A 57671-nucleotide genomic window follows, 5' to 3' on the forward strand; every position below is an offset into this window, starting at 1 on the left:
CGCCCGACCAGCCGGTTCCGTCCCCGACGCCCACCCCGCCGTCGCCAACGCCCGCGCCCGTGCAGCCGCGGCCGGCCGCCTCGCCGGTGCAGTCCACCCTGGTCAAGACCGCCAAGAACCCGATCCCGCCGGCAGGCAACACCCGCCGCGGCGGCCTGGTCGAGCAGCGCCAGACTCAACCGGTGCGGCGCCCCACCCCGCCGCAGCCGCCGGCAGAACCCTCGTCGCCCCCGCAGCGCCGCCCCGAGACCTGGACCGGCCGCCCACCGGGCATGCTCGAAGAAGAAGCCGATGCCGCCGAAGACGGCATGTCCAACACGCCCACCATCAGCGAAGGCCGCCGCCGCGACCGCAACAACGCCCAACCCAGCATGGATGTGGGCGGCTACCAGGTCTATTACGAAGTGCGCAGCGAAACCCAGCTGCGCAACTGGCGCGACCAGGGCATGAAGGAACTGGCGATCATCCTGCCCGGCACCCAGTACCGCATGGTCTGCCCGCTGGAAGTCGCGCTCAAGCGCGGCTCCAGCAAATGCCGCCTGCTGCCGCCGGACTCGCCGGAGCTGAAAGACATCGGCGATGCGCGCGAGGTCATCAACATGATGGAGGTCTACAAGCAGGGCGAGCCGGTGTGGCGCGGGCCGGGGCCGTATCGGTGAGTGGTGGGGCCAGGTTGGCCCCGGATGCCACTACGGCTGGTGCGGTGAGGACTGCTTCGATACCGGGTGTGGTGAAGTTGTCTAAGTGCTTGCACTTCTCTAAAGTGCAAGCAACCTGATTCCACCGGGAGGGCGACATGCCTTCTTTCACCGTCCGCAATATCCCCGATGAGGTGCATCGCGCGATCCGCGCGAGGGCCGCACTCCACGGCCGCAGCACCGAGGCGGAGATCCGCGCAATCCTTGAATCAGCGGCCAAACCGGCAGACCGGGTCAAACTCGGCTCCCTGCTGGTGGACATTGGCCGCGACGCTGGCCTGACCGCAAAACAGGCCGACGCGTTCGACACCTTACGCGACAAGACCGCAATCAAGCCGATCAGCCTGAAGTGATCCTGCTCGATACCAATGTCATCTCCGAGCTTTGGCGGCCTCAGCCCAACCCGAAGGTCGTTGCCTGGATCGATGCGCAGGCTGTCGAGACACTGTTCCTGTCGGTGGTAACGGTGGCCGAATTGCGTTATGGCATTGCCGTGATGCCCGAGGGCCGCAAGCGATCCACGTTGCATGCACGGTTGGAAAGCGATGTATTGCCACTGTTCAATGGGCGCCTGCTGGCGTTTGATCTGGACGCATCGCACGCATTCGCGACACTCGCATCGAAAGCCAGAGCCGCAGGACTCACACTCGGCCGCGCCGATGCCTACATCGCTGCAACGGCAGCCGCGCAAGGCCTGACCGTTGCCACTCGCGACACGGCACCGTTCGCGGCGATGGCGCTGGACGTCATTGACCCGTGGAGTTGATCCGGCGCGTGCGGTGATAAACCGCCGTTTCGCCCGCCCCTCCAACGTGCTGCTTTGAAAACAGCAGCCGAACGAGCCGTCGCTGTCTTCGGCGCGTTCGCCGATTACCCGGCGGTTGCAGACATCAGCGGCCCTGGTCTTTGCCCAGTTTTGTACCCAGCGCTCCCTTGAACGGCGCCGGATTGCTGGTCACCAGGCAGTTGTAGGGTTTGTCGCTGTTGAGAACCAGCACGGACGACTGTGGCCCCTTGAAATCCAGCCCGACCGAGAACAGCACATAGGTGTCGGGCAGCGCGCTCGGCCGAAACGCGCCGAAGGCATACTCCCCAGCCACGCCCAACGGCGCCAGCGGTATCGTCACCGTCAGCGGCTGTGTGGCCACAGGCGATGGCAGCGACGAGGACGCGGACATCATCTTGGATTGCACGTCGATGGAGTACTTGGTGGTGACCGCCGAGCCCAGGTACTTGGAAGCCGGTGCGGAAACCTGCTTGCGACAAGCCGCAATGTCTTCAGGCTTCTGATCCTGCTGGCCCGTCTGCAGCGTGGCAAAGACATGGGTCAGCGTGACCGTGTCCGTCTTGCTGACCGGTGCTGCAACAGCAGCGTCCATGCACAGCGCGGCCACGACGAGTGAAAGGCCACAGGCCGCAAGCGCACCGCGATAGCTGGTTTTACGTTTCATTTCGATCACTCCTTGGTCTGTAATGCAAGGTGCCGGCAGCGGCTGTTGCGCGGCTGTCGCTTGCGCCTTGAATGGAATTCGCAACGGCACCTGTGCATAACGCCAAGCGGCAGATGATCGATTGCGTACGATGACGCCCTGCGTGTGTGTGGGAAGCACCACACCTACGCCACCCAGCTGGCCACGCCGCTGGTGTGCTCATCGTTGAAGACCAACGCCTCGCAAACCCGGCAAATCGTCTCAACAACCTCGTTGCGTGATGCAGTGTGGAATTCGGAGCAAACACCGTGTCTGTTTCTCGCATCAAACATCAGTCGAGACCGCACGCAACGCATTTACCACAGGACCAAACATAATCTGCTGCAGCAAGCGTGCCTGACCGGAAACAAGTGAAATCTGGAACCAACATTAGATTGGCTGTTTGTCGGACATTTACCGGGTTGGAACTGACGCGGGCTTTCGTTTTAGTTACTTGGGGCTGGCGGGGCTGGCCCAGCTTCACGCTATGGCTTGCGCTGCTCGTGATACCGGGTGGAGGCGGGGTCGGGTCCGGTTGAGGAGGTGATTCCTGGACAGGCAGATCGGATACGGTGACCTGACCTCGCGATGGCGGCGCACGGTCGGCCGGGAACTGGCTACAGTCTGCGCAGGGCCGTGTGCGCCCGCCTCGTCCACCTGCGTTCCAAAGGATCTGCATGTCCCTGCAAGGCCGCTGCCCGCTATCCCACCGTGTATGTCACCCACGGCTTCGGCGGCAACTACAACCGCTTTGCCGGCAGCATCGCCGCTGCCTGGAGCGCGATGGCGGCCAAGCAGATGCCGCCGATGATCTGGGTGTTCCTGGACCAGTCCACGCCCACCGGCACCCACGAGTTCGCCGACTCGGTCAACAACGGCCCCTGGGGCACCGCGCTGACCGAAGAGCTGATCCCCGCGCTGGAACGCCAGTACAAGATGGACGGCAACGCCCGGGGCCGCTTCTTGAACGGGCATTCGTCCGGCGGCTGGGCCACGCTGTGGCTGCAGACGCGCCACCCCAAGCTGTTCGGCGGCACCTGGTCCACATCGCCCGACTCGAGCGACTTCCACGACTTCACCGGGCCGGACCTGTACACGCCCAATGCCAACGTCTACCGGCGCCCGGACGGCAGCCAGTTCCCGCTGATCCGCGACCAGGGAAAGGTGGTGGCCGACCTGGAGACCTTCGCCAGGCTCGAGCGCGTGCTCGGCCCGTACGGCGGCCAGCTCACCTCGTTCGAGTGGGTGTTTTCCCCGCGCGGGCCCGACGGCCGCCCGCTGCCGATGTTCGACCGCGACACCGGCACGGTGGACCCGGCCGTGGTGGCCTACTGGCGCACGCACTACGACATCGCCGCGCGCGTGGCCGCGCAATGGCCCACGCTCAAGCCGGACCTGGACGGCAAGATCCACCTGATCGTCGGCACCGCCGACACGTTCTACCTGGATGGGGCGGCGCGTAAGTTCCAGGCGGTGCTGGACGGCCTGGGCGCCAAAAGCGACTTCCGCTACCTGGAAGGCCGCAGCCACTTCGACCTGTACAAGGAGGGCGAGGACAGCAACGCCTTGATGAAGAAGATTGCCTGGGAGATGTACGCCGTGGCGCGACCCAAGCAGTAAGCGCCCACGCACGGCCGGCGCTGCCGATCGACGGGCCGGCCACCGGCGCGCCAAGGCGCGCCGTGCAACGCTGTCGATCCTCAAGCCGAGCGCTTGGACAACTCCCACTCCAGCTGCTGCCTGAGCACCAGCAGCAGCACCTGCAGGCGGCCACCGCGCACCAGCGCGGCCGGCGTCTGCCCGTCCAGGGCGTTCATGGGCTTGCGGAACCAGCCGATCAGCGCCTCGTTGTTGCCGCCGTTCAAGGCCCAGGCGTGGCAGACGATCTCGCCCAGGTTCTCGATGCCGGTGCTGCCCAGCAGCTTGAGGTGCTCCGGCGTGAAGGCGAACAGCGTCAGCACCAGCTCGGCATCGGCCGCCTTGCCGTAATCGGCCTCCATCTGCTGGCTGTGCGCGGTGCTGTAGATCAACGCTTGCGCGCGGAAGTCTTCGGCACGCCGCATGCCGGTGAGCAGTGATGCAATGAGGTCGGCGCGTTCCATGGGGCAGTCCAGCGGTGTGATAGCGCGCACGCTATCGACGTTGCCGCCGCCGCTCAATCAGGAGACTCCTGACAGGCGGTATGGGCGTCAGCGGCCGTTATAGTCCGCGCCGGCCGGCGTGGGCGGCGTCGGTGGCCCGGCGGCGGCGTTGGCGGCCGATTGCTGCTTGCGCGCGGCCGCCGCAGCGGCGCCACCCATTGGCCGTGCTTGACGTGCACATTGCTAGGATTCGGGCGCGTCACTGGCAGCAGCCCGCGCCTGCAGGGCTGCAGTACTGGAGTGTCATCTCATGAGGAGTTGTCAGATGCCCTGGAAACCCGCCCTCGCCGTGCTTGCCCTGTCCACCGCCGCGCTGCCGGCCTTGGCCCAGTCCGACCGCCAGGTGGTCGAGGACATGCTCACCCGCTCGGCCAACGTCTGCCCCGGCCACAGCACCGACCGCACCGGCCCCACCGTCAAGGCCGTGCCCGTGGGCGCGCTGCGGGTGATGCTGGAACGCGGCCTGGTCATGTGCCCCGACCGCCGCCTGGATGCCGCCGCGCCGGCGGTGTTCTACGGCCGCCTGGGCGTGTTCGCCTGGAACCCGGAAGTGCCCGCCGGCAAGACGGTGATCGTCAAGCAGATCGACACCATGACCCGCAACGAGGACTACCCCGCCGAGACGCTGGTGTGGGACGCCAAGGGCACCGCGCTCAAGCAGCAGACCGTGCCGATTTTCGAGCCCAAGCCGGGTGCGGCGGTGTTGTACAAGGTGCGTTGAGGCTGACCCGATTGCCCGCGGCGCCCGGTCAGACCTTGGCGCCGCCCTGCCCGCTCGCTTCGGCCGCATCGGCCGGGCCATCGCCACCGAGCCGCTGCTCGTAAATCTCATCGACTACGCCGCGCACCGCGCGGGCGGCATTGAAGATGCTCTCGCCCAGAACCGACAGACTGGTGGCATCCAGCGGCTTGCCGCTGCACACCGCCACCATGTCGCTCTGCGCGGTGATCGTGCGCAAGAGCGTGTGGAACTGGTCGATCTGCTGCAGGGTGACGCCGAAGGTGAAGGACTCTGCGTGAGTTTGTATTTTGGCCGCTGGCCGCACGCGCTGCCTAGTATTGGTCGAAAGGGCTTTCGAAGTGGTCATGGCGTCCGTCCTCGACGTGAGCGGACGGGATGTCCGCAAAGCCACCGTAGCGCGCTTTTTCGGATATCTGAAAACCAGATATTTCGCCTGATTTTCTAGCGAAACACAGGTTTTGCGTCTCAAGCCGATTTTGTCGGTTCGATCGTCGCGGTGACGCGCCGAGGCTCACCAGTAATTGGGTCATCGAACGCCAACGTATGCGCGAACAACTGCAGCGGCCGTTCCGGGTCATCGGGCCGCTGATCTTCCAGCTCTGGATAGAAACGGTCATGCAGGATCGGGGCGCCAAGTGCGGCCATGTGCACGCGCAACTGGTGCTTGCGCCCGGTGACCGGCTCCAGCCGATACGTCCACATGTCTGCGCCGCGCGCGACCACATCGATCACCGTCTCGCTGTTTGGCTCGCCCACCCCCTCGCGCATGCGGAAGAACGGCTCGCCCGGCTCCAGCCGGCTGCGATGCACATACGGAAACGTCAGCCCCGGCAGCGGCGGTGCCACTGCCAGATAGTGCTTGCGAATGCGTCTCTCACGAAACAGCGCCTGGTAGATCCCGCGCGTGGCCGGGTTGGCAGAGAACAACACCAGCCCGGCGGTGTCGCGATCAATGCGGTGCAGCGGCACCAATGCGGGATTATCGAAGCGTCGCACCAACCGCGTCAGCAGCGTCTCGCGCACATACGCACCAGCTGGCAGCACGGGCAGGAAATGCGGCTTGCACGCCACCACCAGATGTGCATCCGCATGCACCACCGTCTCGGCAAATGGAATGACCGGCTCGTCCACTACCTCGCGGAAGTACAGAATCTCGGCACCTAAGCTATACGGCGCAGAGACATCAAGCGCGCTGCCTTCGGCATCCAGCACACGCCCACGCGCGAAGCGGTCCTGCCAGATGGCGGCATCCACACCCGGAAAGCACGCGCATAACGCCTCCAACACCGTGGACCAGGGGCCGGACGGGAGCTGGAACTGGCTGGCGGGAAGGCCATCAAGCATCGGGCGTGCTGGAAGCATGACCACAACAAGGCGCACTCACACGGGGAGGGATGGAATCGTACCCTGCCCACGTTTGCCGTTCTCTCCTGATTTCTGCAAAGGTGAACAGACAAGCCCCAACCGCAACGAGTGACTGTCAGGCGATACGCATAACGCCACGTTGGGCAATGCCGCAGCTCCATACCAAGTAGATGGGGATGCGCTGTTGCTTCAGACACCAACCGGTCTTGGGCGTGCGAAAGACATTTCGGTTATTCAGTAGTGACTTCGGTTCTTCAGTAGTGACTTTTGCCAACAGCCTATCTGCGATTTTTGTACCGTAAGCGAATTGAAAGCTGTTGTTTGCAGTAAAGTCGCTGTGCCCTACGCCCGATTCGCCGATAGCGAAGATCAAGGAAGCGTTCAATGCCCGCTCAAAGACAATTCAACAATAAGATCATGCGTTGCATGTCACTTACCGTGGTCGCGCTGAGTGCAGCATGCTCGAATGCTTCGCCACCGGCTGGTGAGACGGTCGGTAACTTTGCAAACAAGTGGGCGTACGCCACAGCCTGCGGTTCTGGCCACTTTCTGAGCGTTGACCTCAATCAGCAGAAGAGCCATGTCACGGGAGAGTGGAGCGAAGGAACCAACGCGCGTGGGGGTGGCGGAAAATTGGAAGGGGATGTGCGTGGCGGAAAGCTCTACGTTCGCTACTGCAGCGATGATGGCGAGGCAGGCTATGAGGCATGCCCCAACTTCTCGGGGGAGGAAGATTACTTCGTTCTTGAAAAGGGGGCCTTGGTTCGCTACCAGAAGTTCGGCAATACATATCAGCGAGATGTCGCCCTGCACCCTGATATCAAGGGCAAGCAAATTCCATCCGAAACCTGTGCGGACACGGAGAGCGACTCATGAGCAGGCTGACAGATCAGGAGTTGCGGGCCACGCTGTACTTTGCTGTCGGCGTTTCATCCGAAAGCGGATATGCCGCTTATCAATTGGAAGTCGCTGGCGACAATCTCAGAACACCGTTGCTAGAGCCGGCCGACAACAGTGGCTACACGATCGGCACCATCCAAACTGACCTGGGACAGCACTATCAGCCGAACACGCCTAACGGAGAGAACGTTCCAAGGGACCTCGTGAATGCCTATCAGCAATGGGCGCATGGGCAGCAGCAGGATCTTGTTCTCAGCCAACAGCAGGTTGATCAGACAATCGCCGATCTTGGCCGTAACGGCCGCGCTATCCGCGTTGATGCCGGTCGGCCTCTCGATGCGGAGGTGAAATCCAAGCTAGACACATTCCTTTCTTCGAACGAAGGCATCAGCTGGGTACATCAACGCGATGTGGCGCAAATCGACAAGCTGATGGATCGCGCTATCGCGCCCTTGCAGCGAAGTGAGCTCTATCAGAATGCGTCTCTGGACGATCAAGTAAAGTTGCCGACGATGGTTGGGAAAGCCTACAACCAGAACGAAACACGCACCGCGCCGATGATCCGCAACATTGAGGCAAATCAGTACCATTCGCTCGCGGATGTGAGTGCCGCCATTGATGATTTGAATCCGAGGGCGACTGGACGTGGCGACTATCTGGAAGCTGGGCGAGACAAAGCGCTGGAGGGCGCCGACGTGGTAAATGCATTGCGCAATGCGGATTCGCGTAGCCCGCTTGCAACAGCATGGACCAATGTGGTCGCCAACCCGCTTGTGGATCCGACAACACTCAATGCGCCGCAGGCAGGCCAAAACTTGGCGCACGAATACCATGCGGTGAAAAACCTGTTTCTGCACTACAACCGTGCAGAGGAATTCGTGGGCGCGCTGGATCGTGGCGCTACCTATCAAAATGCTTCAACGGACCGGGCAGACCCAACGCGATTCAATGGTGCCGGCTTTTATGCTGCCGGTAACGACTTGGTGACCTGGGACAAGACAGGTCAGGGTCACACATTCTTGAATGATGCTTGGAGCGGTGTTGAGCGGCAGAATCTTGCGCGAGTGCGCAACGATGACGGAACCACAGATCTGAACATCAACGAAAATGGTCAGGCGCGTAGATTGCTGCATGTCGATCCACATGCAAATCCATTGCGCGGATCGGGAGAACCAGCGCAGCCAACGCTCCACGATCAACCGCCCGTGGTACCTAGGCATGGTTCTTTATTTCCATCGCAGGACCCGCTCCATCGCCAAGCCGAAGATGCCGTTCGCCGCCTTGAGCAAGGCCTCGGCCGTGAGTACGACGACAACAGCGCACGGCTGGCAGCCAGTAGCGCGTACTTAGCTAGAGAGAATGGGCTGACAAGAATAGATCATGTCGTGTTGAGCGAGAACTCTAAGTCTGTGCGACAAGGCGAGAACCTGTTCGTTGTAGAGGGGGCGTTGAATGATCCCGCACACAAGATGGCGCACATGAAGACCAACGACGCCATTGCACAGCCGGTTGAACAGTCTCTGGCGCAATTGCAATCCTTAGGTGAGACGCAGCGGCAGCAACAGTCCCAACAACAAGAGCAGCAGCGCGAACAATCGATCACTCCGTCGCCTCGGATGGTATGAGAGGGCACGAAACAACTTTGGCCCTGAGGTTTCGCGATGGCATTGATACTCGCACGCACTCAGGTGCGTTGATAAACGCATAAGCGGCCTCAAGTGGTAGAGCAGCAATTGGGTTTCTCACATTCGAGCGCGTGAGGCCGATGTCTAGTGGGACATTGCTTGCAACGGCGCAGATGCACTGCTGACAAAACCTGTTTCAGCGGCTATGGTCCGAAGCTGGAACGGGGGTTCTTGCATGGGACGCAGAAAGAAACAAAGCAGGTTCGAAGCGTTGGTCACATTGCCGTGGCCGGTTGGCTTCGTTATGGGAATCGCTGCGTATCTGGTGGTGCGCTACGGCGTCGGCTGGTGGTTCTCTCACCAGGGCGGAATGCTGTCGCAGGGCTTCGCCCAGCAATCGAGTGGAATGTTCGCGCCATTGGCGTGGACGCTGCTCGGCGTCTGCTGGCTTGCTGCGCTGTTCTCCTATCTGGGCGCACGCAGCCGGCGACGCTTTCTAGAAACACGCACAAGCCTGGAGAGCCTGGCCGCCGGCGGCTGGCGCCAGTTCGAACAACTGGTGGGTGAAGCATTTCGCCGCCAGGGCTACAGCGTCGAAGAAACCGGCCTGGGCGGCGCCGACGGCGGCATCGACCTGATCCTGCGCAAGGACGGCCGCCGCACGCTGGTGCAATGCAAACAGTGGAAGCGCCAGCAAGTCGGCGTCAGCGTCGTGCGGGAGATGTATGGCCTGCTCGCCCACCACCAAGCCCACTCGGTCAAGATCGCCTGTATCGGAACCTACACGAAAGATGCAGAGCGCTTCGCCGAAGGCAAGCCGATTGAGTTGATTGGCGGCGAGCAGTTACTGGAAATGATAGGAGCGGTGCAAATATACGCCGCAGCGAAACCGCCACTACAAGCAGCACGCGTCGAACCCGTCTTTGCTTCCACAGAGTCCAGTGGCTCTGCAACTATCGCCACCCCAAGCTGCCCGCGCTGCGGCAGCGCGCTTGTGCAGCGAAAGAACCGGCGCACTAACGAGAACTTCCTAGGTTGCAGCCAGTTCCCCAGGTGTAGAGGAACCCATAAGTGAACATGACCCCGGTTGTCGCTGGCAATGATCCAAGCGGCGCAACAAGCAGTTGCAGCGCAGCCGATGTCGGCGAGGTAGAGTCTGTTTGCTTCCGCTGCAACTGCGGGTTCCTCTCAAGCGAACTGTCCGCGCTGCAGTAGTGCGCTTGTACAGAAGAGGAACGGCGTACCAGTTAAAACTTCCTCGGCTGCAGCCGGTTTCCGCATTGCTGAGGGCCAAGTAAATCGACTTCACCCCCTTGTATTTTTCTTTTAGTACAGAGTAATTTTTAATTAATTTTTTATTTTATCTTATGCCAATTCGGCATACGAACTTTACCGACTCTTTCGTAGACTTACCACTATTAAAATATATGAATATCTCAGCGCTAGATGAAGAGATTGACAAGTTTTTCTCTACAGTGAAAGTTCCAACTCAAAGTCTATACCTTAGTCGTTGGTATTGCTTATTAGTTTCAGAAGATTTAATAAGAAGTTTTTTTAATAACTTGAGCTTTTCGCCCCAAGAACTAGGCTATTTGATTGATCAAACCAAATACTCTCTCAAACATGTGCTAACGCGAGCTAATAATGAATGCAAGGAAATTAACTTCATTAGACTTCCCCGTGAAGTGGTGCCTGCTTTCTACAAAGCAACATCTCAACTTTATTTTGCAGGGCTGGACTATGCGCGTGCTCATCGCATCGTTGCATCTGTTTTCTCAGGAAGCGCCTCTGTAACTAACATTGGAGAAAAATCTTACAAAGTTGATTTCGTTGATGTCGAACTAGCCTCTACTTATGCGGCACTAGAATTACTAGCAGTGCAACGACGAGATGACCCTGGACTCCCATCAATTATGCTGGCGTGGCTGCGAGGCAGCGATACAGTTCCACTTGTTATAGATGCGATAGCAGCATCGGTTACTAAGTCGAAAGGCCTTTTGCATTACTCATATGATGCAAATTTGGCTTTTGAACTGGCTCAAGAGCTCCCGCAGCAACCGCACGTCGTTCCCGAGGAATGGCTATTTGAATGGGGCGGAAGGCACGACACCACGCTTTTACTAAACAGCACGTGTGTTCGCGTCCTTTATCACTTTATCGCCATTCATTTTGGCTCAGAAAGAATTAACCACAGAGGAGGCGGCCATGAAAATATGGTCCTTGTTGTAAAACGCGATAAATTAATACGTGATATTAAGTTTCTTTCGTCGCTAGACGATGAAATTATCAAAACCTTTGTCGATACGCTTACTTACGGCTCTAGAACTGAATCCCCTGATCCAGCCCTTCAACCCTTTATCCCCGCTGGAGATGACTATCTTCTTATCGCTCCGATTTTCTTTATTTCCGGTCATTTAGAGAGAAACTTGCTAAGCCTTCAAGCAAGGAGAGATTCAGCTTCGTTCGACGCCCAGAGTATGCTCTTTGAAAAAGAAATGCTTCGCAGACTAGATGAATGTAATGGTCAAACCATGTCTAATTCCATAAAGGACATCACTCTTAAAAGCGGAAAAAAAATTGAACAAATTGATCTTATTATGTGGGATGAGGGGGCAAAAATTGTTTTAGTTTGTGAGCTGCGAGCGATGCTGCAGCCCGGCGATCCACGTGAGGTTATTAATAGGAAGAGAGAAGTTCAAAGAAAAGTTAACCAAGCGCAACGAAAAGTCGAGTGGGTCGAAGATAATAAAGAATCTTTGGCAGGTGCGCTTGGCATTAGGTTGGACGCGGATTGCGTCGTCAGAGGGCTTGTGACGATTGATGGATATGGTGGCGCGCCTTCGAGTAACCCCGCGATTAGCGTGATTCCATTTAATCTCTTTTTGGATGCGATATGCTGTGCATCTACGCTTTCAGCCTTATTGCTGTGGATCGACCGACTCGATTGGCAACCAAAAGAAATTCAGGACTATAAGTTGATTGAGACCGAGCAAATGCTATCTGGTGGCCCTAACATCAAATCCCAAGCAATCGAACTTCTAACTTCTCAAAACGATTTTTTCACAAAGGCCCTGCAGTCACTAAATTCACGGGGTATGGGTTGAGCCCTTTGGAGAGCGCGGGTTAGATTGATTTTTCCGCCGGAGGCGATTTTGGATTAACTCTCGGAGTAACGGGGTGGAGTAACGGGGGTTTAGGTCAACTTCTTAAGCCCAACATTCTTTGAGCGGTGCTATCCGCGCGACACTAGCTTCTTCGGCTCGGGCAGGGTGCGGGAACCTTGTCCTTCAGAGTTCTAGACGATGATGGCATGCGGTCCGATTAGGGGTAACGGGGATCAGGCTGACTTTTTCTAACCTCATCAGCGCTCATGTTCGGAGGTTGCGCGAGTACGCTTTGACCTCCCATACATCCCCCACCCGCCATCCTCGCCACAGACTCAACTGGAGAACGCACGATGATGAAGTGGATGGGCACCGCGCTGGCCGCGGCATTGCTGGTGACTGGATGCGCCAAGGTGGAGGGCGAGAAGTTCGTCGGCCACTGGGTCAATGTGCAGACGCAGGAAGAGACGATGGACATCGAGCGCAATGGCGAGACCTTCATGGTCCGCAGCACCACGCCGAAGTTCTTCAGCCGCAAGCCCAAGACCGAGAGCTACCCGGCGGTCTACAAGGACGGCGCGCTGCAGGTCACCAACGATGGCGAGACGGTGAACTTCGCCATCGACGCGGCCAACGGCCACCTCAACACCGGTGGCGAGCAGTACCAGCGCGTGCCGACCAAGTAAGGCCGCCGCTGTCGCCAGCGCCCGCGTGCAGACCTTGCCGGTCACACGCGGGCGTTTGCGTTTGTGGCCCAGCCGGCCACGCCGAAGGGCTACTGGTGCACGCTGCCTCGCGCAGACGCCGGGCCGGACACACCGCCCGTCGCCCGGCCTTGCCCTGCCGCTGCCCTTCCACCCCGTGCAAGCCGTACAGTGCGCAGGCACGCCAGGGTCATGGCGCTGCCCGACCGATCAATCCAGCAACTACGAGGGTGTCATGAGCAAGGGGATGGACCAGAAGAAGAGCCAGAAGAAAGAGCCGACCAAGACGCTGAAGGAAAAGCGCGCGGCCAAGCAGGAAAAGAAGGGCAAGTAAGCCGCCCGGCCTGCCAGACGGCAGACGAGGTCAGGCGCAGGCCTGGCCTCGCGTTTTTTAGGCGTGGCGCGTGGCGCTGAGCGTTGGCTTGCGAACCCGGCCTGTCGGATTCTCTCAATCGCTACTGACATGGCCTGCGTAGCGCCCCAACGCGCTGTTGACCGAACAACGGGCCGGCCAGACCGGCTGTGCTAATGTGGGTTTGTGCGGATTTCGGAGCGCGTCATGAGCCGTTTGACCATCGACCTAAGCGATCAGCAGCACCAGAGCCTGAAGGCGCTGGCGGCTTTGCAAGGCAAGACCATCAAGCAATACGCCCTTGAACGCCTGTTCCCTGGCGATATAAACGCTGATCAGGCATGGCATGAGTTGAAAGGCCTGCTTGGGGGGCGTGTCGAGGAAGGCCTTGCCGGCAACGTGTCTACCAAGAGCATCAGCACCATCCTGGATGAAGAATTGGCCGAGGGCCGTCGTGGCTGATGCACGGCTACGTCCTCACCGACGCAGCCGAAGCCGATCTGCGCGGGATCATCCGCTACACCTCGGCACGATGGGGCCAGGCGCAGGTTCGCCGATACATCGCAGACCTGGAACAGGGCATTGCCCATCTCGCAGCAGGAGAATGCACTTTCAAGGATTTGAGTGCGCTGTACCCTGCGTTGCGCATGTCGCATTGCATGCACCATTACGTCTTCTGCCTGCCGCGTGAGCAGGCTCCATCGCTGATCGTGGCGATCCTGCATGAGCGCATGGATCTGATGGTGCGTTTGGCCGGCAGGCTATAGCGCACGATCCACGTAGCGATGGTGTGGCTTTCGACTCAAGCCGCCAGCCGCTTGATCCGCGATGGCAGGTCACCCAGCGCGCGGTGTGCCTGTTCCAGCTCGTAATCAGCTTGCAGCCCAGCCAGAACCGCTCGGTCGTGCCCAACGCTGCGGCAAGACGCACGGCGGTGTCGGCGGTGATACCGCGCTTGCCCAGGACAATCTCGTTGATGCGACGCGGCGGTACATCGGTAGCCCGCGCCAGCGCTTTCTGGCTGATGCCCATCGGCTCGAGGAACTCCTCAAGCAGGATTTCCCCGGGGTGGATGTTGGGTAGGACTGTCATGCACAGATGCCTCGTGCTCAGTGGTAATCGACAATGCCGGGACTGGGTTTATGCATCTCCGGCCTTCTTGCCAGCTGCGCCACTGCCCCGGGCACGTGCCATCTTCTTCAGATCTCGCGTAGCGGCGTCGAAATCGCGCTCGACCGCTGAGGGCTCGGCCAGCTTCTGCTGCTTGTGGCGTGCGAATTCCGCCTTACCAAATTCCAGCGCCTGCTCACGGCTGACCCGGCCCGCGTGAGTGAGGACCTCTCGGTCGCTTAGCCGCAAAAAGTCGTCAAGCTTGGCGATCCAGTCGGCCATGGTCATGGGCTTGCGGTTCAGCGCCTGAAGCTCGGCAAATTCCAGATAGGCAGTGACGATGCGATTCAGTGCGTCCAGCTCGTCAGGATTTAGATAGCTTTTTGCGACCGTGGCGTCGGATGCACGCGGCGTAGCGCTAACCCAGTTGGTCATCCCGCTATGCGGCTTGCCTGCGTCTGCACGCTGCATAATCAGCTCGGCGGCAGTGTGTCCGTGCGCAGCCCAATGCATCTTGTTCTGCACCGTAGCGAAAAAGCGCTGGCTGGCCTCTGCAGAGGCATCGTAGTCGACGCTGGTGGCGTAGATCTCCAGCACCTTGCGCCAGAACATCTTCTCCGAGGAGCGGATGTCGCGAATCTTGCCAAGCAGGTCTTCAAAGTAGCCGTCATCAGGGCCGCGCTTGAGGCGTTCGTCATCGATGGCGAAGCCTTTGACCAGATACTCGGTAAGCCGGGCGGTGGCCCATTGCCGGAACTGCGTACCGCGCGGGGAGCGGACGCGATAGCCGACGGCCAGGATGGCACTCAGATGATAGTGATCCACGGCACGACGAACCTCTCGCGCACCTTCGATTTGAACTATCCGGAGTTTCCGGACAGTTCGTTCAGGATCCAGCTCATTTTCAGCAAAAATGTTTTGCAGGTGCTCGCTGATCGTCTTGACTGTGACCTGATACAGGTCGGCCAGCTGCGCCTGGGTCAACCAAACAGAGTCACCCTCCATCCGTACTTGAATGTGTGTCTGTGCATCCTCGCTGCGATACAGGATCAGCTCGGAAGCAGGGGCATCCTTGTCATCGGTGTTCATGCGGTCTCCAAGCGCGTGATGTCATCAGAATAACGAGCCTTGCAGCGGTGCGACCGGTGCCTCTGGCGAATCCTGTGCGATTTCAGCAGCGGGCCGTATTTGTTCCCCACCCAGCCGCCATGCCAGGCCCGAGATGCGCGCGGCGTGCCGGGCGAGCGCGCTGCGGATGACCGCTTCGCTGCCGGCCAGGTGCAGGGCGCGGCGGGCGCGGGTGATGCCGGTGTAGAGCAGTTCGCGGCTGAGCACGCGGGCGTCGCGGGTGGGCAGTTGCAGCCAGACGGTGTCGAATTCGCTGCCCTGGGCCTTGTGCACGGTCATGGCGAAGGCGCTTTCGTGCGCGGGCAGTGCGGCGGGGTGGAAGCCACGCACCTGGCCGTCGCCGTCGCCTTCGAACCAGGCGACCAAGGGGCCTTGAGCACGGCTGTCGGTGCCTGGGTCACGGCGGTTGGCGGTGCCGCCGGGCTGGCCTGGCGCTGACGAGGGACCTTCGTCGCTGCGCCCCGGGGAGGGACTCGCGTCGCTTCGCAGGCAGATGCCGACGTCGCCGTTGAACAGGCCGTGGCGGTAGCTGTTTTCGGTGATCAGCAGCAGACGGCCCTGGAACCAGGGCGAGGCGCTGCCGAGACGGCGCGCGCCGGAGCCGGTTTCGGCCAGCAGTTGTTCGATACGGGCGTTGAGGCCGCGTGCGCCCTGCGGGCCGGCGCGCACGGCGGTGAGCAGGCGCAGGCGCGCGGCATCGCGCAGGGCAGCGGCCGGGTCGTGCGCGTCGGCCAGCGCGCGCCAGTGCGCGAGCAGTGCGTCGCGGCCCAGGGTGAGCGGGTCTTCGCCGTCTTCGTGGAAGTGCACGCCGGCCAGCTCGCCGCTGCGCAGCAGCGCCAAGGCGGTGTCGGCATCGCCGGCGCGCACGGCGTCGGCCAACGGGGCCAGTGCGAAGTTGTGCGCCTGGCGGTAGCCGCGCAGCAGGTGCACGCGGTGGCCGGCCAGGCCGCCGCTGTGGGTGGCGGCGGGCGTGGTATCGCCGGGCGCGTTGCCGAGCAGCGGTTGCAGCGCCTGTGCATCCTGCGGCTGCAGGGTGTCGCCGGGGCCGGCGGCCTGCAGGATGGCGGCGAGCACGTCGCCGGCTTCCACCGAGGGCAGCTGGTCGGCATCGCCGAGCAGGATCAGCTGGGTGCCGTCGGCCACGGCTTCCACCAGCTTGCACATCAGCGGCAGGTCGACCATGGAGGCTTCGTCGACCACGATCAGGTCGAACGGCAGCGGGTTGTCCGCGTTATGGCGGAAGTTCGGGGAATCGGGAATGACACCGAGCAGACGGTGGAGGGTGCTGGCGCCGGTGGGGAGGAGGGAGTTCCAGGTGGACGGCTGGCCCTCACCCGCCCTTCGGGCACCCTCTCCCGCTTGCGGGAGAGGGGAAACAGCGGGGTTTGCTGGCTCTGGCGTTTGATGGAGAGAGGAAGCGACGGGGTGCGGTGGCTCTGTGGCTTGATGGGGAGGGGAGGCGACGGGATGCGGCGACGGCTTCGCTTGCCCGGGCGCGGCTGCAGCGGGAGTGGGTGCGAGCTGGATGCCGTCGGCGATGGCGCGGGCGACCGCAAAGCGCAGGCTCTCGGCCATGCGCTCGGCGGCGCGGCCGGTGGGCGCGGCCAGGGCGATGCGCGGTGCCGGGGTGTTGGATGCTTGCGCCTGGGCGATGCGCAGCAGCAGCAGGCGGGCGATGGTGGTGGTCTTGCCGGTGCCGGGGCCGCCGGTGACCAGCAGCAGGGTGCGGCGCAGCGCCAGGGCGGCGGCCTGGGCCTGGCGGTCCTGGTGGTGGGATGGGGCCGGCGGGTGCGTGCCGTCTTGGTAGACGGATGGCGCGGGCGGGGCCGTGCCCTCTTGGTGGACAGATGGCTCGGGCAGGCCCGTGCCCTCACCCGCCCTTCGGGCACCCTCTCCCGCAGGCGGGAGAGGGATCGCCGGGTTTGGGAATAGCTGTGCGAATAGCGGGGCCAGCGTGGCGGCGTCGAAGGGCGGCGGCGACTGGGCGGCGATGCGTTGCAGGCCCAGCGCCAGGCGGCGTTCGTACTCGCGGTAGCGGCGCAGGTAGAGCAGGCCGTGTTCCAGGACCAACGGGCAGTCGGCGGCGGCGGGGTCTTCCGGAGCCGGTTGGTCGACCCAGCGCGAGGCGGCCAGGGTGCGTTGCCAGTCGGCGGGGTCCGGCAGTGCGGGCGATGGGCCCTCGCGCGCGTCCAGCAGCATGGCGGCGCGGGCGGGGTCCAGCCCTGCGTGGCCGCTGGTGACGGCCAGCGAGGCGAGCGCGGCGCCGGCCAGGACCTGGGGGTCGGTGTCCGGGGCCAGGCGTTGCAGGCTGTGCGCGAGCGCCAGATCCAGCGGGCGTAGCGCGTCGGCCTTGATCAGCGCGCTGAAGAGGTTTGGCTGGTTCATGGGGTGGACGCCTGCTGGGCGGAGGCGCCTCGGGCGAGTTGTCGATCGGCACGTTTCTGACCCTGCGCGACACCCTCACCCCAACCTCCGCTGCGCATCCCGGCCCGCGCGGCGTGGCGCAGGCACTGCCAGGCACGCGCGCCTTGGCGCGCAAGCGGTGTGTGCTCGCCCCGAGGGGCACGCGGCTTGCGCACAGCGCTGGGCGGGAGTGCGGTTCGTTGGGTCATGGCTCGGATGCATCGGCGGCGGACCTGCCCTCACCCCACCCCCTCTCCCGGGGGGAGAGGGGCGCTTGCCCGTCGGGGGAATGAGGCGCTGCTGCGTTGCTGGACAGGGGCTCGGTGGGATTGCCGGCGAACAGGGCGTCCAGGGCCTGGACCAGGGCCGGGTCGAAGCGCCAGGCGTGGATGCCGGGCGCAACGGAGACGGATGCCGCCTGGATGCCGGGTGCGGGCGTGGCGGACATGGCGTCGCTGGCGACGGCGTCGCGCGCAGGGTCGGAGCCGGAGCCGGAATTGGCTGCGGCATTGCGGGCGCGGTCGGCGCCGGGGTTGGCCTCGGCATCGCGGGCGGGATCGGCGCCAGGGTTGGCCTCGGCGCTGCGGGCAGGCTCGAGGCCGGGGCCTGATGCCGGGTTACGGCTGGCGTCCAGGCCGCGGCAGAACAGGTAGCGCACGCCGCCGAAGTCGCGGGCGTAGTCGTAGCCATCGCCCAGGCGGAAACGCAGCCAGCGGTGCAGCGCGACGGTGTAGATCAGCGCCTGCAACTCGTACTCGCTGTGCGCCATGGCGCGGGCCAGGGCGTCGGCGTCGTAGCTGGGCAGGCGGTTGGACTTGTAGTCGAGCACGTACCAGCGCCCGTCCACGGTGTAGGTGAGGTCGATCAGGCCGGTCATCAGGCCTTCCAGCCGCTGACGCGCGCCGAAGGCCTGGCGCTCGCCGACCACGCCAAACCGGTGCAGCAGTGCCAGCAGTGCCTCGACGCGGGTGGGCCGCATGGCGAAGTGGAATTCCATCTCGTTACGGCGCTGCGGCGCGGGCACGGCGGCCAGGGGGGTGCCTTCGGGCAACATCACGGTGAGGGTGTGGCCGATCAGGGCGGTGAGCATGGCCAGGCCGTCGTCCCATTCCTTCTCGACGTAGCCGCCGCGTTGCAGCGCCTCGAGGATGGCGGCGGCCTGCCCTTCGGGTGCGGGTTGGCCGGGCTGCCACGCCTGCCAGGCGGCAAAGTCGCAGCGCTCGAACACGTCGTGCATTACCACGCCGAAGCGGTTGCCGGCAAAGCGCGGGTCGAAGGCGTCGACCTCGGTGGCCACCGCAATCGCCTCGCTGCCGGCCGGCTCGTCGCTGCCGCCGCTGCCGACCACGGTGGCGCTGGCCATCGGGTCGGTGGCGGCGCCGGCATCGGCGTTGGCCAGCTGGGTGAAGCTGTAGACCCACCAGTCCGGGGCGATATGCCGCTGCGCGGTGCGCGCGGGCGGCACCTGCGCCTCGAGCGGTGGCGGCAGCCGCGGCAGGGTGGCCGGCGGCGTGGACGTGTCCACCACCACCGCACCCTCGCCGGCCGCGCCCTGCAGCGCGTCGAGCGCGCGCAGCATGCCGGACAGTGCGGTGCGCTCGTGCTGGTGGAACGGGCCGCTGGCGATCCACAGCGCGTGCTCGGCACGGGTCAGGCCGACGTAGAGCAGGCGTGCGTCTTCGGCGCGTTGTTCCTGCTTCCAGGCCGCTTCGGCGGCGCTCCAGCTTGGGTCCTCTTTGTCAGTCTTCCAGTGCAGCTGGCGGCCGAGCTCCGGCGCATGCACCACGCAATGGCGGCCAGCCCCCTTGTCGCTGCGGCCGATGCCGATGTACGGCAGGAACACCAGCGGATACTCCAGGCCCTTGCTCTTGTGCAGGGTGACGATCTGCACGCGGCGCGCGTCCGATTCCAGCCGCAGTTGCTGGGCTTCGTCGTTGTCGTCGGCATTGGCGATGCGGCGCGACAACCAGTCGACCAGGCCATGCGGGCCGAGCGCGCGGGCGTCGGCTTCCTGCAGCAGTTCGGCCAGTTGCAGGTAGTTGGTGAGGCGGCGTTCGCCATCGACCAGGGCCAGCAGGCGTTGCCCGTGCGCGGCGCCCAGCTCGCCGATCAGGGCCAGCGGGCCGCCGCGTTGCCAGCGCTCGCGCCAGTCCAGCGCCTGTTGCTGCCAGCGGCGGTGACGCTCGCCGTCGTGTGCGAGCGCGGCGATGGCGGCGGCGTCCGCGCCAATCAGCACGGTGGCCAGGGCGGCGCGCAGGCGGCTGTCGTCACCCGGGTCGAGCAAGGCCTGCAGCAGGGCCAGCAGCTCCAGCGCTTCGTCGGTGGCGAACAGGCTCTGTTTGCCGGCCGCCACCGCGGGGATGCCCACCGCGCCCAGCGCCTGTTGCATGCGCGTGGCCTCGCCGTGGCTGCGCACCAGCACGGCGATATCGCCGGCCTGCACCGGGCGCGCGTTGATGGTGGCGGTGCCGTCGCGGCCACCGGCCAGCCAGCCGCGGATCGCCGCCACGCAGGCGGCGGTGGCCAGCTCGCGGGCGTGGCCGGCGCTCCAGGGTTTGGGCTTGCCTTTCGCAGGCGGCGGCGGTTCCGGCGCACGCCACAGCGTCAGCGCCGGGGCGGCGGCGCCATCGCGTTGCAGGTCGGCATCCGCCCGCTTGGTGCCGGGCTGCACCGGGTGGAAGGCGATGCCGTCGGTGAGGAAGGCGTCGGTATAGCCGGCCTGTGCGTATAGCGCGTCGATGGCCGCCAGCACGCCGGGGCGCGAGCGGAAGTTGTGGCTCAGCGGCGGAGCGAGTTCGGCAGTGACCGCGGCGGCCAGATAAGTGCGCACATCGCCGCCACGGAAGCCGTAAATGGCCTGCTTGGGGTCGCCGATCAGAAACAGCGCCGGCGCCAGGCCGGCCGCGCGCGCGAGCGGGCCTTCGCCGAACACGTTGGAGAAGATCGCCCACTGGCGGTCGTCGGTGTCCTGGAATTCGTCCACCAGCGCGATGGCGTATTGCGCGCGCAGCCGTGTGACCAGGGCGCCGGCCTGCGCGCCTTCCAGCGCGTGCGCAACGCCATCGACCAGGTCGTCGTAGGTCTGCACGCGGCGCTGGCGCTTGAGCAGTGCCAGCCGCGCGATGGCGTCCTCGCGCAGGGCGTGCAGCAGGCGGATGCGGCGACGCGTGCGCCATTGTTCGACACGCGCCAGCGCGGTGAGATAGCCGTCGATCTCGTGGCTCAGCGGCGAGGCCGGGGTGCGCTCGACGAACTTCTTGTTGGTACCGGCGGCCAGGTCCGCGGCGGTCAGCTTGATCAGTTTGGGATGCGGGGCGGTGTTGACCGATGGCGCGGCGGCGAAGCTGTCGAACCAATGCCACAGCGATGCCAGCCACTCCGGTTTGTAGCTGACCTTGCTCAGGATGCCGCCGTCGATGGCGGCCATCAGGGCGTCGAAAAACGCGGTGCCATGCGCCTGGAATGCGGCGGCCAGAGCGGTACTGGTGTCCTGCACGGCCTGCAGCAGCGCAGCGGAATCGTCGTTTGTCGTGGCGGCCGCCGGCAGCAGCGTTGGATGGCGCACCAGTGCGCGCAGATCGCTGGCCAATGCCTCCGGGCCGCCCGACCACAACGCGATCAGGTCTTCGGCCATCGCCGCATCGGCGGCGCGCTGGCGCCACAGGTCGGCGGCGACTTCGCCGAGCAGTTCGCGGTCGTTGGCGAGCAGTTCCGGTGCGGCAAAGGCCTGGCCGCTTTCCAGCGCATGCTCGCGCAGCACGCGCGCGCAGAAGCCATGGATGGTGAACACCGCGGCCAGGTCGATTTCTTCCACCGCCTGTTGCAGGCGGCGGCGCAGGGCGGCCGGTGTCTCGGTGCCGGTGGCCAGATGAGTGGCAAGGATGGCCCGGGTGAGCAGGACATCAGGCGCGTCCTGTAGGAGCGGACCTGGCCGCGACGGGTCGTTGGCGAAGTCGGTCGCGGCCGGGGCCGCTCCTACGGGTGCGTTGGGGACCAGGGTTGCGGCCAGCACCAGGCGCTCGCGGATGCGGCGGCGCAGTTCCTGGGTGGCGGCCTCGGTGAAGGTGACGGCGAGGATCTGGCCGATGCGCAGGCCGCGCTCGACCACCAGCCGGGTGAACAGCGTGGCCAGGGTGAAGGTCTTGCCGGTGCCGGCGCTGGCCTCGATCAGGCGCACGCCATGCAGCGGCAGGTGCAGGTACGGGTCGGTGACCGGGCTGGCGCTCATTCGGCCTCCTCCTGCGCGCCGTGCCAGTGGCGCCAGCTCTCGACCAGGCGCTGCGGATCCAGCATGGCGTCGGCGTTGCCGCGCTCGAGCAGGTCGTACACGCGGTGGCTGGTGGTGGCGAACTCGGCGAAGCGCTGTGCATCGGCGAACGGGTCGCGGCCGCGGTTGACCAGGCGCAGTTCCGGGCTGTGCGATTCGCTCCAGCCGAAGCTGGATTGCCACTGCCCGGCGGCCTCCTTGATGGCCTTGTCCAGGTCGTCGCCGCGCGCGGCCTGGTGATATTTCCAGCTGCTGTAGGGCGCGAAGGCCAGCGGCGCCTGCAGGCCGTGCCGATGCAGCTGCAACAGTGCGGCCAATGCAGTTTGCGCCTGCGCCTGCGACAGCGGTTCGAGGTCGATGGGATGCGGGCCTAAACCGTCTTCGTGTTCGAAGAAGCGCACATACGGCGCGTGCTCGCCGGCAGCGCGCAGCAGCAGCCATTCCAGGCCGTGGCGGATCGCGCTGCGGCCGCTGAGCGCGCCGACCTGCACGCGCCCCACCCCGCTCGCATACCAGCCGGGCACGCGGCCGTGCACCTCGACATCGCCGATCTGCACCTGCAGCCGGTGCGACTGCGCCGGCGCCTCGCCGCGCCATTGCCGGAATGCCTCGGCATACGGGCGCAATTGCGCCACCCGCTCATCGAGCTGGCGTCGCCCCAGCGGCCCGGACGGCAGCAGCGCGCGCGCGCGCAGGCGCTCGTAGAGCCGGCCGGTGTCGCCGGCCAGTGCGGCGTCGAACACATGCTGCTGCAGGCCGTATTGGTCCAGCCCGCGCGTGGGCGCGAGCAGCGGCTCCAGGTCGCTGTCTTCGCTGGCCGGGTCGGGCAACCGCATGCCCAGACGATGGCGCAGGAACTGCCCGGCCGGGTCGGAAAACAGGCGGCGCAGGTCGTCGATCGAGACGCTGCCCGGCACTGCGCTGTCGTCGGCCGGCAACGCACCGGCAACCCACGGCGCGAGCGGCTGGCGCTGGCCGACCAGGCTGTCCACCGACGGTCGCCATTGGCGGCGATAACTGAAACGGCGCGGGTCGGCGCCGTGATCGCCCGGCGCACCGAAGGCGGCGGCGGCGAATGGCTGCAACGGGTGCTCCACCACCAGCGTGGCGATCGCCTGCGGGTCGGCATGGTACTGCGCGGCGCTGCCCAGCAATTCGCTGACCAGCACCGATGGTTCGCGCGCGCTGCCATCGCGCGCATCGGCGCCGAGATAGCTCAGGTAGAACACCTCCTGCGCGGAGGCGAACAACTGCAGAAACAGGAACCGGTCGTCCTCGCGGGTTGAGCGATCGCCATGCCGGCGGCGCTCGGTGCCCAGCTCGGCAGTGAGGCGATTGAGCCCGGCGGCCGGGTCGCGGCGCGGGAAATCGCCATCGTTCATGCCGAGCAGGCAGATCACGCGGAACGGCAGCAGGCGCATCGGCACCATGCGGCCGAAGCTGATGCCGCCGGTAAGCAGCGGCGCGCGCGTGTCCGATTCGCCCAGCACCGCAGCGAAGTGCGCGCGCACCACCTCGGCCGGCACCTTGCCAGCGTAGTCGGCGCGCACCGCATCGCGGGCGAATTGATCGATCAATGTGCGCAGCCGATCCAGCGCGCGCTGCGCGCGCGGTGCCGACGGCGTCTTCGGAATCAGCTCTTCCAGCAAGCCGAGCAGATGCTCGCGCCACTGGACCGGCGTCATCGCTTCGGCAAGTAACGATTGATGGCGTTCGAGCACGCGCAGCAGCTTCAACAAAATATCGAGTGCGGCCAACGCGCTGCCTTCCAGCTGCGGCCAGGGCGCCACGCCCTCGATCTCCTCATCGGCGCCGCTGGCATGGCCGAGCAGCAGCCGGTCCAGCGCGAAGCGCCAGGTGTAGGCGTCGTCACTCGGTGCCTGGTGCTGGCGCCGGTGCGCCGCATCCAGCCCCCAGCGCGCGCCGGCCGCGTGCAGCCAGCCGCGCAGGCGTTCCAGCCCGGCTTCGTCCAGGCCGGCGGCCTCGGCGATCGGCGCGCTGGCCAGCAGGTCGAGAATCTCGTGCAGGCCGAAGCGTGCGATCGGCAGGCCGAGCAAGGTGAGGAACACCTCGGCCAGCGGCTCGCTGGCCAACGGGCTGGCATCGGCCAGCGCGTACGGCAGCGCGTCGTCGTTGCCGTGGCTGCCGAACACCGCGTCCAGGTACGGCACGTACGGGTCGATGTCCGGCGACAGCACCGCGATCTCGCGCGGCTGCAGCGGCGGGTCGAAGCGCGCATCGTCGAGCAGGGCGCGCAGCTGGTCGTGCAGCACCTGCAGCTCGCGCAACCGCGTATGGCAGGCATGCACCTGCAGGCTGGGGTCGTGCAGATTCACCGTCGGTAATGCGGCAGGCACGCCTGGCGCGCGGCGATGGAACAGGTCGCTCTGCATGCGGCGCAGCAGGCTGTCGCCCAGGCCGCCGTCGGCCAGTGCGCGGCGGCCGGACTCCAGCGGGTCGGCGTAGACGGCGATCTCCGCCAGCGGATGCACCACCTCGTAATCGCCGACCAATGCCATGAAGTCGCGCCCGGCCGCACCCCAGGCCTGCAGCAGCGGATTCTCTTGCACCTGATCAGTGAACAGCTGCACCGCGCCGTCTTCGCGGCGACGTTGCCACAGGGTCTGCAGATCGCCCCAGTACCCTTGCGTGGGCGTGGGCAGATAGAAATGCAGCGTGCCCACGCGCGCCTGCGTGGCCAGCACGCGCAGCACGTCGGGCGAAATATTCAGGATGGCAAAGGCGAACAGGCGCCTGGGCAAGCCCTGCGGCAGCGGGCCATCCGGGCGCGCGTAGCGATCCAGGTACTGGCCGATGCGGCGCGCGCGGTATTGCCGGCCGGCGGCAATGCTGCGCCACAGCCGCGCCTGCGGATCATCGGGGTCGGCGCCGCCTTCCCAGCGCAGCAACCAGTCGCGTCGCCAGGCCTGGTACTTCTCGAACACGTTGCCCAGCTCGCCGGCCAATGCCCAGGGCTTGAGCGCATCGCCGTCGGACAGATAACCGGCCAACGGCGCCAATGCCGCATCGCTGCCCAGGTCGGCCTGCAATGCGGCGTACAGCCGCCACTGCGTGGTGGCCATGTCCAGATCGTCGTCGGCCGGGCCGAGATTGCACTCCAGCGCGCGCGCGACGAATTCGCCGGGGGTGAGGAATTCCAGGTTGGCCGCCACGCCGTGCTCGGCCGCCAGCGTGGACTGCAGCCAGCGCCGCATCGCCACCTGCGGGATCAGCACCACCTCCGGCTGCAGCAACGGCTGCTCCGGCACCGGCCGGCGCAGCTCCTGGGCGAGCAAGGCGGCCAGCGTATCCAGCGCATTTGACGGATAGAGGCGGAAATCGGGCGCGGAAGTGGCGTGCATGCGTGCGTGCATTGTGCCGGATGCGGCCGTGCTGCGCTGTTTGCCGAGGATCTGCATGCAGCGATCGGTGCCGCTGCCCAGGGCTGTCCTGTGACATGGGCAACTGCATTGCCGCGCGTGGCGATCGACTGCCGACACGCGGCAGACCTGAGCAAACCCGGCACCGCCACCGGCAGGAAAGCAGACAGGCGGACCAGGCTGCACGTTGGCTTCGATGCACTGGCCGATGCGCCTGGCGGTCTGTCTACAACCCACCGCAGACCAATGCGCAGCGCAGCCCCAACGCCGCCATGCAACACATACCGCCGGCGGCATCACAAACGCGATGGGCCGGGGTAGTCGCCCGGCCCATCGCATTGCTCAGTGCATGACGCTGGAGACGATCAGTATTTCTTTTCCAGATTGATCATCCAGGTCTGATCGTTGTTGCTGTCGCCATCGGTGATGCCGCGGTATTCCAGCCGCGTCGACAGGCCCTGCTCGGTCAGCAGCGCCGCACCGATGCCGACCATCAGGCGGTTGCGGTCGAACGCACTCTGCCCGGCACGATAGAACGGCCCGCCGTTCAGATCGGCATAGCTCAGCGTGGCATCGCCGCGGCCCTGGAAGTCGCGCTGGTATTCCACGCGCAACTGCGGGGTCAGCCGTCCCCAGGCCACTTCGCGGCGCCATTCCAGGCGCAGGCCCAGGTTGCCGGTGGTGGTGGCCACGTCCATGTCGTCATAGCGCAGCGCGAACGGCGCCACACCGTCTTCGACATAGCCATCCAGCGTGGCGCGGGCAACATCCACACGTGCATACGGGGTGATCTGCAGTTCGCCGCGCTGCAGGTCCGCACCGGTGGAGACCGACGCAATCCACTGCTTGCCGTCGCGGTTGCCCTCGGCCATCGAGCTGTCGTCGGTGACGAAGCGGCGCAGGTCGTAGGACAGCAGCTGGTAGCCGACCAGGGTGTCGAAGAAGAACGCCTTGCCCGGATGGAAGCTGGCATACAGGGCCATGGTGTAGGCGGTGGCCTTGGAGTGGCTGCCGTTCCTGCCCACATCGCTGTCGTCGCGGCCCCAACCCAGGCCCGCACCGATCGCCAGCGACTGTGCCACCCGGTAATCGGCGCCCACGCTCAGGCCGTCGGTCTGGAAGTCCACCCCGTTGCTGTTGGACTGCCTGTCCAGGCTGCCCGAGCGGATTGCACCACCCACCCACAGCCCCAGATCGCCCTGACCCTGCGCGGTGCTGTTGCCGCTGCTGGCCATTGCCGGCGCATCGCGGAAGTCGTTGTCGGCCTCCTGCGTGTCCGGGCTGCACGGCTGCGCACTGATGCCGCGGTCGGCCTGGCGGCAATGCGAGGTCGGCTGGAAGCTCACCGCGTTGCTGAAGGTGCTGCCGCCGCGGTGGGTGGCTTCCAGGCGGCGCTGGAAGTTGTCGATCTGCGCCCGCGCAAAGCGCCGGGTGGACTCGGACTGCGCATCGATCAGGCCACGCACTTCCGCATCCACGCTGGGGTCGCGGCGCGGCGCGATGGTGAACACCACGCTGGCCGGCACCGAGGTGGCGAACGCATTGGACAAGGTGAACTGCACCGTGGCCTGGCCGACGAAGGCCGGGTTGGGGGTGAAGGTCAGCATGAACGTGGGCGTCTCGGCCATCGCAGCCGCCGCCGGCGACGGGCCGGAGGCACGCGCCGCCGCCGCGGTGGCGGTGCCGCCAGTCCGGGTGATGGTGGCGGTACCGGCCGAGGCCGGCAGCACCGCGACCACGGCTGCAGCCACGAACGGCCCGCCGGTGGCATTGCGGGTCAGGTCGACCTGCTGCGCTTCGCCGGGCACGGCCGCGGCGGTCACCGATACCGCCACCGGCCGCGCGTTGACCGTAATGGTCAGCGTGACCGCGGCCGACGTACCACCGCTGCCGGTGACCGTGTAGCTCACCACATCGGTGCCGACGAAACCGGCGGCCGGCGTGTAGACCAGCTCCAGCCCGTTGACCACGGCGGTGCCGTTGGTCGGCGCGGTGGCAATGCCGATCGATGCGATGTTGCCGGTGTCGTTGGCGGTCACCGCCACCGTCACCGCAGCATCGCTCATGGTGGCCGCCACATCCGCCACCGCCACCGGCGCCGCATCGCTCACCGTGAAGCTGTAGGCCTGGGTGGCGCTGGCATTGCCGGCGTCGGCCACCGCGATGGTGAAGGACGAGGTGCCCTGCGTCGTTGGCGTGCCCGACAGCGTGCCATCGCCGGCCAGCGTCAGGCCAGCCGGCAAGGTGCCGCTGGCGATGCTGTAGCGATAAGGCGCGACGCCACCGCTGGCCGTGAGCACCTGGGTGTACGCGCTGCCGCGCGTCGCCGGTGGCAGGGTGGGCTGCGCCAGCACCAGCGTCGCCGCCGCAATGGTGACCGTATAGCGCTGGCTGGCCTGGGCCGCCGGGCTGGGCGTGCTGTCGGTCGCGGTCAGGGTGAAGTTGAACGTGCCCGACGAAGTCGGCGTGCCGCTGAGTCCACCGGTCGCCGCATCGAGGACGATACCGCTCGGCAGGGCGCCGGCTGTCAGTGCATAGCTGTAAGGCGCGATACCGCCGGTCGCGGGCGCGATGGTCGCGGCGTAGACCTGAGCGGCCGTGCCGGCCGGCAACGTGCTTGCCGGCAGGACCAGGTTCGGGCCGTCCACCGTGAAGGTATAGGCCTGGGTGGTGCTGGCATTGCCGGCGTCGGCCACTGCGATAGCGAACGAAAAGACCCCTTCGGCGGTCGGCGTGCCGGACAACGTGCCGTTGCCGGACAGGGTCAGACCGGCAGGCAAGCGGCCGTTGGCGACGCTGTAGGTATACGGCGCGACGCCGCCGGACGCGGTCAGCACCTGACTGTAGGGCCTGCCACGCACCGCTGGCGGCAGCGTGGGCTGGCCAGGCACCAGGGTGGCTGCTGCAATCGTCAGCGTGTAATTGCGGCTGGCCTGGGCCGCCGGGCTCGGCGTGCTGTCGCTGGCAGTCAGGGTGAAGGCGAAGTTGCCCGACAAGGTCGGCGTGCCGCTGAGCGCACCGGTCGCAGCATCCAGCACCATGCCGTTCGGCAACGTGCCGGCCGTCAGTGCGTAGCTGTAGGGCGCGGTGCCGCCGGTCGCCGGCGAGATGGTCGCCGCGTATGCCTGCCCGGCCGTGCCTGCCGGCAGGGTGCTGGCCGGCAACGTCAGGTTCGGGCCGGCCACCGTCAGCGCATAGGCCTGCGCAGCGGTGAAGGCGTTCGCATCGGTCGCCGTCACGGTGAAGTTGAAGCTGCCTTCCACTGTTGCGGTGCCGGACAGCGTGCCGTTGCTGGCCAGGGTCAGGCCGGCCGGAACAGTGCCCGCGCTTACCGCGTAGGTGTACGGCGCAGTGCCGCCGCTGGCGCTCAGCGCCTGGCTGTACGCGGTGCCGCGGGTGGCGGCCGGCAGCGTGGTGGGCGCGACCACGATGACCGGTGCCGCGATGGTCAGCGTGTAGCTGCGGCTGGCCTGCGCCGCCGGGCTGGGCGTGCTGTCGGACACGGTCAGGGTGAAGGTGAAGGTGCCTGCCACGGTCGGCGTGCCGCTGAGGCTGCCGGTGGCCGCGTCCACGACAACACCCGCCGGCAGGACGCCGCCAGTCAGTGCATAGCTGTAGGGCGCGGTGCCGCCGCTGGCGGGCGTGATCGCCGCCGCGTATGCCTGCCCGGCCGTGCCTGCCGGCAGGGTGCTGGCCGGCAACGCCAGGTTCGGGCCGGCCACCGTCAGCGCATAGGCCTGCGCAGCGGTGAAGGCGTTCGCATCGGTCGCGGTCACGGTGAAGTTGAAGCTGCCTTCCACTGTTGCGGTGCCGGACAGCGTGCCGTTGCTGGCCAGGGTGAGGCCGGCCGGCAGCGTGCCGCTTCCGAGGGTGTAGGTGTACGGCGCGGTGCCGCCACTGGCGCTCAGCGCCTGGCTGTAGGCCGTGCCGCGGGTGGCGGCCGGCAGCGTGGTGGGCGCGACCACAATGACCGGTGCCGCGATGGTCAGCGTGTAGCTGCGGCTGGCCTGCGCCGCCGGGCTGGGCGTGCTGTCGGACACGGTCAGGGTGAAGGTGAACGTGCCTGCCACGGTCGGCGTGCCGCTGAGGCTGCCGGTGGCCGCGTCCACGACAACACCCGCCGGCAGGACGCCGCCGGTCAGTGCATAGCTGTAGGGCGCGGTGCCGCCGCTGGCGGGCGTGATCGCCGCGGTGTAAGCCTGCCCGGCCGTGCCTGCCGGCAAGGTGCTCGCCGGCAGTACAACGTTCGGGCCGGCAACGGTCAGGCTGTAGGCTTGGTCGCCGGTGAAGCTCCCCGCATCGGTCGCGGTCACGGTGAAGTTGAAGCTGCCTTCCACCGTGGCGGTACCCGACAGTGTGCCGTTGCTGGCCAGGGTCAGGCCCGCCGGCAGCGTACCGCTTGCTAGCGTGTAGGTGTACGGCGCGGTGCCGCCACTGGCGCTCAGCGTCTGGCTGTAGGCCGTGCCGCGGGTGGCGGCCGGCAGCGTGGACGGCGCAACCACGATCGGCGGCGCGGCAATGGTCAGGGAGTAGCTCTGCGTTGCCTGCGATGGCGTGCCGCTGGTGCTGTCGGTGGCGGTCACGTTGAAGCTGAAGCTGCCCGCGGTGCCGGGCGTACCGGTCAGGGCGCCGCTGCTGCCATTGAGCGTGATGCCCGCCGGCAGGGCGCCGGCGGTAATGGCGTAGGTATACGGGGCAATGCCGCCGGTCGCCGGAGTGAGCGCGCTCGAATAGGCCTGGCCTGCCGTGCCGGCCGGCAGGTTGGTCGCCGGCAGGGTCACCGTCGCGCCGGCAACGGTCAACGCGTAGGCACGGTTGCCGCTGGTGGGGTTGCCGCCGCTATCGGTAGCGGTGGCGGTGAAGTTGAAGCTGCCGGTGGCGGTGGGTGTGCCCGACAGCACGCCGGCAGCGCTCAGGGTCAGCCCGGGCGGCAGCGCACCGGCCGTGACGGCGAAGGTGTACGGCGCGGTGCCGCCGCTGGCGCTCAGGGTCTGGCTGTAGGCGCTGCCGGCGGTGGCTGCCGGCAGCGTGGCCGGCCCGACAATCACCACCACATCGTCATTGACGATGGTGCCGGTGCCGGTGGCGCGCGCGATGCTGGCGTTGCTGGCACCGGACAGGCCGACGCTGAAGGTCTCGCTGGCCTCGACCGCGGTGTCGCCATTGACGGTGATCGCCACGCCCTGCGCAGTTGTACCCGGCGGAAATGTCAGCGTGCCCGACCGCGCGACGTAGTCGCTCCCTGCGGTGGCGGTGCCGTTGGCGGTGGCGTAATTGACCGACACGGTCTGGCCGCTGGCCGCGCTCAGGCTCACCGTGAACGTGGCCGTGGTGGTGCCGCTATTGCCTTCGTTCACGCTGATATCGTCGATCGACAGCGACGGCACGGCATCGTCGTTGACGATGGTGCCCAGGCCCTGCGCATCGGCCACTGTCGCGCCGGTGACGTTGCTGACGTTGACGAAGAAGGTCTCGTCGGGCTCGCTGAGCGAGTCGCCGTTGACCTGCACGGTGAAGGTGGCGCTGCTGCTGCCGGCGGGGATGGTCTGCCCGGCCAGGCTGGAGGCGACGTAGTCCACGCCGGCAGTGGCAGTGCCGTCGGCAGTGGAGATATCGAAGCTGACGCCGCCGGCGCCGGCCGGCTGGCTCAACAAGACAGTGAAGGTGGCATTGGTGGTGCCGGCGTTGCCTTCGCTCACGGACACGTCGTTGATCGACAGCGCCGGCTGGTCGTCGTTGAGGATGGTGCCGGTGGCGCTGTTGGGCGACCCCACGCTGTAGCCACTGCCCGCAGCCAGGCTGATCACCACCGTCTCGTCCGGTTCGATGGTGGCATCGGCGGTCGGATTGATGGTGATGGTGCCGGTGGTCTGGCCGGCGTTGATCACCAGCGGCGAACTCACGGCCGCGTAGTCGGTGCCTGAGGTCGCGCTGCCGCCGACGCTGAAGGCGACCGATACCGCGCTCTGCGCGGCCTGGTCGAGCGAGACGGTGTAGATCAGGTTGGTCGTACCGTCCTCGGGCACGCTGGACGGAGACACCGTGATCGATGCGGTCGGAAAGTCGTCGTTGACGATGGTGGCGGTGGCGCTGGACGGACTGCCGATGCCATAGCCGCTACCGCTGGCCACGCTGATCACCACCGTCTCGTCGGCCTCCACCGTGGTGTCGGCGACCGGGGTGACGGAAAAGGTGGCCGTGGTGGCGTTGGCGGGCACCTCGATGCTGCTCGGCGCACCCGTGTAGTCGGTGCCGCTGGTGGCGGTGCCGCTGCGGCTAAGGTTTACCGTGGTCGCCGAACTGCTGCTCTGGCTCAGCGTCACCGTGTAGGTGAACGCTGCGCCGCTATTTTCGTTGCGGCTGGCCGGGCTCACCGCGATGCTGGCAGTGCGCGAGGGGTTGACGGTGATGTTGAAGACGATCTGGTTGTTGTCTTCGTCCAACAGATAGAACGAGTCCGATGTCGCACCATCGCCGTTATTGGTATAGGTCACCTGTTCGGTGCTGTCAGGATTCTGACCGGGAAGACTGTATGTGCCGTGCGCCGGGGGCACGCCGGGATCGGTCATGCCGATATTGGAAGGGCCATCGCAGTCGCCGACTTCGAAGGACACCGAGCCACCCGAGTTGACGGTGGCGCTTTTCGGCGTCGGGCAGTAGGCAGCCAGGGCAACGTGAGAGGTTGCCAGCAGCAACAGCGCCAACATCCAACGCAGGAGCGGGCGCACGCCACCCGAGGCGGCGGTCAAGTTCGTAGACATATGTTTTCCCCAAAAACGCCACCCCAATGGCGTCGGCAACGGTCCTGGTGCCTCGGATCAGCGCAACGCGATGCCTGATGAGGCATAGGATTGGACTGTAGCGCTATTTAATCAGGAACTGACTGGCAGTTAAAGAATGAAAAATTAATACTTCATCCCAGTTAGGTCGCTGGTGGCTTGTGGTCTGCGATCTCGGCAGGTATCAGTACGTCAGTCTCCGGCAGCCGGTCGGCGGCGTACCTACGTAGGGGGGAGCTGCATGAGTGAGTTCTTCGTCGGCCAGATCATGATGGCCGGTTTCGCATTTGCACCGAAGTATTTTGCGCAGTGCAACGGGCAATTGCTGCCAGTCAATCAGAACCAGGCCCTGTTCAGTCTGCTTAGCACGCGCTTCGGCGGCGATGGCAGGACCACGTTCGGCTTGCCGGACATGCGTGGACGCACGCCGGTGGGCTATGGGCCGTCGGTGGATCCGAACTGGCAGCCGTCTGCCGCTCCCATGGGCCAGGCGGCGGGCGCGGAGACGGTGACGCTGGTGGCAGGCAACCTGCCCCCCCACATTCACCTGATGGATTGCAGCAGCGCCAACGGCGACAACCGCACACCCACAGGCCGCCTGTTCGCCAACAACAACGTCGCCTCGGGGACTGCGCACACGTTATACGCCGCGCCTGGCGCGATCGTGCCGCTGTCGCAGTCCACCGTCGCCAGCAGCGGCGGCAGCCAGGCGCATCCGAACCTGCAGCCCTACACCACGATCAATTTTTGCATCGCGCTGTCCGGCATCTTCCCTTCGCGCAGCTAGGCGCATCCGCATCTGGAGGCGCTTAGCGCATGGCGCCTCATCGACCAGGAAGAATTTGATGGCAACTCCCTTCATTGGCGAAATCCGCATGTTCGGTTTTGGCCGCACTCCCCAGGGTTGGCAGGCGTGCGATGGCTCACTGCTGCAGATTTCCGAATACGAACCCCTGTACCTCCTGCTCGGCACTGCCTACGGTGGCAATGGCACCAGCACGTTCGGCGTGCCGGATCTGCGCGGCCGCCTGCCAATCCACCAGGGCCAGGCACCGGGCCTGAGCAACTACCCCCTTGCGCAGTCCGCCGGCACCGAGACGGTGACGTTGATAGACCTGCAGATGCCGGCGCACACGCATACAGCCCAGGCCACCACCGCAGCGGCGACCGCCACCGCGCCCGTCGGCCTGTTGCCCGCGGCGGTGAGCGGCAGCCTGTTCTACGTGAGTGATACGACCGGTGGCACCACCTTGGCGATGTCTGCGCAGAGCACCTCGTTCTCCGGCGGCGGCCAGCCGCACGAGAACCGCATGCCGACGTTGACGGTGCAGTACTGCATCGCCACCACCGGCATCTTTCCGCAGCAGGCCTGATCCCTCGCGCCGCGCCGATCTGGCCGCGGCACGTATCCGCTTCATCGGAGAATCTGTTCATGACCGAACCCTATCTCGGCGAAATCCAGCTGTTCGGCTTCGACTACAACCCTTACGGCTGGGCGCTGTGCAACGGCGCCACGCTGCCGGTCACCCAGAACACCGCGCTGTTTTCCCTGCTCGGGGTGGCCTATGGCGGCACCGGTAGCAGCACCTTCCAGTTGCCGAACTTCACCACCCGCGCCGGTTGCCAGCAGGGTGCGGGACCGGGCCTGACCCCGCACACGCTGGGCAATACCTTCGGCTCGGCGTCGGTGAGCCTGCAAAGCACGCAGATTCCGCTGCACCAGCACGGCGTCAACGCGTTCTCGCAGCCTGACCTGGCCAAGAAAACGGGAATGCCGGCCAGCGGTGTCGCCTTTTCCTCACTGAACGTCAATACCGAGCGTCCGTTCCTGGCGGTGACCCCGGACAAGCAATTCTCCCCGACCATGCTGCTGCCCACCGGCAACGGGCAGGCGCACGAGAACCGGCAGCCTTACCTGGCGGTGAACTTCTGCATCGCGCTGCAGGGCGACTATCCGGTGTTCGACTGAGCGATGCCGTCACCCGGGCGCGTTGCAAAGGCGGCGATGAGGATGCAGGTGATGACGAGCGCTGCCGTTGATGGGCAGGCGGTAGCGCTTGCGCTGCGCGCCGAGCAGCCCGCCGACGTTGCGTGGCTGCAAGCGCTTTATGCCAGCACCCGCAGCGACGAGCTGGCAGCGGTACCGTGGCCGGAGGCGAGCAAACGCGCCTTTCTGCAACAACAGTTCGCCCTGCAGCGCGCGCATTACCAGCAACATTTTGAAGGGGGCGATTTTTTGATCGTACAGGCCGGGGATGTGCGTATCGGGCGCCTGTATCTGCACCGTGGCGCCACGCAACATACGCTGGTGGATATCAGCCTGCTGCCGGACTGGCGCGGACAAGGCATCGGCTCGCAACTGCTTGCCTACGCGCAAGCGATCGCGCGCGAGGCGGGATGCGGACTGTCATTGCACGTCCTGCACGCGAACCCCGCCGCGCAACGCCTGTATGCCCGCCACGGCTTCGTCGCGGGGCTGGGCAACCAGACGCATCTGCAGATGCACTGGCATTTTCCCGAGCACCGCGGTTGAACGCACTCAGTTGAAAACGGCCTGATACAGAAAGCCGTCGCGCTCGCGCGCCACCGGCACCAGGAAAATGCCGATTTCGCCCAGCCGGGCGTGACGCATCTGATAGATCTGCTGCGGAAACAGGAAAGATGAGGTGTTGCGGAACAACAGAGAGAACGGTGCGCGTTGCGAAGTGCGTGCCTCGGGCAACGGCCGCGCTTCCACCAGCACGAACGGCACTTCGCCGTCATTCAATGCAGCGGCGAAGGTCTCGTTGACGCTACCGGCGAAGTGTTCGAGCGTCAGCAGTTCCATGGATGATTCCTGTAGCGACGATGTAGCGTCGATGGTCACGCGTTGGAACCGATCTGGCAAGACGCCGCGATCGGCGAAGGGACATGTTCGACAGGTTGGAAACAGGCAACCGCAGGCGAGGGTGAGCCAGCGCCAGCGATGCGAATCACGCGTGCCTCCTGCGAGACGATGGCGCGGTACGGACCATGCGCTGCAGCTCCCCTACTGCAGCGTACGTTGCATCCGTCTTGCGCACGCACGCGTCTCGATTGCGTCGCAGGACACGCTGTTACAGGGACGGCACCCTGCAGCGGCCGCAACGCCGTGCAGAGATGCGACAATAGTGCACGCACCGGTTCGGTTATGTTCAGCCGTGTGACGGCTACTCTATCGCGTTGGAATTCTGTTAAAGGCTTCGATGACGGCGTCCGCATCCCCTGTCGTGCAGTTGTCCGGTGTCCGCATCGATCGCGGCGGTCGCACGATCCTGCGCGACGTCTCGCTCGAGGTGCCACGCGGCAGCATCACTGCCGTGCTCGGTCCGTCCGGTAGCGGCAAATCCACCTTGCTGGCTGCGCTGACCGGCGAACTGCGTCCGGTCGCCGGCACGGTCACCCTGTTCGGCAACGCGATCCCGCATGGCAACCGTGCACTGCTGGAGATGCGTCGCAATGTCGGCGTGCTGCTGCAGGGCAATGGCCTGCTGACCGACCTGAGCGTGGCCGACAACGTCGCGCTGCCGCTGCGTACCCACACCCGCCTGCCGGCGCCGGTGCTGCAGCGCCTGGTGCAGATGAAGCTGCATGCAGTGGGCCTGCTGGCCGCCGCCGATGCCTGGCCGCGCGAATTGTCCGGCGGCATGGCGCGGCGTGTGGCGCTGGCGCGCGCGCTGGCACTGGACCCGCCGCTGATGATCTACGACGAACCGCTGACCGGGCTGGACCCGATCGCCTCGGGCGTGATCATGAGCCTGATCCAGCGCCTCAACGACAGCCTCGGCCTGACCAGCATCATCGTCAGCCACCACGTGCACGAAACCCTGCCGATCAGCGACCAGGCCGTGGTCATCGCCAATGGCGGCATCGTGTTCGCCGGCACGCCGGAGCAGCTGCAGGACAGTACCGATCCGCTGGTGCAGCAGTTCCTGCATGGCCAGCCGGATGGGCCGATCGCCTTCGATGCGGCGCCGCGGCGCGACCGGAGTGCCGCCTGATGGCCATGGTCGAGTCGATCCGCGCCTTCGGCCGCGCCGGGCTGTTTTCGCTGACCGTGCTGCGCGGCTCGGTGCCCACGCGCGATTTCATTGCCGAGCTGGTGCGCGAAATCTACAAGGTCGGCGCGCGGTCGCTGCCGATCATCGCCGTCGGCGGCGCCTTCGTCGGCCTGGTGCTGACCCTGCAGGGCTACCGCACGCTGACCACCTACGGTGCGTCGGATGCGCTGTCCACGCTGCTGGGGCTGTCGCTGTACCGCGAGCTGGCACCGGTGCTGACCGCGCTGCTGTTCATCGGCCGCGCCGGCAGCTCGATCGCGGCCGAGCTGGGCCTGATGCGCGCCACCGACCAGATCAAGGCGCTGGAGCTGATGGCCATCGATCCGGTCGCCAAGGCGGTGGCACCGCGCTTCTGGGCGGCGGTGCTGACGGTGCCGTTGCTGACCGGCGTGTTCTGTTCGCTGGCCATCACCGGCGGCTATTTCGAAGCCGTGCACGTGCTGGGCATCGACAACGGCACATTCTGGTCGGGGTTGAGCAACAGCGTGGACTTCTGGGACGACTTTGGCGTGGCCATGCTCAAGTCGGCGATCTTCGGCGGCACCGCCGCATTGGTCGCCGCCTACGTGGGCTTCCACGCCGAACCGACTATCGAAGGCACCTCGATCGCCACCACCCGCGCGGTGGTGAACGCCTCGCTGCTGGTGCTGATGTTCAACTTCGTCCTTTCTGCAATGTTGTTTAGGTGAGTGGAATAACTATGGCCATGCGTGGACCACGACTCGAATTCGCCGTCGGCGCCTTTTTGCTGCTGACCCTGGCCTCGCTGCTGGTGCTGGCGGTGGCCTCGACCAACCAGCGCTGGGGCTTCGGCTCCAGCCAGTACACGCTGACCGCGCGCTTCAGCCAGATCGGCCAGCTGCGTGCGCAGGCACCGGTGAAGATCGGCGGCGTGACCATCGGCAAGGTGTCCGACATCAGCCTGGATCCGACCAGGTTCGACTCGGTGGTGACCCTGTCGCTGGACAACAAGTACAAGGATCTGCCGGCCGACACCTCGGCCGGCATCTTCACCAGCGGCCTGCTGGGCGAGAGTTATATCGGGTTGCAGCCGGGCGGCGACCCGGAAACGCTCAAGCCGGGCGAAGAAATCGGCTTCACCCAGCCGGCGGTGGACCTGCTGCAGCTGGTCGGCAAGTACATGTTCAGTGGCGGCGGTGATAAATCCGCCGCAGAGGGTCAGGCCGCCCCGCCTGCCCAGCCCGCTTCTCCCTCTACGGAACCGCACCAATGAAAACCACCCTGCTCTCCGCTGTCCTGGCCTCGACCCTGCTGGTGTGCGCACCGGCCACCGTGCTGGCGCAGCCGGCTGCCGCCAGCGCGCCTGCGCAGGGCGCGGCCACCAAGACCGTCATCGACAGCAGCACCCGCATCCTGAGCACGCTGGACCAGCGCCGCGCCGAGTTCCGCAGCAACCCGGCCGCGCTGCGCCAGTACATCAATGGCGAATTGAACAAGGCCTTCGACCGCGACTACTCGGCCCGCCTGGTGCTGGGCGTCAACGGCCGTGGTGCCTCCGATGCGGACGTCAAGCTATTTGCCGATGCGCTGGCCGACAACCTGATGCAGCGTTACGGCACCGCGTTGCTCAACTTCGAAGGCAAGCCGACCTTCCGCGCCAAGTCCGAGAGCGCCCTGCCGGGCAACCGCGGCGTCAAGGTGTCCACCGACCTGCTGCGCGCCGGCAACGACCCGACCCCGGTCGATTACATGATGCGTAACGTCGGTGGCCAGTGGAAGATCTTCGATGTGATGATCGAAGGCATCTCCTACGTGCAGACCTTCAAGACCCAGTTCGACGCCCCGCTGCGCGAAAAGGGCATTGCCAAGGTCGCCGCAGAGCTGCGTAGCGGCAATCTGCAGGTCGGTCCGGCACCGGCCAATGGCAAGTAACGATTCCGTGCAACGCAATGGCCAGACGCTGGCACTGACCGGCGTGCTCGACCGCGACGCGGTCACGGCGGCTTGGCCGCAGGCGATTGCGCAACTGGACGGCATTCGCACGCTGGACCTGTCGGGTGTACAACGCCTGGACAGTGCCGGCGTTGCAATGCTGGCCGAACTGGCGGCGCGGCTGCGCGCCACCGGTGCCGGTCCCGTCACGGTGGTGGGTGAGGCGTCCGGTCTGGACGAATTACGCGCCGCCTACCGTTTGTCCCCTACTTTCGATTTCCAGGCCTGAGCGCCACCCCATGACCCAGCTTCGCCCCCTTTCCCTGTTGGCCGCCTGCCTGCTGCTTGGTGCCTGCGCCAGCCACGCTCCGAAATCCGCGCCGCCTGCGTCCGCGGCCGAGACCGCCCCGGACGCAACCCCGGCCCCGGTGCGTGACGACGCCGCTGTGACGGCGCAGCCGGCCACTGCCGGCTTTGCCGCCCCGGACGCCCTGCCGGCCACCGCCGCAGCAGCCCCGGCCGACCAGACCGGCGCCGATGCCAGCGCCGGGACCGTAGGTGCCGCCACCTCGGCCGAGGACGACTACGCTGCGCTCTACGGCCCCACCACCCCGCAGGCCGGCGCCAACGGTGCACCGGGCCAGCCCGGTGATGCGCCACCCTACGATCCGTGGGAGCGCTACAACCGCGGCATGCACCGCTTCAACCTGGCCGTGGACCGGGGCGTGGCGCGTCCGTTGGCCACCGGCTATACCAAGGTGGTGCCGCGTCCGGCACGCCTGGGCGTGACCAACTTCTTCGACAACCTCGGCACGCCGCTGACCATGGTCAACCAGCTGCTGCAGGGCCACCCGGTGTATGCGATGCAGTCGCTGGGCCGCTTCGTGATGAATTCCACGCTGGGCGTGGCCGGTCTGTTCGATCCGGCCTCCGCAGCCGGCATTCCGCGCCGCAGCGAGGACTTCGGTCAGACCCTGGGTGTGTGGGGCTGGCGCAATTCGCGCTACTTCGAGTTGCCGCTGTTCGGCCCACGCACGGTGCGCGACACCTTCGGCCTGGGCGGCGACATTCCGCTCTCGCCGTTGCGCCAGGTCGACGACAGCGGCGCGCGCTTCGCCCTGCAGGGCCTGCAGCTGGTGGATACGCGCGCGCAGCTGATGTCGCTGGATTCGCTGCGCGACCAGGCACCGGACGAATACGCACTGACCCGCGATGCATGGATGCAGCGCCGCAACTACCAGATCGTGCGCGACCTGCGCAGCCATCGCCAGAAGGACAACGAGTTGCCCGACTACCTGCGCGAGGACAAGGACAGCACCGTGCCGGTGGATGCAATGCCGATCCCGCAGTGGATTCGTTGATCGATCTAGCGTGCGGTTTGGCGTAACTATGAAAGCCCGGGAGCGATCCCGGGCTTTTTATTTTCCGCCACCCGCATGCGAAGTGGCACCAAGGACTAGGCTGCCTAGGCGCAGGCTTGCCTCAGGCAATCCAGACCGAAGGATCGAAGGTGCAGTTGCCAGGTCACTTGCCGGCGCGCAACTCCGGTTCGGGCCTGATCGACGGCGTGCGGTCGATATAGGTGAGATAGTGCTTCCATAGATCGTGCGCGCGCTGATCGTCGAGGTCGACGATGCAGCGCGCCACCTTGGCCGGCAGGACTGTCGCATCGTGCCAGCGCGTTTGCACATTGCCGCACTGAAGATCCCGGTACGTCGTCCACGCCGTCTGTGCGTTGTCGAAAGCGTCGGCGGCAATACCCAATGTGGAAACGGCCCGGTCGCGCGCGGTCGCCAGATAATCATCCAGACGTGCCTGCGCGATGCCGACTTGCTCGTTCCAGCAAGCGTTACTTTCCGGGGTTGTCTGCAGGTCGCGGCAAAGCTCCGCAGCGTGTAACGACGAACTGCCAGGCAGCATCAGGAGGACAAAGAGCAGACGCATCGACAGGGTCCTTGTTGAGTCACCTTCGCGATGCGTGCACCGACACGGTGGATGCAGCTTGCTACGTCAGGCCACGCGTGCCACTGGCGCGCACGCGTGGCGTCTCGTCCTGGTGGAGAGGAGCTTCAGGCAGCCGATGCCAACGCTGCATCCACCGCCGCACGCAGGCGCGCATCGTCTGCCGGCACGTCGGGGGCGAAGCGGTCGATGACCTGGCCGTCGCGGCCGATCAGGAATTTTTCGAAGTTCCACAGCACGCCCGGTGCGGGGTTGGGTGCGATGCCGTAGCCGGCCAGTTTCTCGCGCATCGGGCCGTCGCCGGTGGCCTGCGGATGTGCGCTGGTCAACTGCTGATACAGCGGATGGATCTCGGCACCGGTGACGGCGATCTTGGAGAACATCGGAAAGGTCACGTCGTAGGTGAGCTGGCAGAACTGCGCGATCTCCGCCTCGCTGCCGGGCTCCTGCCCCTTGAAGTCGTTGGCCGGAAAGCCCAGCACTTCCAGCCCCTGTGCCTGCTTGTCGCGATACAGCGCTTCCAGGCTCTCGTACTGCGGGGTCAGTCCGCACTTGGAGGCGACGTTGACCACCAGCAGCACCTTGCCGCGATAGTCGGCCAGCGTGGCGGGCTCACCGTCGATGCGGGCAACCGGGATGTCGTAAAGCGTCTGGCTCATCGATACGTCCTGGACAGGTAGAGCCGAGAGCATAAACCGCCACGATGGCGCGAGCGAGACGGCTGGCTCATGGCGCTTGCAGTGATCTCCAGCGACGCGCACGGACCAAGCGGCTGATCGACCCGTGCAGGCGCTTCACCACGTTCGCTGACGTCAATCGATGCACAACGCGGCCTGGCCCATGCCGCCGATCACTTCCTGGCGGCAACCGAAGCGGTCGCTGTCGCGCTGGCAGGTGCCGGATGTCGCGGTGCCGGTCGGCACGATGCTGGTGGCCAGGCAATCACCGCTGCAGTCGGAACTGTCGCTGCAGGTCTTGCCGGCATCGGCATACGGCACCACGCAACGCACCGTCTGCATGCGGCCGACCGGACGCAGTTGCCCGCCCTTTGCCGCGCATTCGGCAGCGTCGGCGGAACCGGCATGCGGTGGCTGCGGCGTGCCCGCCGCAGCGCCCGGCCTGGTCGCCGGAGGCGTGCTGCATGCGGTCAGCAGCAGCGCGCAGATCACTGCATGGATCCATCGGGTTGCCATGTTGACACTCTCGTCTTGCATCAGGTGGCTGCAAGCATCGCGGTGGCGATGTCTGCGTGGCGTGCTCGCTATCGGCAAGAAGCCATGCCGGAGACCTGCGTTTTGTAGGAGCGGCCCTGGCCGCGATGGGGCGTTATCGGCAATGCCTGGTCGCGCCCGGGTGTGCTCCTACGTCGTGGCTTGTTGGGTCGCCTTGGGCGGCGGATCATTCCTGCTCGTCGTTGCTGTCGTCGTCGCTGCTGCTGGCGGTGTCGTCGTTGCCGGCATCGTCCAGCAGCGCCTGGGAGTGTTCGCTGGCCAGGGTTTCCACGCCGCGCAGGCGGCGTTCGATGGTGCGGGTCTTGCGGCTGGCTTCGCCCAGGCTCTTGCCGACCGTGCTGATCTGCCGCTCGGCCTTTTCGAGGATGCCGGCGAACTTGCCGAACTCGCTCTTCACCGCGCCCAGCACCTGCCAGACCTCACTGGAGCGCTTTTCGATCGCCAGCGTGCGGAAGCCCATCTGCAGGCTGTTGAGCAGGGCGGTGAAGGTGGTCGGGCCGGCCAGCACCACGCGATGTTCGCGCTGCAGCAGGTCGACCAGGCCGGCGCGACGGATCACTTCGGCGTACAGGCCTTCGGTGGGCAGGAACATCACCGCGAAGTCGGTCGTCTGCGGCGGGCAGACGTACTTGTCGCTGATCGACTTGGCCTGGATGCGGATGGCGCGTTCCAGCTGCGCCGTCGACGTCTTGATCGCGTCCAGGTCGCCCTTTTCCTGCGCGTCGATCAGGCGTTCGTAATCCTCGCGCGGGAACTTGGCATCGACCGGCAGCCACACCACGGTGTCGTCGCCGCGTCCTGGCAGGCGGATCGCGAAATCCACCGCCTCGGCGCTGTCGGGCCTGACCCGCACGCTGCGCGCGTACTGCTCCATCGTCAGCGTCTGCTCGAGGATGTTCTCCAGCTGCACTTCGCCCCAGCCGCCGCGGTCCTTGACGTTGCTCAGCACACGCTTGAGATCGCCCACGCCGGTAGCCAGCTGCTGCATTTCGCCCAGGCCGCGCTGCACCTGTTCCAGGCGTTCGGAGACGAGCTTGAAGGAGGCATCCAGCCGCGTGTTGAGCGTGGTCTGGAGTTTTTCATCGACGGTGGCGCGCATCAGTTCGAGCTTGCTGGCGTTGTCGTTCTGCAGGTTGGCCAGCTGTTGTTCCAGCGTGGCGCGCATTTCGCCGATGCGCAGTTCGTTGCGTTGGGTGAGTTCGGTCAGGCGTTGGCCCAGGGCCTCGGTGAAGCGCTGCTGCGACTCGCCGGCCTCCTGCCGGCCCTTGCGGGCATCGTCGGCCAGCGCTTCGCGCAGGGCGGCCATATGGGTGTCGGTGCGTGCGATCAGCTCGGTCAGCTGCTGGCCGAACACCTGGATGCGGGTTTCCTGCTGCTGGCCGAAGCCGTCGAGCTGGGTGCGCAATTCGGTCAGCCGCAGGGTGAGCAGTTCGCCGGTGCGTTGTTGCGCCAGGGCGCTTTCTTCGCGCGCCTTGCGTGCGTCTTCGCCGAGTGCGTCGCGCAGCAAGTCCAGGCGCTGGTCGGTGCGCGTGGACAGTTCAGTGAGGTTGCGCGCGAAGGTTTCCAGGCGGCCGTCCTGCTGCCGCGCCAGGCCTTCGAGCTGCTCGCGCAATTCGCCGCGGCCGTCGCGTTGCTCGGCACGCAGCGCCAGCTCCAGGCCGCTGGTGGAAGGACGTCGCAGCAGCGCGATCAGCTGCAACACGAGGACTACGACGAGCAGTCCGAGAAGGATCAGGGATTGGGATGACATGCGCGCAGTGTAGCCGGGCCGGTCGCAGGGGCTGCGCCAGTGCGATGCCGGTTGGGCGGCCGGTGCTCAGGGCGCGGGCGCCTGGGACGTTGCGCCTGCGGCAATGCGCATCAAGCGCCTCCGACGCGGCTGACGGCGTGGCGAGCCGGGCCGGAGCTGCGCAGTCGGAACGTCGCCGCGGTCAGAACCCTTCCAGCACCAGCTTGCCGCGGGTGCGATGCGATTCCAGTGCGGCGTGGGCGCGGCGCAGGTTGTCGACGGTGATGCGGCCGTAGTGCTCGCCCAGCGTGCTGCGCAGCGTGCCGCTGTCCACCAGCGCGGCGACGCGGTTGAGCAGGTGGTGCTGGGCAATCATGTCGTCGGTGTCGAACAGCGAGCGGGTGAACATGAATTCCCAGTGCAGCGACGCGCTCTTGCGCTTGAGCGGCAGCACATCGAGCGTGGCCGGGTCGTCGATCAGGGCCAGCTGGCCCTGCGGCGCGAGCACGTCGACCAGCTGGGTGAAGTGCTGGTCGGTATGGGTCAGGCTGGCGACATGCTCAACCTGGGCGATGCCGATGCGCTGCAGGCTCTCGCTCAGCGGCTGGGTGTGGTCGATGACATGGTGGGCACCGAGCGCATACACCCAGTCCTGCGTCTGCGGGCGCGAGGCGGTGCCGATCACGGTCAGCTTGGTCAACGTGCGCGCCAGCTGCACCAGGATCGAGCCGACGCCCCCGGCGGCGCCGACCACCAGCAGGGTCTGGCCCTGCCCGCCGTCTTCGGCGATGCGCAGGCGGTCGAACAGCAGCTCCCAGGCGGTGATCGCGGTCAGCGGCAACGCGGCGGCCGAGGCGTCATCGAGCGTGGCCGGCTTGCGCCCGACCAGGCGTTCGTCCACCAGGTGGTATTCGGCATTGGTGCCCGGGCGGTTCAAGGTGCCGGCGTAGTACACCGCATCGCCGGGCTGGAACAGGCTGACCGCGCTGCCCACCGCATCGACCACGCCGCTGGCATCCCAGCCGAGCACGCGCGGTGCGTCGACCGCGGCGTTGGCGCGCACCTTGGTGTCGACCGGATTGACCGAGATGGCATGGATGCGCACGCGCAGGTCGCGCGGGCCGGGCTCGGGCAGCGGCAGGTCGAGCGCGACCAGCGCGCGCGCGTCGTCGATGGGCAGACCGTGCTGGGGATAGGCGATGGCTTTCATGGCGGGCGTCCTGCGGGGAGGGAACTGCATGGTCGGCCGCCGGCATTGCGAGAAAAACCGGCAAACTGCGCAAGCACTTTCACAGCTGGAGGGAAGATGGTCCGCTTCGACGACTTGGCGCTGTTCGTGCGCACGGCGGCACTGGGCAGTTTTTCCAATGCCGCGCGCGAGGCCGACCTGCTGCCCGGCCAGGTCAGCGCGGCAGTGGCGCGGCTGGAGCGGGCCCTGGACCTGCGCCTGTTTGCGCGCTCCACGCGCAGCCTGCGGCTGACTGCCGAGGGAGAGCAGTACCTGCCCTACGCACGCCAGGTGCTGGAGCTGCTGCGCGATGGGCGCGAGCAGGTGCGCGGGCACGACACCGAACTGCAGGGCGTGCTGCAGGTAACCGCCCCGTCGGACCTGGGCCGCAATGTGCTGCTGCCGTGGCTGACCGAGTTCCGCGCCGCGCATCCGCGCCTGCGCCTGCGCCTGCATCTGTCCGACCAGGTGGCGGACCTGTACCGCGCGCCGGTGGATGTGGCGTTCCGGCTGGGGCGTATCGACGATGCGGAGCATGTGGCGCTGCCACTGGCGCCGCACAACCGGCGGGTGCTGGTCGCCGCGCCGTCCTATCTGCAACGGCACGGGCAACCGGCCACGCTGGACGCGCTGCGCGAGCACGCCTGCCTGCTGTATCTGCTGGCCGGGCGCGCCTACGACCGCTGGCAGTTCGAGCTGGAGGGCCGCCGCCACATCGTGCCGGTGCGTGGCGCGATGCTGTGCGACGACGCCGATATCGTGCGGCGCTGGGCAGTGGCTGGCGAAGGCATCGCCTATAAATCCTGGCTGGATGTCTGCACCGACGTGCAGGCCGGGCGTTTGCAGGTGCTGTTCCCGGAGTGCGGCGACCGCCTGCCTCTGCACCTGGTGTGCCCGCATCGCAAACAGTTTTCACCGGCGGTGCGGCAGCTGCACGCGCTGTTTGCGCAACGCTGCCAGGCGATGACGGCGCTGTACCCGCTGGCGTCCGATGCGCGTTGACCTGCTGCGCCGGAACAGGGGCGCGATGGATGCACGCGCGCCGCAGCAAGGTCTGCGCGACTGCCGCGCGCGTTGAGGTGCCCGTCACTGCGCAGCTTCTAGCCTGCCTGCATGACAGCCCGCCGCTTCCCGTCGATGCAGTGCTACGGCAATCGCCAGGGCCATTCCGGTGTGGTGGCCTATGCGGTGGCAGACGATGCAATCGCGGTGCGCTTTCGCAGTGGCGAGACCTATGTGTACACCGCCGCCAGTGCCGGCGCCGACGTGGTCGCGAGAATGCAGCGCCTGGCCAAGGCAGGCCGCGGCTTGAGCACGTATATCAGCCAGAGCGTGCGCGACGCTTACGCGGGCAAGCTGACGGTGTAGGCGAGCGGCAATGGGACAGGTTGCACACGTCGATCTGTATGGCTGCACGAATGTACACATGCCCATTGCAGCATCCGCTCCGTTGTACGCAGACGCGGCAGCCGTGCTGCTGCAATGATGCATCGACGCACGCGCAAGACGCAGAGCAGTCACTGGCGTAGTCGTCTGCACGCACTCACCACCTCCATCCCCGGGCACATATGCTGGACATCTACGGAAAGCCGACATCGATCAACGTGCGCAAGGTGCTGTGGCTGTGCGAGGAACTGGCGCTGGACTACACGCTGCACGCGTATGGCAGCGGGTTTGCATCGCTGAACACGGAGGCCTTTCGCGCGCTCAACCCCAACGCGCTGGTGCCGGTGATCCGCGATGGCGATCTGGTGCTGTGGGAGTCGAACACGATCTGCCGGTATCTGGCCGCGCGTGCAGGGCGCGCCGACCTGTTGCCGACGGCGCCCGCTGCCCGTGCGCTGGTCGAGCAATGGATGGATTGGCAGGCCACCGAACTCAACAACGCCTGGCGTTACGCGTTCATGGCCAGCGTGCGCGGCAGCGCGGCGCATGCCGATCCACAGGCGATTGCGGCGAGCGTGCGCGAGTGGAACCGGCACATGGCCATCCTCGAGGCACAGCTGCAACGCGGCGGCCCGTTCGTGCTCGGAGCCGACTTCACCCTGGCCGATATCGTGTTGGGCTTATCCACGCAGCGCTGGCTTGCCAGCCCGATCGCGCGGCCGGCGTTGCCGGCGGTGGCGGCGTATCACGCCTGCCTGAAGACGCGTGCCGGCTTTCGACGTCATGGCTGCAATGCGCCGTAGACCACGCCTGCGCAAAAGCGAGCCAGACAGTGCGGCGATGCTGGATTTGCATGCGGATCGCATCGCATTGACCTCAACGTGACCTGCGCATCGCTAGGGTGAGGCTTCGTTCCTGCCAGGCCACCCGATGACCACCGCCACCAACCAAACCCGTCTGTTCGCGCTGGGCCTGTTCGTTTTTCTGGGCAGCTTTGCCGCGATCGTCTGGTACCTGATGCGGCCGTACGGCACGGCGTATTTCTTCCCGGTGCATTTTTTGATCGGCGCCGCGTTGCCGTTTTTGTTCTATGCCATTGGTGGAACACGGCTGTGGTTCTGGATCGGCATCGGAGTCACCGCACTGGTGCTGTTGTGGTTCAACTTCTGGGGGCATGACGCCAATGGCGCGGCGCCGCGAGTACTCGATTGGACCCATTTCGCTGCCGGTGCGGTCGGCCTGATCGGCGCGTGGGCGGTGCAGTTGGTCTATCGCAATGTGCGCCCACCGCATCGCCCGTCTGTGGAGTGAGCGGGAATTTGGGATTGGGGATTGGGGATTCGCAAAAGCGGGATCGCGGGTGGCGGTCGCTTGGCCGGAGACCGGCGGGTGTGGCGCGCTGACAGCTGATACGGTACGCGTGCGCAGCCATGCTGGCGCCGACGCATGACCTTGGACCGATAGCTTTGCTGCGGCGCGTTGGGCGACACTCGCGCCTTCTTTTGTTCCCGCGAGGTCCGCATGTCGTCTTGGCTCAGGCGCAAACCCATCGATCAGGTCACCGTGCACGAGGCCGGCCGGCAGCTGGTCCGCAGCCTGAGTTGGCCGCATCTGGTCGCGCTGGGCATCGGCGCGATCGTCGGCACCGGCATCTACACCTTGATCGGCGTGGGCGCGGACAAGGCCGGCCCGGCGGTGCTGCTGTCGTTCGTGGCGGCCGGCATCGTGTGCGCCTGCGCGGCGCTGGCGTATGCGGAGATGGCCACGATGATGCCGGCTGCCGGCAGCGCCTACACCTACAGCTACACCGCGCTTGGCGAGAGCATCGCCTGGGTGGTGGGCTGGAGCCTGGTGCTGGAATACTCGCTGGTGGTGAGCACGGTGGCGGTGGGCTGGTCGGGCTATTTCGTCGGCTTCCTGCAGTGGTTGGGGGTCAACCTGCCGCATGCCCTGGTGGCCGGGCCGCATGCCGGCGGCATCGTCAACCTGCCGGCGGTGGTGATCACCTTCCTGGTCGCCGGCATGCTGATGGCCGGCACCAAGGAAAGCGCCACCCTCAACGCGGTGCTGGTGGTGCTGAAGATCGTGGCGCTGGGCGTGTTCGTGGCGATTGCGTTGCCGGCGTTCGACAGCGCCAACCTGCAGCCGTTCATGCCGTATGGCTTCCCCAAGACCGAAGGTGCCGATGGCGTGGAGCGCGGGGTGATGGCCGCGGCGGCGATCATCTTCTTCGCGTTCTATGGCTTCGATGCGATCTCCACCGCGGCCGAAGAGACCAAGAACCCGGGGCGCGATCTGTCGATCGGCATCGTCGGCTCGATGATCGGCTGCACGCTGATCTATGTGCTGGTGGCGTTGTCGGCGGTGGGTGCGATGAGCTTCACCGTGTTCGGCAAGAGCCCGGAGCCGTTGGCGCTGATCATGCGTGAACTCGGCCACGGCAAGGCGGCGCTGGTCATCGGTGCGGTGGCGATCATCGCGCTGCCGACGGTATTGCTGGCGTTCCTGTATGGGCAGAGCCGCATCTTCTTCGTGATGTCGCGCGATGGCCTGTTGCCACGTGGCCTGTCCAAGGTCAATGCCCGCACCGGCACGCCGGTGGCGATCACCCTGTTCACGGCGGTGCTGGTGGCGGCGTTGGCGGGCGTGGCACGCCTGGATGAAATTGCCGCATTGGCCAATGCCGGGACCCTGGCGGCGTTCACTGCGGTGGCGGCGTGCCTGCTGGTGCTGCGCGTGCGCGAGCCCACGCGTGCGCGCTCCTTCCGGACGCCGCTGGCATGGGTGGTGGGGCCGGTGGCGATCCTGGGCTGCCTGTATCTGTTCTGGAGTCTGCCAAGCACGACGCAGGGGTGGTTCCTGGCCTGGAACGCGCTGGGCGTGGTGGTGTATGTGGCCTATGGCCGGCGCAATAGCCGGTTGGCGAAGGTGGGATAGTTCCTCCTCCCAGCGGGAGTGTGCCCTTCTCCCAGCGGGAGAAGGGGCTCGCAGTACGGATGAGGGGCGCCTCGGACACCCGGCAGGTGCCAGCGATGACGAACGCGTCGCCACGCGCCTTCAAGAATGAATCAACACAGGCGAGCTGTGCCCTTGCTTTCAGGCTGCGCGCCGGCCCGCGCTCGCGGTACCGGCGCTTGAATCACGGTGCCGCCGCAGGCGTGGCGCAGAACGAGGCAGGCAATGCCTCTGGTTGCGTGCCCCAGCCCTGCGTCGGCGCCTGCTTGCTTAGTGCAAACGACAGCGTGCCGCCCTGCTGCAGCTGGGCCCAGTCCAGGAACACCTGCCGCTGCGGTTGCCCGTTGAAACGCACGCTGTCCACGTACTGCAGCGCGCGGCCGTCGGCGCCGGGGGCGTCGATACGCAGGCGCTTGCCGTTGCCCAGCGCCAGCGTGACCCGCTTGAAGCGCGGGGCATGCAGCAGGAACTGCCCGCTGCCCGGCACCGCCGGATACAGGCCCAGCGCACTGAACAGGTACCAGGCCGACATCGTGCCGAGGTCGTCGTTGCCGGTGACGCCATTGGGCGCGTTGGTGAACAGCTGCTGGGCGGCGCGCACCACGGTGGCGGTCTTCCACGGCTGGCCGATCAACGTGTACATCCAGGGGGCGTGCAGGTCCGGTTCGTTGTTGGGGTTGTAGCGGTACTGGTTGTAGTAGCTGTACGGGCCGACCACCCAGTGCGTGCGCGCGGCGTTGAGCGGGTCCTTGAGCAGGTCGTCGTAGGCAAAGAACGCATCCAGGCGTTTGCCGGCCTGCTCGCTGCCATGCATGGCCTGCAGCATGCCGGGGATGTCCTGCTGCACCAGCCACTGGTATTGCCAGGCGGTGCCTTCGTGGAAGCCATGCTGCGAGCGTGGGCTGTAGTGATCGTCCGAGGGGGCATACCAGCTGCCGTCTTCCAGCCGGGGGCGCGGAAAGCCGCTGAAGCCGGTGTCGGCATCGCGCACGCCGGCGTCCCAGACGTTGTGCCAGTTGCCGCCGCGTCTGCGTAGCAGCGCGCTGTCGTCGGGGTGGCCGAGCGCCTGCGCCATCTGCGCCAGCGCGCAGTCGGCCAGCGCGTATTCCAGCGTGGCCGAGCCGCCGTGGTGCGGGTCCACGTCCATGCCCTTGGAGGGGAAGGCACGGTCGTATTGCACGTAGCCGTTGGCCAGGTAGCTGGCGTTGCCCGAGCGCCCGGCGTGGCGCGAATTGATGGGCGGCTGGCCGAAGGCGTTCTGGCGCAGCGCGGCGTAGGCCTCGGTTTCACTGCCCTGCAGCGCGCCGAAGCGCCACAGGTCGACCATGAAGGGCGTCACCGGGTCGCCGGTCATGATGTTGGTGTCGTAATTGGCGTACCCCCAGCGCGGCAGCCAGCCGCCTTGCTGGTGGATGGCCAGCAGCGAGCGACCGATGTCGCGCGCGCGCGCCGGCTGCAGCAAGGCCAGCAGCTGGTTCTGCGAGCGATAGGTGTCCCACAGCGAGAAGTACTCGTAGTAGGTCCAGCCCTCGGCACGGTGGATCGCATCGTCGAAGCCGCGATAGCGGCCATCGGCATCGCTGCCGGTCAGCGGCTGCAGCAGCGCGTGATACAGCGCGGTGTAGGCCACCGTGCGATCGTCGGCGCTGGCGCCGGCCAGCTGCATGCCGGCCAGTTCCGTGCGCCAGGCCTGTTGCGCGCGCTGGCGCATCTGCTCCAGGCCCAGCAGCTTGCCGCCCTGCATGCCGTCGGCGCGCAGGTTGTTGCGCGCGCCTTCGGCGTCCACATGCGAGATGGCGCTGACCACGGTCACTGCGCGCGCGGTCTTGTTCTTGCCCAGCGGGAAGCTGAGCCAGGCGCCGTTGGGCTTGAGTTCGCCGCCCATGCCGTGGCGCGCGCCGGGCACGCCGCCATCTTCGCCCCAGACACCGTGCGCGGTAAACGGGCGGTCGAATTCCAGCCGGAACCAGGTGGTGTATTCGTGGCCGCCGCAGAAGCTCTGCGTGGTCAGTTTGCCTTCGACCACGCGGTCGCCGACCACCTGCAGCTGGCTGCCGATCACCACGTGGCGGTCGTTGGCCTGGCCCAGGTTGACCAGCACATGGCCGGTGTCGGCGCCGGGCGCGAAGCTGTAGCGCTCGGCGGCGGCGCGGGTGAGCGCGGTGGCTTCGGCGTCGATGCCGCCGTAGTCGGTCAGCCGCACCTTGTAGTAGCCGGCCTGGCCGACTTCGCCGTCATGGGTGTAGCGCGCGGCATAGCGCTTCTGGTCGAAGGCCTTGGCGTCGGCGGTGTCGAAGTCGCCGCCCGGGCCGATGCGGCCGGTGACCGGCAGCACCGAGACCTGGCCGCCCTGCTCCCAGCAGCCGGCCCCGGACAGGAACGAATGGCCGAAGCCGCGGATGCTGGGGTCGTCGTAGCGCCAGCCGGCGTAGTGCGCGCCGATCGGGCTGACCTGGACCAGGCCGAACGGGGCCGAGGCACCGGGGAAGGTGTTGCCGTCGTCCTTGCTGCCGATGAAGGTGTTGACCTGCGCCGGGTCCTGCGCGGCCAGCGGCGCGCACACCGCCATGCCAAGCAGGCACAGGCCGGCGGCGGCGCGGCGCCAGAACGGCGCCGGAGCGCCCTGCGAAACGGAACGATCGGACCAGACTGCGGAGAGCATGCAAGACACCTCGGAGGAGAGGGCGACCGAAGCCGCAGGTGGGGATCCATGTCGATCGCTGCACCACGCAGCGATCGACGCACAACGACCGCGTTCAAACGGCGACCGGCAGCGCGATTTCGCGCCCGACCTGGCTTGTTTGGATCGATCTAAATTCGATGCGGCCATGGGCCGTGTGTCGGCAAAGATTAAGCATTCTCGACCGCTTGCTGCACACCGCGGCGCAGCAAAGTGTGCGGGTGCTGGCAGTTTTGCGGGTGCTTTAGACTTTTGAGGCGATCTGTTGCGCGCTTCAGGTACTGCCATTCTGAAGCGTGTCAGAGGCACTGACGGATGAGTTGGCTTGGGATTGATTCGTCTGCGCTGCGTGCGGTTGGTTGAATGTGGCGCTCTTGGGCGTGTTGCGCGTCGGGGGCCGAACCCTCACCCCAACCCCCGCTCCGCGCCCCGGCCCGCGCTAGCAGCGCGGGCGCTCCCAGGCACGCGCGCCAGTGGCGCGCAAGCTGTGCCTTATCGCCCCGGGGGGAGAGGGGCTTGGTCCACGGGGCTTGATGGCCCATAAAAAAAGCCCGGTCAGTGACCGGGCCTGGCGACGCTGGCGTGGCGGCGGGAGGGGCCGACGCGCCGGTGACGCAGTTGCTTCAGATCCAGCGCATGCCCTCGAACGGGTTCCAGCTGGTGCTGCCCTTCACCTTGTCCAGGTAGTAGGCGTAGTTGGCGATCATGCCGGTCAACAACGACAGCGGCAGCCACAGCACGTTCTGAAACGCGGCCGGCAGGAACGAGGCCACGATGCTCACCACGACGCTGATGCCGATCAGGCTCAACGCCTTGCGCCACAGGCCGATGATGAAGAAATAGATGACGCCGAAGAAGAAGGCATAGAAGTTCATGCCGACCTTGACCTTCTCGCCAAAGCTCAGGGTCTTCAGTGCGTTCTTGTAACTGGGGTCTTTGGGGCCACCGTGACGGTCGAAGAAATCGAAACGGAACTGCCACTTGGGACTGAGCTGGGTGCGATCGAAGGTATCCATTCCAAACCATGTAGTTGAAAACGATTACATGATAGGCGATCGCGTATTCATCGGCACGTTCTTCGGCACCGGTCGGACGCGGAGGGTCAGCCGCCGATCAGCTTCAGCCGTGGCCGCTTGCAGGCCGCAGCGCGCCTCACTCGCGTTGGTCGCTGACACCGGTGCCGCGGCGCGCCCGGCGCAGCGCGTACAGCGAACGGTCGGCGCGATCGACCACTGCCGCCAGCGCCTCGCCGTCGTGGCGCAGGGCGGTGCCCAGGGTGAACTGGATCGGGGCGTCGTCGGTGGCGGCCACGTAGTCGCGCGCCAATGCCGCCAGCTGCGACTGGGTGGGTTGATGCAGCAGCACCAGGAACTCGTCGCCGCCCAGGCGGACCAGACGGTCCTGGGTGCGCAGCGGCTGGTTGAGGAACCAGGCCATCTGCACCAGCACTTCATCGCCGCGCTGGTGGCCGTGGGTGTCGTTGACCAGCTTGAACTTGTCCAGATCCACCACGATGCAGCCCCAGCGCACGCTGGGATCGCGCTTGTCCAGTTCGTCCAGGAAGCGGCGGTTGTAGCAGTTGGTGAGCGGGTCGGTGAACGACCATTCCAGCAGCTGCTTCTCCTGCTGGTACTGGTTGGTGATGTCCTGGGCGTGCGCCAGCACGACGGTGGCGTCGGCCTCCACATCCAGCACATTGCGGTACTGCCAGTGGCGCAGGCTGCCATCGCTGGCGACCAGCTCGATCACGCCGGCGTCCTGGCCGTCGAGCACCATCCGCGACAGATAGCCCTGGAAGGCGGCGTGCAGCTCGGGGCGGATGAATTCCAGCAACGAGCGCCCTTCCATGTCGTCCACGCTGCGGCCCAGCGAGCGCGCCGCGGCCGGATTGATGCTGATCAGCCGGCCATCCATCTCGTGGGTGCAGATCAGGCCCAGGCTGTACTGGAACATGTTGCGGAACTTGCGCTCGCTGGCAGCCAGCGCATCCACCGCGCGATGGCGGTCGGTGACGTCCTGGATCGCGCCGATCAGGCGGATGCGCCCATCCACATGCTCCATCGAGCCGGTGCTGTGCACCCACAGCCGCCGGCCGGTGGCGCTGACCAGCGGCAGTTCCAGGTCCCAGGGCGTGCCGTCGCGCACGCAGCTGTCCACCGCCTCGGTGATCACCGCGCGCGCATCCAGCGGATAGAAGCCGATCCCCTCGGCCAGGGTCGGCCGGTAGCCAGGCGGCAGATCGTGCAGCCGGCAGGTCTGGTCCGACCAGGTCAGCACGCCGCTGGCCACATCCACCTCCCAGCCGCCGACACCGGCGACCCGGCCGGTGCGTTCCAGAAACGCTTCGCTCTCGCGCAGGCGTTGCTGCAGCTGTGCGTTGGCAGCTTCGCGCTCCAGCATCAGCCGGCGCTGCTCCAGCCCTTCGGCGGCGACCCTGGCCAGCTGCTGCAAGGCGGCCAGTTGCGCCGGCTCCAGCGCGCGCGGGCGCTGGTCGATCACGCACACCGTGCCCATGCGCAGACCGTCGGACAACACGATCGGCGCGCCGGCGTAATAACGGATCCCCGGCGCATCGGTGACCAGCGTGTTGTCGCAAAAGCGCGGATCGGCCGGCGCATTGCGTACTTCCATCACCGCATCGTCCTCGATGGCGTGGGTGCAGAACGCGAGCTCGCGTGGGGTTTCACTGGCGCCGGGCAGGCCGATATTGGCCTTCCACCATTGACGATGCTCGTCCACCAACGACACCAGCGCGATCGGCGTGCCGGCAATCGCCTGCGCGGCGGCGGCCAACGCATCGAAGAACGGCTCGGCATCGGTATCGACGATCTGCAACAGCGCCAGACGCGACAGCCGATCGGTTTCGCGGGAAGTGGATGACGCGACGGTGTCGCAGTGGCTCAACGGAATGCTCGCTTGTTCCCCTGACAATCCGCTCAGTCTAGCGGACCGGGCATACCTGCCTGACGCTGGTTTCGTGCGCCGCGACACAGGATGGGGTGTGCGCCGGCGCTGCGGCCTGCCCGGCGGCACCGGCGTGTCGGCGCACTAGGCGGCGCCCTAGGCGGCGGGGTCGGCGCCGCTGGAGGCGCTGGTGTCGTCCATCTGCAGGGCCAGGTACAGGCGCACGCAGTCGTCGGTGTTGCCCAGGTCCACGCCGCAGAGTCCTGCGATGCGCTGCATGCGGTAATCCAGCGTATTGCGGTGGATGGCCAGTGCCTTGGCGGTGGGCGCCATGCGCATGCCGGCGCCGAACCAGACCGACAAGGTCTTCAACAGGTCGCCGCGCCGGTCCTGTGCCAGCAGTGCCTGCAGCGGCTTGCGCAATTCGTCGGCCTGCCAGGCCTGGCGCAGGTCGTCCACCAGCACCGGCAGGCGATGGTCGTCGTAGAAGAACGCGTCGGCCTGCGGCGCGCGCGCCTTGCCGATGCGCATGGTGGTGCGCGCGATCTGGTGCGACAGCGCCAGCCCGTTGGGCTGCGGGAAGTACTGCCCCAGCGCGAGGCGGATGCGCAGCGGGCTGCTGGCACGCATGCGCTCGAGCAAGGTATGCGCGCGACGGCGTTGTTCGCCCACGTCCCAGTGGCCGCGGCGGTCCAGCGCGGGCTTGAGCACCACCAGTTCGTTGAGCGCGGTGGCGGCGATCAGGTTGCCGCGCTCGGGCGTGGCCAGCAGCGTGTGCAGGCGCTGCAGTTCCACCAGCATGGCGTCCAGGTCGAGGGTGCCGCTTTCCACTTCGATCACGGCCGCCACGCGCGGCAGGTCCAGCGCGATGCCGAGCCGTTCGGCCCAGCCGGCCAGTGCCGGGGTCGGTCCGTCGGCGCGGATCAGGCCAAGCGTGACTTCCTCGCGCAGGCGCGCATCGCGGGCCAGCAGGCGCAGCAGGCTGGCCTGTTCCAGCATCGCTTCGGCCGCCATGCGCACCAGTTCGGCCTGTTGCCCGATCCGCTGCGGCTCGCCGGTCAGCCCGACGCAGCCGACGATGCGGCCATCGGCGATCAGCGGCAGGTTGACGCCCGGGCGCACTGCGTCCAGCTGCCGGGCCAGCGCCGCATCGATCTCCACCCGGCCCTGCCTGGACAGCACCAGCAGCGCGCCTTCGTGCAGCTGGCCGAGGCGGGCCGGCTCGCCGCTGGCGATGATGACGCCGGTGTGGTCCATCACATTGACGTTGCCGTCGACGATGGTCATCGCGCGGTCGACGATGGACTGCGCCAGGGTGCGGTCGAGCGTGAGCATGGGCTGAGGGTCTGTTGACGGGGTGAGGGAGGCTGCGGTGCCATGGTCGGCATGCACGTCGCCAAGCATGAGGCCAAGGCGCGCCGATGAGCGCGCGTCGCGGCCATGCTGCGGTTGCGCGGCGTCCGGGCCGTGAACCGGGCACGCCACCGGCACGCTGCGCTCATCCGCCTGCACGGCAGTGCGCGTCCGAGGCTGCAGGCAACGACGTGGTTACCTTGTCCTTTCGGCCGACGCGCCGCGCTGCGTGGGCCATGCCCTCATGCGGCAGCCATGCAACGCACGCCGCTCTGCAGCAGCAGGATCTGTGCGAGGCAGCTGCGTGCGGCCATCACTGCAGGTCAGCGCCTCCCGACGTACGCGCCATCGTCTGCCCCACCTGCAATGTCGCCGCCACGTTGCGTGCGGCGATGCGCACGTTGCTGGCGGCTTCGGCCAGCGCCTGCTCCACCGTGCAGGCGCGGTGCACCACCGCAAACATCGCAGCGATGCCGTGCCCATGCAGCCGCGCGGCGCCGTTGCCCAGGCAACCGGCGATGGCGATCACCGGCTTGCCGTGCCGCTGCGCCACCCGCGCCACGCCCACCGGCGTCTTGCCGTGCAGGCTCTGGCTGTCCAGGCGGCCTTCGCCGGTGATGACCAGATCGGCCTGGGCGACCAGCGCATCCAGCCCCAGCGCCTGCGCCACGATGTCCACGCCGGGCCGCAACTGCGCGCCCAGGTACGCCACCAGCGCCGCGCCCAGGCCACCGGCCGCACCGCCGCCGGGCAGGTCGTGCAGGCGCACACCGAGGTCGCGCTGCAGGAGGTTGGCGTAGTGCTGCAGGTTGGTATCGAGCTGGCGCACCATGCTGGGCGTGGCGCCCTTCTGCGGGCCGAACACCGCCGAGGCACCGGTCGGGCCGATCAGTGGGTTGTCCACATCGCAGGCCACTTCGAAGTGGCAGTCCTGCAGGCGAACGTCCAGGCCGTCGGTCTCGATGCGGGCCAGCGCCGCCAGCGCGCCGCCGCCGGGGCCGATCGCCTCGCCGCGCGCATCCAGCAACCGCACGCCCAGGGCCTGCGCCAGGCCGGCGCCGCCGTCGTTGGTGGCACTGCCGCCGATGCCGATGATGAAGCGCCGCGCGCCGGCATCCAGCGCGGCCAGGATCAACTCGCCCACGCCTGCAGTGCTGGTGCGCAGCGGCGCGCGCTCGGCCGGCGGCACCAGCGCCAGGCCGCTGGCGGCGGCCATTTCGATCACTGCGGTGCGGCCGTCGCCGGTCAGGCCGAAGAACGCCTGCACCGGGGTGCCGAGCGGGCCGCTGACCGTGCAGGCGATCACCCGCCCGCCGGTGGCCGCCACCAGGGCGTCGACCGTGCCTTCGCCGCCATCGGCGACCGGCACCTTGCGGTACTGCCAGTCGGGGAACACCTCGCGGAAGCCGGCCTCGATCTGGGTGGCCACCTCCAGCGCGGACAGGCTTTCCTTGTAGGAATCGGGGGCGATGACGATCTTCATGGGCACACTCGCTGGGACGGACGCATCACTGGTTCACCGCGCGTGCCGGCACCCGCAGCACCAGCGCCGCGCCCAGCAGCATGGCCCCGGCCAGCACGTACAGCGCCAGCTCGGTGCTGTGGGTGGCGTCCTTGATCCAGCCCACCAGGTACGGGCTGACGAAGCCGGCAACCTGGCCGGTGGAGTTGATCAGCGCCAGCCCGCCGGCCGCCGCGGCGGCGGTGAGAAAGCCGTTGGTCAGCGGCCAGAACAGCGGCAAGCCGCTGACCGCGCCCATCGTGGCCAGGGTCATGCCGAACAGGGCCAGCGCCAGGTTGTCGGTGACGCTGGCGGCGATGCACAGCCCCGCCGCGCCCATCAGCAACGGGATCACCAGGTGCCAGCGGCGCTCGCCGCGGCGGTCGGCCGAGCGGCCCATCAGCACCATGAACACCGCCGCGGCCAGGTACGGGATGGCGCTCATCAGGCCGATCCGGGTCGGGTCGGTGACACCGCTGCCCTGGATGATCGACGGCAGCCAGAAGTTGATCGCATACACCCCGCTCTGGATGCAGAAGTACACCGTGCCCAGCAGCCATACCGCCGGGTTGCGCAGCACCGCGCCCAGCGAGGTGGAGGCG

Annotated in this window: 46 protein-coding genes and 5 pseudogenes (1 of these 51 running past the window's edge); 27 read left to right on the top strand and 24 right to left on the bottom strand. The window is 66.4% G+C overall.

The features are described from left to right. The 3 genes and pseudogenes from EO170_RS17175 to EO170_RS17185 form a co-directional block, all read left to right on the top strand. Positions 1–659: pseudogene (locus EO170_RS17175) on the top strand (type II toxin-antitoxin system RelE/ParE family toxin); the annotation flags it as partial. A gap of 137 nt (positions 660–796) precedes the next feature. Then, positions 797–1051: an Arc family DNA-binding protein gene (locus EO170_RS17180; protein ID WP_102582218.1), complete on the top strand. Its 255-nt coding sequence runs from the start codon at positions 797–799 to the stop codon at positions 1049–1051. Beyond that, the gene (locus tag EO170_RS17185; RefSeq protein WP_104627459.1) at positions 1048–1464 is read left to right on the top strand and encodes a type II toxin-antitoxin system VapC family toxin; all 417 of its coding nucleotides are present in this window, start codon (positions 1048–1050) and stop codon (positions 1462–1464) included. Before EO170_RS17180 ends, EO170_RS17185 begins: the two co-directional genes overlap by 4 nt. Before the next feature lie 124 nt (positions 1465–1588). On the opposite strand, the gene EO170_RS17190 is transcribed toward EO170_RS17185, so the two are convergent. Next, a complete protein-coding gene (locus EO170_RS17190) occupies positions 1589–2149 on the bottom strand; it encodes a hypothetical protein (RefSeq protein ID WP_126946845.1) in 561 nt (186 codons plus the stop codon). 705 nt (positions 2150–2854) lie between these two features. On the opposite strand from EO170_RS17190, the pseudogene EO170_RS17195 reads away from it, so the two are divergent. Next, positions 2855–3787 (top strand): annotated as a pseudogene (locus tag EO170_RS17195) (alpha/beta hydrolase-fold protein); the annotation flags it as partial. Positions 3788–3867: 80 nt separating this feature from the next. Here the strand turns inward: EO170_RS17195 and EO170_RS17200 are convergent. Continuing rightward, positions 3868–4269, bottom strand: a complete 402-nt coding sequence (locus EO170_RS17200) for an antitoxin Xre/MbcA/ParS toxin-binding domain-containing protein (RefSeq protein ID WP_126968946.1) — start codon at positions 4267–4269, stop codon at positions 3868–3870. Between the two features lie 304 nt (positions 4270–4573). Between EO170_RS17200 and EO170_RS17205 the strand changes: the two genes are divergently transcribed. After that, positions 4574–5029 (top strand): hypothetical protein, encoded by a 456-nt coding sequence (locus EO170_RS17205; RefSeq protein WP_164741084.1) that lies wholly within the window; start codon positions 4574–4576, stop codon positions 5027–5029. Positions 5030–5057: 28 nt separating this feature from the next. Here the strand turns inward: EO170_RS17205 and EO170_RS17210 are convergent, their stop codons facing one another. The 3 genes from EO170_RS17210 to EO170_RS17220 all read right to left on the bottom strand — a co-directional run bounded on the left by EO170_RS17210 (position 5058) and on the right by EO170_RS17220 (position 6800). After that, a complete protein-coding gene (locus EO170_RS17210) occupies positions 5058–5396 on the bottom strand; it encodes a hypothetical protein (RefSeq protein WP_164741085.1) in 339 nt (112 codons plus the stop codon). Positions 5397–5515: 119 nt separating this feature from the next. Then, complete coding sequence (locus EO170_RS17215; RefSeq protein ID WP_206514031.1) at positions 5516–6394, bottom strand: RluA family pseudouridine synthase; 879 nt, start codon at positions 6392–6394, stop codon at positions 5516–5518. 136 nt (positions 6395–6530) lie between these two features. Then, positions 6531–6800: a hypothetical protein gene (locus tag EO170_RS17220; protein ID WP_126946854.1), complete on the bottom strand. Its 270-nt coding sequence runs from the start codon at positions 6798–6800 to the stop codon at positions 6531–6533. On the opposite strand from EO170_RS17220, the gene EO170_RS17225 reads away from it, so the two are divergent. The 7 genes from EO170_RS17225 (at position 6800) to EO170_RS17260 (ending at position 13867) form a co-directional block, all read left to right on the top strand. Beyond that, positions 6800–7291 carry a hypothetical protein gene (locus tag EO170_RS17225; protein ID WP_126946857.1) on the top strand — a complete coding sequence of 164 codons (492 nt, stop codon included), beginning with the start codon at positions 6800–6802 and terminating at the stop codon, positions 7289–7291. The genes EO170_RS17220 and EO170_RS17225 overlap by 1 nt on opposite strands. Then, positions 7288–8940, top strand: a complete 1653-nt coding sequence (locus EO170_RS21840; protein ID WP_241239465.1) for an XVIPCD domain-containing protein — start codon at positions 7288–7290, stop codon at positions 8938–8940. The genes EO170_RS17225 and EO170_RS21840 overlap by 4 nt, the downstream gene beginning before the upstream one ends. 235 nt (positions 8941–9175) lie before the next feature. After that, positions 9176–10015: a restriction endonuclease gene (locus EO170_RS17235; protein ID WP_126946860.1), complete on the top strand. Its 840-nt coding sequence runs from the start codon at positions 9176–9178 to the stop codon at positions 10013–10015. Between the two features lie 352 nt (positions 10016–10367). Then, on the top strand, positions 10368–12044 hold the full coding sequence (locus tag EO170_RS17240; RefSeq protein ID WP_126946863.1) for a hypothetical protein: 1677 nt from the start codon (positions 10368–10370) through the stop codon (positions 12042–12044). A 353-nt stretch (positions 12045–12397) separates the two neighbouring features. Further along, positions 12398–12730: a hypothetical protein gene (locus EO170_RS17245; protein ID WP_126946866.1), complete on the top strand. Its 333-nt coding sequence runs from the start codon at positions 12398–12400 to the stop codon at positions 12728–12730. 577 nt (positions 12731–13307) lie between these two features. Further along, the gene (locus tag EO170_RS17255; protein ID WP_119129950.1) at positions 13308–13562 is read left to right on the top strand and encodes an antitoxin; all 255 of its coding nucleotides are present in this window, start codon (positions 13308–13310) and stop codon (positions 13560–13562) included. Then, positions 13562–13867 carry a type II toxin-antitoxin system RelE/ParE family toxin gene (locus EO170_RS17260; RefSeq protein ID WP_206514032.1) on the top strand — a complete coding sequence of 102 codons (306 nt, stop codon included), beginning with the start codon at positions 13562–13564 and terminating at the stop codon, positions 13865–13867. The genes EO170_RS17255 and EO170_RS17260 overlap by 1 nt, the downstream gene beginning before the upstream one ends. Positions 13868–13902: 35 nt before the next feature. Here EO170_RS17260 and EO170_RS17265 read toward each other — a convergent pair. The 7 genes and pseudogenes from EO170_RS17265 to EO170_RS21850 all read right to left on the bottom strand — a co-directional run. Then, positions 13903–14192 (bottom strand): annotated as a pseudogene (locus EO170_RS17265) (HigA family addiction module antitoxin). A 48-nt stretch (positions 14193–14240) separates the two neighbouring features. Beyond that, positions 14241–15299 carry a virulence RhuM family protein gene (locus EO170_RS17270; protein WP_241239466.1) on the bottom strand — a complete coding sequence of 353 codons (1059 nt, stop codon included), beginning with the start codon at positions 15297–15299 and terminating at the stop codon, positions 14241–14243. A gap of 108 nt (positions 15300–15407) precedes the next feature. Beyond that, positions 15408–17723: pseudogene (gene recD, locus EO170_RS17275) on the bottom strand (exodeoxyribonuclease V subunit alpha); the annotation flags it as partial. 223 nt (positions 17724–17946) lie between these two features. Then, positions 17947–21969: an exodeoxyribonuclease V subunit beta gene (gene recB / locus EO170_RS17280; RefSeq protein WP_126946875.1), complete on the bottom strand. Its 4023-nt coding sequence runs from the start codon at positions 21967–21969 to the stop codon at positions 17947–17949. Then, entirely contained in the window at positions 21966–25370 is a 3405-nt protein-coding gene (gene recC / locus EO170_RS17285; protein WP_126946878.1) for an exodeoxyribonuclease V subunit gamma, read from the bottom strand. Before recC ends, recB begins: the two co-directional genes overlap by 4 nt. Before the next feature lie 383 nt (positions 25371–25753). Next, positions 25754–31198 carry a putative Ig domain-containing protein gene (locus EO170_RS17290; RefSeq protein ID WP_241239469.1) on the bottom strand — a complete coding sequence of 1815 codons (5445 nt, stop codon included), beginning with the start codon at positions 31196–31198 and terminating at the stop codon, positions 25754–25756. 45 nt (positions 31199–31243) lie between these two features. After that, positions 31244–32149, bottom strand: a pseudogene (locus EO170_RS21850) (Calx-beta domain-containing protein); the annotation flags it as partial. Between the two features lie 259 nt (positions 32150–32408). On the opposite strand from EO170_RS21850, the gene EO170_RS17295 reads away from it, so the two are divergent. The 4 genes from EO170_RS17295 to EO170_RS17310 are packed head-to-tail and all read left to right on the top strand — an operon-like array spanning position 32409 to position 34700. Continuing rightward, positions 32409–32954 carry a tail fiber protein gene (locus tag EO170_RS17295; RefSeq protein WP_126946884.1) on the top strand — a complete coding sequence of 182 codons (546 nt, stop codon included), beginning with the start codon at positions 32409–32411 and terminating at the stop codon, positions 32952–32954. Positions 32955–33012: 58 nt separating this feature from the next. Then, positions 33013–33540 (top strand): tail fiber protein, encoded by a 528-nt coding sequence (locus EO170_RS17300; RefSeq protein WP_126946887.1) that lies wholly within the window; start codon positions 33013–33015, stop codon positions 33538–33540. 59 nt (positions 33541–33599) lie between these two features. Next, positions 33600–34136 (top strand): tail fiber protein, encoded by a 537-nt coding sequence (locus EO170_RS17305; protein ID WP_126946890.1) that lies wholly within the window; start codon positions 33600–33602, stop codon positions 34134–34136. 36 nt (positions 34137–34172) lie between these two features. After that, the gene (locus EO170_RS17310; protein ID WP_126946893.1) at positions 34173–34700 is read left to right on the top strand and encodes a GNAT family N-acetyltransferase; all 528 of its coding nucleotides are present in this window, start codon (positions 34173–34175) and stop codon (positions 34698–34700) included. Positions 34701–34706: 6 nt separating this feature from the next. Here the strand turns inward: EO170_RS17310 and EO170_RS17315 are convergent, their stop codons facing one another. Further along, positions 34707–34994, bottom strand: coding sequence for a hypothetical protein (locus tag EO170_RS17315; protein ID WP_126946896.1), 288 nt, complete (start codon positions 34992–34994; stop codon positions 34707–34709). Between the two features lie 397 nt (positions 34995–35391). On the opposite strand from EO170_RS17315, the gene EO170_RS17320 reads away from it, so the two are divergent. The 6 genes from EO170_RS17320 to EO170_RS17345 are packed head-to-tail and all read left to right on the top strand — an operon-like array spanning position 35392 to position 39500. Next, positions 35392–36186: an ATP-binding cassette domain-containing protein gene (locus EO170_RS17320; RefSeq protein WP_104535396.1), complete on the top strand. Its 795-nt coding sequence runs from the start codon at positions 35392–35394 to the stop codon at positions 36184–36186. Further along, positions 36186–36935, top strand: a complete 750-nt coding sequence (locus tag EO170_RS17325; protein ID WP_104535395.1) for an MlaE family lipid ABC transporter permease subunit — start codon at positions 36186–36188, stop codon at positions 36933–36935. The genes EO170_RS17320 and EO170_RS17325 overlap by 1 nt, the downstream gene beginning before the upstream one ends. 11 nt (positions 36936–36946) lie before the next feature. Beyond that, positions 36947–37480 (top strand): outer membrane lipid asymmetry maintenance protein MlaD, encoded by a 534-nt coding sequence (gene mlaD, locus EO170_RS17330; RefSeq protein ID WP_104586196.1) that lies wholly within the window; start codon positions 36947–36949, stop codon positions 37478–37480. Next, on the top strand, positions 37477–38139 hold the full coding sequence (locus EO170_RS17335) for an ABC transporter substrate-binding protein (protein WP_104586194.1): 663 nt from the start codon (positions 37477–37479) through the stop codon (positions 38137–38139). Before mlaD ends, EO170_RS17335 begins: the two co-directional genes overlap by 4 nt. Continuing rightward, a complete protein-coding gene (locus EO170_RS17340) occupies positions 38129–38428 on the top strand; it encodes an STAS domain-containing protein (protein ID WP_104650361.1) in 300 nt (99 codons plus the stop codon). Before EO170_RS17335 ends, EO170_RS17340 begins: the two co-directional genes overlap by 11 nt. Before the next feature lie 10 nt (positions 38429–38438). Then, complete coding sequence (locus tag EO170_RS17345; protein ID WP_126946899.1) at positions 38439–39500, top strand: VacJ family lipoprotein; 1062 nt, start codon at positions 38439–38441, stop codon at positions 39498–39500. Positions 39501–39663: 163 nt separating this feature from the next. On the opposite strand, the gene EO170_RS17350 is transcribed toward EO170_RS17345, so the two are convergent. From EO170_RS17350 to EO170_RS17370, 5 genes are all read right to left on the bottom strand, one after another. Next, positions 39664–40083, bottom strand: coding sequence for a lysozyme inhibitor LprI family protein (locus EO170_RS17350; protein WP_104585875.1), 420 nt, complete (start codon positions 40081–40083; stop codon positions 39664–39666). A gap of 125 nt (positions 40084–40208) precedes the next feature. Beyond that, positions 40209–40760 (bottom strand): glutathione peroxidase, encoded by a 552-nt coding sequence (locus tag EO170_RS17355; protein WP_115678196.1) that lies wholly within the window; start codon positions 40758–40760, stop codon positions 40209–40211. Positions 40761–40913: 153 nt separating this feature from the next. After that, a complete protein-coding gene (locus EO170_RS17360) occupies positions 40914–41318 on the bottom strand; it encodes a hypothetical protein (protein WP_206514034.1) in 405 nt (134 codons plus the stop codon). 181 nt (positions 41319–41499) lie between these two features. Next, the gene (rmuC, locus tag EO170_RS17365) at positions 41500–43083 is read right to left on the bottom strand and encodes a DNA recombination protein RmuC (protein WP_104585880.1); all 1584 of its coding nucleotides are present in this window, start codon (positions 43081–43083) and stop codon (positions 41500–41502) included. Between the two features lie 181 nt (positions 43084–43264). Continuing rightward, a complete protein-coding gene (locus EO170_RS17370) occupies positions 43265–44272 on the bottom strand; it encodes a zinc-binding alcohol dehydrogenase family protein (RefSeq protein WP_126946902.1) in 1008 nt (335 codons plus the stop codon). Between the two features lie 96 nt (positions 44273–44368). Here EO170_RS17370 and EO170_RS17375 point away from each other — a divergent pair, with 96 nt between their 5' ends. From EO170_RS17375 to EO170_RS17395, 5 genes are all read left to right on the top strand, one after another. After that, complete coding sequence (locus EO170_RS17375) at positions 44369–45292, top strand: LysR family transcriptional regulator (RefSeq protein WP_104650398.1); 924 nt, start codon at positions 44369–44371, stop codon at positions 45290–45292. Between the two features lie 135 nt (positions 45293–45427). Beyond that, positions 45428–45658: a hypothetical protein gene (locus tag EO170_RS17380; RefSeq protein WP_126946988.1), complete on the top strand. Its 231-nt coding sequence runs from the start codon at positions 45428–45430 to the stop codon at positions 45656–45658. 200 nt (positions 45659–45858) lie between these two features. Beyond that, on the top strand, positions 45859–46479 hold the full coding sequence (locus tag EO170_RS17385; RefSeq protein WP_126946905.1) for a glutathione S-transferase: 621 nt from the start codon (positions 45859–45861) through the stop codon (positions 46477–46479). Between the two features lie 127 nt (positions 46480–46606). Next, positions 46607–46987 (top strand): hypothetical protein, encoded by a 381-nt coding sequence (locus tag EO170_RS17390; RefSeq protein WP_104585894.1) that lies wholly within the window; start codon positions 46607–46609, stop codon positions 46985–46987. Between the two features lie 210 nt (positions 46988–47197). Further along, positions 47198–48613, top strand: coding sequence for an amino acid permease (locus EO170_RS17395; RefSeq protein WP_104650369.1), 1416 nt, complete (start codon positions 47198–47200; stop codon positions 48611–48613). A gap of 202 nt (positions 48614–48815) precedes the next feature. On the opposite strand, the gene EO170_RS17400 is transcribed toward EO170_RS17395, so the two are convergent. From EO170_RS17400 to EO170_RS17425, 6 genes are all read right to left on the bottom strand, one after another. Then, positions 48816–51293 (bottom strand): GH92 family glycosyl hydrolase, encoded by a 2478-nt coding sequence (locus EO170_RS17400; RefSeq protein ID WP_126946908.1) that lies wholly within the window; start codon positions 51291–51293, stop codon positions 48816–48818. A 641-nt stretch (positions 51294–51934) separates the two neighbouring features. Further along, entirely contained in the window at positions 51935–52327 is a 393-nt protein-coding gene (locus tag EO170_RS17405) for a DUF2628 domain-containing protein (protein WP_016902101.1), read from the bottom strand. 136 nt (positions 52328–52463) lie between these two features. Further along, positions 52464–54215 carry a diguanylate cyclase gene (locus EO170_RS17410; RefSeq protein ID WP_104650371.1) on the bottom strand — a complete coding sequence of 584 codons (1752 nt, stop codon included), beginning with the start codon at positions 54213–54215 and terminating at the stop codon, positions 52464–52466. Between the two features lie 156 nt (positions 54216–54371). Beyond that, entirely contained in the window at positions 54372–55550 is a 1179-nt protein-coding gene (locus EO170_RS17415; protein WP_126946911.1) for a sugar diacid recognition domain-containing protein, read from the bottom strand. 331 nt (positions 55551–55881) lie between these two features. Next, positions 55882–57051, bottom strand: coding sequence for a glycerate kinase (locus EO170_RS17420; protein WP_115678203.1), 1170 nt, complete (start codon positions 57049–57051; stop codon positions 55882–55884). A gap of 25 nt (positions 57052–57076) precedes the next feature. Further along, positions 57077–57671 carry the final stretch of an MFS transporter gene (locus tag EO170_RS17425; protein WP_164741087.1) on the bottom strand. 716 nt of this gene lie beyond the right edge of the window, so only the last 595 of its 1311 coding nucleotides appear in the window; its start codon lies off the right edge, out of view — the gene reads right to left on this strand; the stop codon is at positions 57077–57079.

This window comes from Xanthomonas sp. BRIP62409, assembly GCF_003992965.1.
In the GTDB taxonomy this organism is placed as follows: domain Bacteria; phylum Pseudomonadota; class Gammaproteobacteria; order Xanthomonadales; family Xanthomonadaceae; genus Xanthomonas; species Xanthomonas euroxanthea.

What these genes read in the sequence shown, in the direction of transcription:
- EO170_RS17180 (WP_102582218.1), top strand. Translation starts at nt 797, where the DNA reads ATGCCTTCTTTCACCGTCCGCAATATCCCCGATGAGGTGCATCGCGCG.
- EO170_RS17190 (WP_126946845.1), bottom strand. Translation starts at nt 2,149, where the DNA reads ATGAAACGTAAAACCAGCTATCGCGGTGCGCTTGCGGCCTGTGGCCTT.
- EO170_RS17200 (WP_126968946.1), bottom strand. Translation starts at nt 4,269, where the DNA reads ATGGAACGCGCCGACCTCATTGCATCACTGCTCACCGGCATGCGGCGT.
- EO170_RS17205 (WP_164741084.1), top strand. Translation starts at nt 4,574, where the DNA reads ATGCCCTGGAAACCCGCCCTCGCCGTGCTTGCCCTGTCCACCGCCGCG.
- EO170_RS17210 (WP_164741085.1), bottom strand. Translation starts at nt 5,396, where the DNA reads ATGACCACTTCGAAAGCCCTTTCGACCAATACTAGGCAGCGCGTGCGG.
- EO170_RS17215 (WP_206514031.1), bottom strand. Translation starts at nt 6,394, where the DNA reads ATGCTTGATGGCCTTCCCGCCAGCCAGTTCCAGCTCCCGTCCGGCCCC.
- EO170_RS17225 (WP_126946857.1), top strand. Translation starts at nt 6,800, where the DNA reads ATGCCCGCTCAAAGACAATTCAACAATAAGATCATGCGTTGCATGTCA.
- EO170_RS21840 (WP_241239465.1), top strand. Translation starts at nt 7,288, where the DNA reads ATGAGCAGGCTGACAGATCAGGAGTTGCGGGCCACGCTGTACTTTGCT.
- EO170_RS17235 (WP_126946860.1), top strand. Translation starts at nt 9,176, where the DNA reads ATGGGACGCAGAAAGAAACAAAGCAGGTTCGAAGCGTTGGTCACATTG.
- EO170_RS17240 (WP_126946863.1), top strand. Translation starts at nt 10,368, where the DNA reads ATGAATATCTCAGCGCTAGATGAAGAGATTGACAAGTTTTTCTCTACA.
- EO170_RS17245 (WP_126946866.1), top strand. Translation starts at nt 12,398, where the DNA reads ATGATGAAGTGGATGGGCACCGCGCTGGCCGCGGCATTGCTGGTGACT.
- EO170_RS17255 (WP_119129950.1), top strand. Translation starts at nt 13,308, where the DNA reads ATGAGCCGTTTGACCATCGACCTAAGCGATCAGCAGCACCAGAGCCTG.
- EO170_RS17260 (WP_206514032.1), top strand. Translation starts at nt 13,562, where the DNA reads ATGCACGGCTACGTCCTCACCGACGCAGCCGAAGCCGATCTGCGCGGG.
- EO170_RS17270 (WP_241239466.1), bottom strand. Translation starts at nt 15,299, where the DNA reads ATGAACACCGATGACAAGGATGCCCCTGCTTCCGAGCTGATCCTGTAT.
- recB (WP_126946875.1), bottom strand. Translation starts at nt 21,969, where the DNA reads ATGAGCGCCAGCCCGGTCACCGACCCGTACCTGCACCTGCCGCTGCAT.
- recC (WP_126946878.1), bottom strand. Translation starts at nt 25,370, where the DNA reads ATGCACGCCACTTCCGCGCCCGATTTCCGCCTCTATCCGTCAAATGCG.
- EO170_RS17295 (WP_126946884.1), top strand. Translation starts at nt 32,409, where the DNA reads ATGAGTGAGTTCTTCGTCGGCCAGATCATGATGGCCGGTTTCGCATTT.
- EO170_RS17300 (WP_126946887.1), top strand. Translation starts at nt 33,013, where the DNA reads ATGGCAACTCCCTTCATTGGCGAAATCCGCATGTTCGGTTTTGGCCGC.
- EO170_RS17305 (WP_126946890.1), top strand. Translation starts at nt 33,600, where the DNA reads ATGACCGAACCCTATCTCGGCGAAATCCAGCTGTTCGGCTTCGACTAC.
- EO170_RS17310 (WP_126946893.1), top strand. Translation starts at nt 34,173, where the DNA reads ATGAGGATGCAGGTGATGACGAGCGCTGCCGTTGATGGGCAGGCGGTA.
- EO170_RS17315 (WP_126946896.1), bottom strand. Translation starts at nt 34,994, where the DNA reads ATGGAACTGCTGACGCTCGAACACTTCGCCGGTAGCGTCAACGAGACC.
- EO170_RS17320 (WP_104535396.1), top strand. Translation starts at nt 35,392, where the DNA reads ATGACGGCGTCCGCATCCCCTGTCGTGCAGTTGTCCGGTGTCCGCATC.
- EO170_RS17325 (WP_104535395.1), top strand. Translation starts at nt 36,186, where the DNA reads ATGGCCATGGTCGAGTCGATCCGCGCCTTCGGCCGCGCCGGGCTGTTT.
- mlaD (WP_104586196.1), top strand. Translation starts at nt 36,947, where the DNA reads ATGGCCATGCGTGGACCACGACTCGAATTCGCCGTCGGCGCCTTTTTG.
- EO170_RS17335 (WP_104586194.1), top strand. Translation starts at nt 37,477, where the DNA reads ATGAAAACCACCCTGCTCTCCGCTGTCCTGGCCTCGACCCTGCTGGTG.
- EO170_RS17340 (WP_104650361.1), top strand. Translation starts at nt 38,129, where the DNA reads ATGGCAAGTAACGATTCCGTGCAACGCAATGGCCAGACGCTGGCACTG.
- EO170_RS17345 (WP_126946899.1), top strand. Translation starts at nt 38,439, where the DNA reads ATGACCCAGCTTCGCCCCCTTTCCCTGTTGGCCGCCTGCCTGCTGCTT.
- EO170_RS17350 (WP_104585875.1), bottom strand. Translation starts at nt 40,083, where the DNA reads ATGCGTCTGCTCTTTGTCCTCCTGATGCTGCCTGGCAGTTCGTCGTTA.
- EO170_RS17355 (WP_115678196.1), bottom strand. Translation starts at nt 40,760, where the DNA reads ATGAGCCAGACGCTTTACGACATCCCGGTTGCCCGCATCGACGGTGAG.
- rmuC (WP_104585880.1), bottom strand. Translation starts at nt 43,083, where the DNA reads ATGTCATCCCAATCCCTGATCCTTCTCGGACTGCTCGTCGTAGTCCTC.
- EO170_RS17370 (WP_126946902.1), bottom strand. Translation starts at nt 44,272, where the DNA reads ATGAAAGCCATCGCCTATCCCCAGCACGGTCTGCCCATCGACGACGCG.
- EO170_RS17375 (WP_104650398.1), top strand. Translation starts at nt 44,369, where the DNA reads ATGGTCCGCTTCGACGACTTGGCGCTGTTCGTGCGCACGGCGGCACTG.
- EO170_RS17380 (WP_126946988.1), top strand. Translation starts at nt 45,428, where the DNA reads ATGCAGTGCTACGGCAATCGCCAGGGCCATTCCGGTGTGGTGGCCTAT.
- EO170_RS17385 (WP_126946905.1), top strand. Translation starts at nt 45,859, where the DNA reads ATGCTGGACATCTACGGAAAGCCGACATCGATCAACGTGCGCAAGGTG.
- EO170_RS17390 (WP_104585894.1), top strand. Translation starts at nt 46,607, where the DNA reads ATGACCACCGCCACCAACCAAACCCGTCTGTTCGCGCTGGGCCTGTTC.
- EO170_RS17395 (WP_104650369.1), top strand. Translation starts at nt 47,198, where the DNA reads ATGTCGTCTTGGCTCAGGCGCAAACCCATCGATCAGGTCACCGTGCAC.
- EO170_RS17400 (WP_126946908.1), bottom strand. Translation starts at nt 51,293, where the DNA reads ATGCTCTCCGCAGTCTGGTCCGATCGTTCCGTTTCGCAGGGCGCTCCG.
- EO170_RS17405 (WP_016902101.1), bottom strand. Translation starts at nt 52,327, where the DNA reads ATGGATACCTTCGATCGCACCCAGCTCAGTCCCAAGTGGCAGTTCCGT.
- EO170_RS17415 (WP_126946911.1), bottom strand. Translation starts at nt 55,550, where the DNA reads ATGCTCACGCTCGACCGCACCCTGGCGCAGTCCATCGTCGACCGCGCG.
- EO170_RS17420 (WP_115678203.1), bottom strand. Translation starts at nt 57,051, where the DNA reads ATGAAGATCGTCATCGCCCCCGATTCCTACAAGGAAAGCCTGTCCGCG.